The 57,671-nt window shown below is 66.8% G+C and carries 57 protein-coding genes and 1 pseudogene (1 of these 58 only partly in view); all 58 read left to right on the forward strand.

What is annotated here, in order from left to right; translation table 11 throughout:
- Positions 1-134: 134 nt before the first annotated feature.
- Positions 135-530, forward strand: coding sequence for a flagellar basal body rod protein FlgB (gene flgB / locus V3B25_RS14090; protein WP_005409576.1), 396 nt, complete (start codon positions 135-137; stop codon positions 528-530).
- Between the two features lie 3 nt (positions 531-533).
- A complete protein-coding gene (gene flgC / locus V3B25_RS14095; protein WP_010485892.1) occupies positions 534-941 on the forward strand; it encodes a flagellar basal body rod protein FlgC in 408 nt (135 codons plus the stop codon).
- 23 nt (positions 942-964) lie between these two features.
- Positions 965-1,648, forward strand: a complete 684-nt coding sequence (locus V3B25_RS14100; protein WP_071229188.1) for a flagellar hook capping FlgD N-terminal domain-containing protein — start codon at positions 965-967, stop codon at positions 1,646-1,648.
- A 32-nt stretch (positions 1,649-1,680) separates the two neighbouring features.
- Entirely contained in the window at positions 1,681-2,904 is a 1,224-nt protein-coding gene (gene flgE / locus V3B25_RS14105; protein ID WP_107431886.1) for a flagellar hook protein FlgE, read from the forward strand.
- A gap of 32 nt (positions 2,905-2,936) precedes the next feature.
- Entirely contained in the window at positions 2,937-3,686 is a 750-nt protein-coding gene (locus V3B25_RS14110; RefSeq protein ID WP_032127377.1) for a flagellar basal body rod protein FlgF, read from the forward strand.
- Positions 3,687-3,788: 102 nt separating this feature from the next.
- Entirely contained in the window at positions 3,789-4,574 is a 786-nt protein-coding gene (gene flgG, locus V3B25_RS14115; protein ID WP_005409571.1) for a flagellar basal-body rod protein FlgG, read from the forward strand.
- 22 nt (positions 4,575-4,596) lie between these two features.
- Entirely contained in the window at positions 4,597-5,289 is a 693-nt protein-coding gene (gene flgH, locus V3B25_RS14120; protein ID WP_329810866.1) for a flagellar basal body L-ring protein FlgH, read from the forward strand.
- 2 nt (positions 5,290-5,291) lie between these two features.
- Positions 5,292-6,428 carry a flagellar basal body P-ring protein FlgI gene (locus tag V3B25_RS14125; RefSeq protein ID WP_049421917.1) on the forward strand — a complete coding sequence of 379 codons (1,137 nt, stop codon included), beginning with the start codon at positions 5,292-5,294 and terminating at the stop codon, positions 6,426-6,428.
- Between the two features lies 1 nt (position 6,429).
- Positions 6,430-7,629 carry a flagellar assembly peptidoglycan hydrolase FlgJ gene (gene flgJ, locus V3B25_RS14130; protein ID WP_329810867.1) on the forward strand — a complete coding sequence of 400 codons (1,200 nt, stop codon included), beginning with the start codon at positions 6,430-6,432 and terminating at the stop codon, positions 7,627-7,629.
- A gap of 8 nt (positions 7,630-7,637) precedes the next feature.
- Complete coding sequence (flgK, locus tag V3B25_RS14135; RefSeq protein ID WP_329810868.1) at positions 7,638-9,518, forward strand: flagellar hook-associated protein FlgK; 1,881 nt, start codon at positions 7,638-7,640, stop codon at positions 9,516-9,518.
- Positions 9,515-10,723, forward strand: coding sequence for a flagellar hook-associated protein FlgL (gene flgL, locus V3B25_RS14140; protein WP_049421913.1), 1,209 nt, complete (start codon positions 9,515-9,517; stop codon positions 10,721-10,723). The genes flgK and flgL overlap by 4 nt, the downstream gene beginning before the upstream one ends.
- 86 nt (positions 10,724-10,809) lie before the next feature.
- Positions 10,810-11,544: pseudogene (locus V3B25_RS14145) on the forward strand (flagellin); the annotation flags it as partial.
- A 558-nt stretch (positions 11,545-12,102) separates the two neighbouring features.
- Positions 12,103-12,360, forward strand: coding sequence for a flagellin (locus V3B25_RS14150; protein WP_253900926.1), 258 nt, complete (start codon positions 12,103-12,105; stop codon positions 12,358-12,360).
- A 222-nt stretch (positions 12,361-12,582) separates the two neighbouring features.
- A complete protein-coding gene (locus V3B25_RS14155) occupies positions 12,583-14,133 on the forward strand; it encodes a flagellin (protein ID WP_049421910.1) in 1,551 nt (516 codons plus the stop codon).
- A 183-nt stretch (positions 14,134-14,316) separates the two neighbouring features.
- Complete coding sequence (gene fliD / locus V3B25_RS14160; protein WP_049421909.1) at positions 14,317-15,657, forward strand: flagellar filament capping protein FliD; 1,341 nt, start codon at positions 14,317-14,319, stop codon at positions 15,655-15,657.
- Positions 15,658-15,782: 125 nt separating this feature from the next.
- The gene (fliS, locus tag V3B25_RS14165) at positions 15,783-16,202 is read left to right on the forward strand and encodes a flagellar export chaperone FliS (RefSeq protein WP_049398118.1); all 420 of its coding nucleotides are present in this window, start codon (positions 15,783-15,785) and stop codon (positions 16,200-16,202) included.
- Positions 16,199-16,489 carry a hypothetical protein gene (locus V3B25_RS14170; protein ID WP_125429337.1) on the forward strand — a complete coding sequence of 97 codons (291 nt, stop codon included), beginning with the start codon at positions 16,199-16,201 and terminating at the stop codon, positions 16,487-16,489. Before fliS ends, V3B25_RS14170 begins: the two co-directional genes overlap by 4 nt.
- Positions 16,486-17,064 (forward strand): PilZ domain-containing protein, encoded by a 579-nt coding sequence (locus tag V3B25_RS14175; protein ID WP_201119064.1) that lies wholly within the window; start codon positions 16,486-16,488, stop codon positions 17,062-17,064. The genes V3B25_RS14170 and V3B25_RS14175 overlap by 4 nt, the downstream gene beginning before the upstream one ends.
- 91 nt (positions 17,065-17,155) lie before the next feature.
- Positions 17,156-17,788 carry a response regulator transcription factor gene (locus V3B25_RS14180; protein ID WP_032970105.1) on the forward strand — a complete coding sequence of 211 codons (633 nt, stop codon included), beginning with the start codon at positions 17,156-17,158 and terminating at the stop codon, positions 17,786-17,788.
- A gap of 285 nt (positions 17,789-18,073) precedes the next feature.
- Positions 18,074-19,483: an RNA polymerase factor sigma-54 gene (rpoN, locus tag V3B25_RS14185; RefSeq protein WP_329810869.1), complete on the forward strand. Its 1,410-nt coding sequence runs from the start codon at positions 18,074-18,076 to the stop codon at positions 19,481-19,483.
- A gap of 14 nt (positions 19,484-19,497) precedes the next feature.
- The gene (locus tag V3B25_RS14190; protein WP_010485922.1) at positions 19,498-19,875 is read left to right on the forward strand and encodes a response regulator transcription factor; all 378 of its coding nucleotides are present in this window, start codon (positions 19,498-19,500) and stop codon (positions 19,873-19,875) included.
- Complete coding sequence (locus V3B25_RS14195) at positions 19,872-21,377, forward strand: sigma-54 dependent transcriptional regulator (protein WP_329810870.1); 1,506 nt, start codon at positions 19,872-19,874, stop codon at positions 21,375-21,377. Before V3B25_RS14190 ends, V3B25_RS14195 begins: the two co-directional genes overlap by 4 nt.
- Positions 21,378-21,562: 185 nt before the next feature.
- On the forward strand, positions 21,563-21,979 hold the full coding sequence (locus V3B25_RS14200) for a hypothetical protein (RefSeq protein ID WP_329810871.1): 417 nt from the start codon (positions 21,563-21,565) through the stop codon (positions 21,977-21,979).
- A gap of 426 nt (positions 21,980-22,405) precedes the next feature.
- Positions 22,406-22,771 (forward strand): flagellar hook-basal body complex protein FliE, encoded by a 366-nt coding sequence (gene fliE / locus V3B25_RS14205; RefSeq protein WP_014037113.1) that lies wholly within the window; start codon positions 22,406-22,408, stop codon positions 22,769-22,771.
- Positions 22,772-22,783: 12 nt separating this feature from the next.
- Positions 22,784-24,430, forward strand: coding sequence for a flagellar basal-body MS-ring/collar protein FliF (fliF, locus tag V3B25_RS14210; protein WP_049421900.1), 1,647 nt, complete (start codon positions 22,784-22,786; stop codon positions 24,428-24,430).
- Positions 24,431-24,437: 7 nt separating this feature from the next.
- Entirely contained in the window at positions 24,438-25,424 is a 987-nt protein-coding gene (gene fliG / locus V3B25_RS14215; RefSeq protein ID WP_024958226.1) for a flagellar motor switch protein FliG, read from the forward strand.
- Complete coding sequence (locus V3B25_RS14220; RefSeq protein ID WP_071229203.1) at positions 25,421-26,062, forward strand: FliH/SctL family protein; 642 nt, start codon at positions 25,421-25,423, stop codon at positions 26,060-26,062. Before fliG ends, V3B25_RS14220 begins: the two co-directional genes overlap by 4 nt.
- Complete coding sequence (locus tag V3B25_RS14225) at positions 26,059-27,444, forward strand: FliI/YscN family ATPase (RefSeq protein WP_032129207.1); 1,386 nt, start codon at positions 26,059-26,061, stop codon at positions 27,442-27,444. Before V3B25_RS14220 ends, V3B25_RS14225 begins: the two co-directional genes overlap by 4 nt.
- Before the next feature lie 3 nt (positions 27,445-27,447).
- Positions 27,448-27,915, forward strand: a complete 468-nt coding sequence (gene fliJ, locus V3B25_RS14230) for a flagellar export protein FliJ (RefSeq protein WP_005416437.1) — start codon at positions 27,448-27,450, stop codon at positions 27,913-27,915.
- On the forward strand, positions 27,915-29,051 hold the full coding sequence (locus tag V3B25_RS14235) for a flagellar hook-length control protein FliK (RefSeq protein WP_329810872.1): 1,137 nt from the start codon (positions 27,915-27,917) through the stop codon (positions 29,049-29,051). Before fliJ ends, V3B25_RS14235 begins: the two co-directional genes overlap by 1 nt.
- 216 nt (positions 29,052-29,267) lie before the next feature.
- Positions 29,268-29,783: a flagellar basal body-associated FliL family protein gene (locus V3B25_RS14240; protein WP_049421892.1), complete on the forward strand. Its 516-nt coding sequence runs from the start codon at positions 29,268-29,270 to the stop codon at positions 29,781-29,783.
- A gap of 10 nt (positions 29,784-29,793) precedes the next feature.
- Positions 29,794-30,798 carry a flagellar motor switch protein FliM gene (gene fliM / locus V3B25_RS14245; RefSeq protein WP_032129211.1) on the forward strand — a complete coding sequence of 335 codons (1,005 nt, stop codon included), beginning with the start codon at positions 29,794-29,796 and terminating at the stop codon, positions 30,796-30,798.
- Positions 30,795-31,130, forward strand: a complete 336-nt coding sequence (fliN, locus tag V3B25_RS14250; RefSeq protein WP_012510967.1) for a flagellar motor switch protein FliN — start codon at positions 30,795-30,797, stop codon at positions 31,128-31,130. The genes fliM and fliN overlap by 4 nt, the downstream gene beginning before the upstream one ends.
- Positions 31,127-31,546 (forward strand): flagellar biosynthetic protein FliO, encoded by a 420-nt coding sequence (fliO, locus tag V3B25_RS14255; RefSeq protein WP_080355366.1) that lies wholly within the window; start codon positions 31,127-31,129, stop codon positions 31,544-31,546. Before fliN ends, fliO begins: the two co-directional genes overlap by 4 nt.
- Position 31,547: 1 nt before the next feature.
- Complete coding sequence (fliP, locus tag V3B25_RS14260) at positions 31,548-32,327, forward strand: flagellar type III secretion system pore protein FliP (RefSeq protein WP_049421888.1); 780 nt, start codon at positions 31,548-31,550, stop codon at positions 32,325-32,327.
- 52 nt (positions 32,328-32,379) lie between these two features.
- Complete coding sequence (locus V3B25_RS14265; protein ID WP_012510965.1) at positions 32,380-32,649, forward strand: flagellar biosynthetic protein FliQ; 270 nt, start codon at positions 32,380-32,382, stop codon at positions 32,647-32,649.
- Between the two features lie 13 nt (positions 32,650-32,662).
- Entirely contained in the window at positions 32,663-33,454 is a 792-nt protein-coding gene (fliR, locus tag V3B25_RS14270) for a flagellar biosynthetic protein FliR (protein WP_012510964.1), read from the forward strand.
- Positions 33,455-33,618: 164 nt separating this feature from the next.
- Complete coding sequence (locus V3B25_RS14275) at positions 33,619-35,751, forward strand: EAL domain-containing protein (RefSeq protein ID WP_329810873.1); 2,133 nt, start codon at positions 33,619-33,621, stop codon at positions 35,749-35,751.
- A 118-nt stretch (positions 35,752-35,869) separates the two neighbouring features.
- Positions 35,870-37,000, forward strand: a complete 1,131-nt coding sequence (flhB, locus tag V3B25_RS14280) for a flagellar biosynthesis protein FlhB (protein WP_107432403.1) — start codon at positions 35,870-35,872, stop codon at positions 36,998-37,000.
- Positions 37,001-37,044: 44 nt separating this feature from the next.
- Positions 37,045-39,105, forward strand: coding sequence for a flagellar biosynthesis protein FlhA (flhA, locus tag V3B25_RS14285; RefSeq protein WP_177179529.1), 2,061 nt, complete (start codon positions 37,045-37,047; stop codon positions 39,103-39,105).
- Positions 39,106-39,250: 145 nt separating this feature from the next.
- Positions 39,251-40,873 (forward strand): flagellar biosynthesis protein FlhF, encoded by a 1,623-nt coding sequence (gene flhF / locus V3B25_RS14290; RefSeq protein ID WP_049461532.1) that lies wholly within the window; start codon positions 39,251-39,253, stop codon positions 40,871-40,873.
- Positions 40,860-41,747: a P-loop NTPase gene (locus V3B25_RS14295; protein ID WP_049401182.1), complete on the forward strand. Its 888-nt coding sequence runs from the start codon at positions 40,860-40,862 to the stop codon at positions 41,745-41,747. Before flhF ends, V3B25_RS14295 begins: the two co-directional genes overlap by 14 nt.
- On the forward strand, positions 41,744-42,487 hold the full coding sequence (locus V3B25_RS14300) for an RNA polymerase sigma factor FliA (protein ID WP_049421876.1): 744 nt from the start codon (positions 41,744-41,746) through the stop codon (positions 42,485-42,487). The genes V3B25_RS14295 and V3B25_RS14300 overlap by 4 nt, the downstream gene beginning before the upstream one ends.
- Positions 42,488-42,544: 57 nt before the next feature.
- Positions 42,545-42,937 (forward strand): chemotaxis response regulator CheY, encoded by a 393-nt coding sequence (cheY, locus tag V3B25_RS14305; RefSeq protein WP_006365466.1) that lies wholly within the window; start codon positions 42,545-42,547, stop codon positions 42,935-42,937.
- Positions 42,937-43,542 carry a protein phosphatase CheZ gene (locus tag V3B25_RS14310; RefSeq protein WP_032129220.1) on the forward strand — a complete coding sequence of 202 codons (606 nt, stop codon included), beginning with the start codon at positions 42,937-42,939 and terminating at the stop codon, positions 43,540-43,542. The genes cheY and V3B25_RS14310 overlap by 1 nt, the downstream gene beginning before the upstream one ends.
- 2 nt (positions 43,543-43,544) lie before the next feature.
- Complete coding sequence (locus V3B25_RS14315) at positions 43,545-45,377, forward strand: chemotaxis protein CheA (protein ID WP_201119050.1); 1,833 nt, start codon at positions 43,545-43,547, stop codon at positions 45,375-45,377.
- Between the two features lie 101 nt (positions 45,378-45,478).
- Positions 45,479-46,219 carry a flagellar motor protein gene (locus V3B25_RS14320; RefSeq protein ID WP_010482457.1) on the forward strand — a complete coding sequence of 247 codons (741 nt, stop codon included), beginning with the start codon at positions 45,479-45,481 and terminating at the stop codon, positions 46,217-46,219.
- Between the two features lies 1 nt (position 46,220).
- Entirely contained in the window at positions 46,221-47,237 is a 1,017-nt protein-coding gene (motD, locus tag V3B25_RS14325) for a flagellar motor protein MotD (RefSeq protein ID WP_329810874.1), read from the forward strand.
- Positions 47,238-47,241: 4 nt separating this feature from the next.
- The gene (locus tag V3B25_RS14330; RefSeq protein WP_005413243.1) at positions 47,242-48,024 is read left to right on the forward strand and encodes a ParA family protein; all 783 of its coding nucleotides are present in this window, start codon (positions 47,242-47,244) and stop codon (positions 48,022-48,024) included.
- Positions 48,021-49,223, forward strand: coding sequence for a chemotaxis protein CheW (locus tag V3B25_RS14335; protein WP_329810875.1), 1,203 nt, complete (start codon positions 48,021-48,023; stop codon positions 49,221-49,223). Before V3B25_RS14330 ends, V3B25_RS14335 begins: the two co-directional genes overlap by 4 nt.
- A gap of 285 nt (positions 49,224-49,508) precedes the next feature.
- Positions 49,509-49,817, forward strand: coding sequence for an STAS domain-containing protein (locus V3B25_RS14340; protein WP_014037092.1), 309 nt, complete (start codon positions 49,509-49,511; stop codon positions 49,815-49,817).
- A complete protein-coding gene (locus tag V3B25_RS14345; RefSeq protein WP_005409521.1) occupies positions 49,814-50,179 on the forward strand; it encodes a response regulator in 366 nt (121 codons plus the stop codon). Before V3B25_RS14340 ends, V3B25_RS14345 begins: the two co-directional genes overlap by 4 nt.
- Positions 50,180-50,224: 45 nt before the next feature.
- Entirely contained in the window at positions 50,225-52,213 is a 1,989-nt protein-coding gene (locus tag V3B25_RS14350) for a chemotaxis protein CheA (protein WP_329810876.1), read from the forward strand.
- A gap of 352 nt (positions 52,214-52,565) precedes the next feature.
- Entirely contained in the window at positions 52,566-54,815 is a 2,250-nt protein-coding gene (locus V3B25_RS14355) for a methyl-accepting chemotaxis protein (RefSeq protein ID WP_329810877.1), read from the forward strand.
- 158 nt (positions 54,816-54,973) lie between these two features.
- Complete coding sequence (locus V3B25_RS14360) at positions 54,974-55,747, forward strand: flagellar brake protein (RefSeq protein WP_032129226.1); 774 nt, start codon at positions 54,974-54,976, stop codon at positions 55,745-55,747.
- Between the two features lie 243 nt (positions 55,748-55,990).
- Positions 55,991-56,482: a chemotaxis protein CheW gene (locus tag V3B25_RS14365; RefSeq protein WP_049401162.1), complete on the forward strand. Its 492-nt coding sequence runs from the start codon at positions 55,991-55,993 to the stop codon at positions 56,480-56,482.
- Between the two features lie 136 nt (positions 56,483-56,618).
- Complete coding sequence (locus tag V3B25_RS14370; protein WP_010482470.1) at positions 56,619-57,002, forward strand: hypothetical protein; 384 nt, start codon at positions 56,619-56,621, stop codon at positions 57,000-57,002.
- A gap of 101 nt (positions 57,003-57,103) precedes the next feature.
- Positions 57,104-57,671, forward strand: the 5' end (the start) of a protein-coding gene (locus V3B25_RS14375; RefSeq protein WP_049424617.1) for a methyl-accepting chemotaxis protein. The gene runs 1,811 nt beyond the window's last position; 568 of the gene's 2,379 nt are visible here — the first part of the coding sequence; its start codon is at positions 57,104-57,106; the stop codon falls past the right edge of the window.

Genomic DNA, 57,671 nt, shown 5'->3' on the forward strand with positions numbered 1-57,671 from the left:
CTCCGACCCGGGCGCGCGCCCCCGGGGCCCCCACCCGCCCCCCCCCCCGCCCCCCGCCCCCCCCCCGGCACTACCCTCTCGAATTTGGCACACCCCTTGCAGCTTCCCGGGCAACGTTCCTGTGGGAGTGCACCGTGCGCAACCTGATTACCGACTACCTGGGCGTCCACGCCCAGGCCATGCCGTTGCGCGAACAGCGGATGAAGCTGATCGCCAGCAACCTCGGCAATGCCGACACTCCCGGCTACAAGGCCCAGGATCTGGACTTCGATGCCGCCCTGCGCCACGCCCAGGGGCAGGATGCCAATGGCCTGATGGCCACCACCCACGAGCAGCACTACGAGATCAGTAGTGGCCTGAACCCGTTCCAGATCGCGCGCGAAGGCGTGCAACCCAGTCTGGACGGCAACACCGTCGATCCCGATGCCGAGCGTGCCGCCTATGGCCGCGCCGCACTCGAATACCGCGCCTCGCTCAGCTTCGTCGAGAGCAAGGTGCGTTCCATGCTGACCGCGATCACGGGGCAATAAGCCATGAGCAACCTGCCGATCTTCGATATCGCCGGCTCCGCGCTGCAGGCGCAGTCGGTGCGCATGAGCACCATCGCCTCCAACCTCTCCAACGCCGACACCGTCGCCGGTTCCGCCGATGCCGTGTACAAGCCGCTGGAACCGATCTTCCAGGCAGTGACCAGCAAGAACGATCCGAACATCACGTCGGTGAAGGTCAAGGAGATCACCCAGAGCGAAGCCGCGCCGATCAAGCGCTATGAACCGGGCCACCCGCTGGCCGACGGCGATGGCTACATCTACCAGCCCGATGTCGATCCGGTGGCGCAGATGGTCAACCTGATCTCGACTTCGCGCAATTACCAGGCTGGCGTGGAGATGCTGACCACCGCCAAGGAACTGGCCCTGGCCACCTTGACCATGGGCCGCTGAGGCCCGCAGCACCGGATACCACCATGACCACCGCCGTCAACAACCAGACCAACCAGGACGTCTACGCCGCGCTCGGCCTGAACGCCCCGAACAGCAACGCCACCAAGAAGAAGAACACGCTGGACCAGGCCGATTTCCTGCGCCTGATGACCGAGCAGCTGCAGCACCAGGATCCGCTGAAGCCGATGGACAACACGCAGATGGTTGCGCAGATGGCGCAGATGTCCACCGTGCAGGGCATCACCGATCTGAACAAGACGGTGAAGGGTTTCCAGGAATCGATGGCCAGCGACCAGGTGCTGCGCGGTGCCGCTCTGGTTGGCCACCAGGTACTGGTGCCGTCGGAAAAGCTGGTACTGGAAAAGGAAGGCAGCGTCGAAGGCACGGTGGCTGCGCCCTCGGCCGGCATCGTGACCGTCGACATCACCGATGCCAACGGCACCAAGATCACCTCGCTGAGCGTAGAAGCCAAGGCCGCTGGCGAAACCGCGTTTCAGTGGGACGGCAAGGACGCCAACGGCAAGCGCATGGAACCGGGCAAGTACTCCATCGTCGCCAACCACGTCGACACCGCCGGCAAGAGCACCAAGCTGTCCACCTTCGTGCAGGCCCCGGTGGAGAGCGTGACCGTCGGCTCCGACGGCCTGTACCTGAATCTCAAGGGCCTGGGCACGGCCCCGATCGACTACGTGCTCCGCGTCAGCTGAGCCGCACATTCCGCATCTACCAGGAGCATCCCATGGGCTTCAACGTCTCCCTGTCCGGCATCAATGCCGCCAATACCGACCTGAGCGTCACCGCCAACAACGTCGCCAACGTCAATACCGCCGGCTTCAAGCAATCACGCGCCGAGTTCGCTGACCTGTTCGCCTCCACCAGCTACGGCCTGTCGAAGAACCAGACCGGCTCGGGCGTGCGCGTTTCCAACGTGGCCCAACAGTTCATCCAGGGCCACAACGAGCAGACCGGCCGCAGCCTGGACATGGCGATCTCCGGTGAGGGCTTCTTCACCATGAACATGAACGGCTCGCGCGTGTACTCGCGTGCCGGCAACTTCCAGACCGATTCCGCCGGCTATGTGATCAACCCGCAGGGCGCGCGCCTGCAGGTGTTCGCGCCGAACGCCGATGGCACCAACTTCGATGCCGGCCGCCTGGTGGACCTGCAGCTGCTGACTACCGACAGCGCGCCGAAGCAGACCAGCGAAGTGAAGGTCGGTTTCACCCTGCCCGCCAACGCCAAGCAACCGACGGTCACCAATTTCGATCCGACCGACTCGAACAGCTACAACCACTCCAGCGGCGGCATCACCGTGTACGACTCGCTGGGCGTGAGCCACATCCAGGTCTCGTACTTCGTGAAGGGCGCCAACCCCAACGAGTGGACCGTGCGCAACTACGTGGATGGCCAGCCGGCCGGCGCACCGACCCCGGTGACGTTCGACAACAGCGGCAAGCTGACCAATCCTGCCAACGGCAAGGTCAGCCTCGGTACTTTCACCCCGACCACCGGCGCGGGCCAGCTGAACATGACGCTGGATATCAGCGGCTCGACCCAGTACGGCGAGAAGTTCGCGCTGCGCAACACCCAGCAGGACGGCTACGCCGCCGGCAAGCTCAACGAGATCACCGTATCGGAAACCGGCGTGGTCTATGCCCGCTACTCCAACGGCGACGACAAGCCCCTCGGCCAGGTCGCACTGACCACGTTCAACAACACGCAGGGTCTGGAGCAGAAGGGCAACAACCTGTGGGTGGAGACGTTCGAGTCGGGCACCCCGCGCACCGGCATGCCGGACACCTCCAACCTCGGCAAGATCCAGGCCGGCTCGCTGGAAGCGTCCACCGTCGACCTCACCGAGCAGCTGGTCAACATGATCACCGCGCAGCGCAACTTCCAGGCCAACGCGCAGATGATCACCACGCAGGACCAGATCACCCAGACCGTCATCAACATCCGTTGATGACCTGCTGACCCCGTCACGGAACTCCCCGCATGGATAAAGCCCTTTACGTGGCGATGACCGGTGCCCGCGCCTCCCTGCAGGCGCAGGGTACGCTCAGCCACAACCTCGCCAACTCCGACACCCCCGGCTTCAAGGAAGCGCTGGCCAACACCGAAGCCTTCCCGATCCGTGGCCCGGGCTTTGCCTCGCGGGTGGATGCGCTGCATGTCGACGCCGGATTCAACCGCACGCCCGGTTCGCAGCACATCACCGGCAAACCGCTGGACCTGTCCCTGCAGACCGGCACCTGGCTGGCCGTGCAGTCCAGTGACGGCAGCGAGGCGTACACGCGCGGCGCGGCGTTGTCGGTGACGCCGAACGGCCAGCTGGTGACCTCCAGCGGCCGCCCGGTACTGGATGACAACAACAACCCGATCGCCATTCCGCCCTACCAGGCGATGGAGATCGGCGCCGACGGCACGCTCTCGATCATCCCGCAGGGCGAAGGTCCGCAGACCATGGCGCAGATCGGTCGCATCAAAGTGGTGCAGGCACCGGATGAACGCCTGGAGCGTGGCCTGGATGGCCTGTTCCGCAACACCGACCCGCTACAGCCGTTCGCACCGGCACAGGGCACGGCCGTGCACAGCGGCCAGCTGGAAGGCAGCAACGTGGATGCCGCTGGCGCGCTGGTGCAGATGATCCAGCTGCAGCGCCAGTACGAAATGCAGGTGCAGGTGATCAAGCACGGCGACGAAAACGCGCGCAGCGCCAACAGCATGCTGCGCCTGGGCAGCTGACGGAATTCCGGCGCCGGTTGATGCCGGCGCTGGCACACCGCTTGCACACCCGATACCAAGGGCCGCACCACGCGGCCGGCTTCAGCAGACAGGACATCGAAGATGAACCAGGCATTGTGGATCGCGAAAACCGGACTGGATGCGCAGCAGATGCGCATGTCGGTGGTTTCCAACAACCTCGCCAACACCAACACCACCGGCTTCAAGCAGGACCGTGCCAGTTTTGAAGACCTGCTGTACCAGCAGGTGCGCCAGCCCGGCGGCTCCTCGTCGGCGCAGACGCAGCTGCCCACCGGCCTGCAGCTGGGTACCGGCGTGCGCGTGGTCGCCACCGCCAAGAACTTTGAACAGGGTGGCCAGCAGCAGACCGGCCGCGCCCTGGACGTGATGGTCAATGGCCGCGGCTTCTTCGAAGTTCAGATGCCTGATGGCAGCTCGGCCTACACCCGTGATGGCTCGTTCAAGATCAACCAGGACAGCGAGCTGGTCACCAACAGCGGCTACCCGGTGCAGCCGGGCATCCAGATTCCCGAAGGCGCGCAGTCGGTGACCATCGGCACCGATGGCACCATCAGCGTGAAGATGGCAGACGGCGCCGCCTCGGTGGAAGTCGGCGCACTGACCCTGACCGACTTCGTCAATCCCGCTGGCCTGCAGGCACGTGGCGAGAACCTGTTCCTGGAGACCACTGCGTCCGGCCCGGCACAGAACGGCAACCCCGGCCTCAACGGCCTCGGCACTGTGGTGCAGGGCGCGCTGGAAGGCAGCAACGTCAACGTGGTGGAAGAGCTGGTGTCGATGATCGAAACCCAGCGCGCCTACGAGATGAACGCCAAGGCGATCTCCACCACCGACTCGATGCTCGGTTATCTCAACAACAAGCTCTGACCGGCCAAACCGGGAAACCGCCATGTCGCCCATTTCCAACTTCGCCCGCACTGCCCTCACCTGCGCCGTGGCCGCCCTGCTCGGTGGCTGCGTGATCGCGGGCGACGTGCGCCCCTACCCGACGATGGCACCGATCCAGCCGATCATGCCGCCGCAGGCACAGCCGACCGCCGGTGCAATCTACGCTGCCGGCCCGACCCTGCAGCTGTATTCGGACCGACGCGCGCGCGATGTTGGCGACCTGTTGACCATCACCCTGCTGGAAAACACCACCGCGCAGACCAGTGCCAACACGGCCACCAACAAGGAATCGAACCTGAGCCTGGGTACACCGTCCATTCTCGGCGCTCCGGTCACCCTTGGCGGCAAGGACATCCTGAGTGCCACGGCAAAGGGCGCGCGTGACTTCACCGGCAAGGGCAACAGCGCGCAGAGCAACCGCCTGCAGGGCAGCGTCACCGTCACCGTAGTCCAACGCCTGCCCAACGGCAACCTGGTGGTGCAGGGGCAGAAGAACCTGCGGCTCAACCAGGGCGATGAACTGGTGCAGGTGCAGGGCATCGTGCGCCCGGGCGACATCAGCCAGGACAACACCATTCCGTCCAGCCGCGTGGCCGAGGCCCGCATCGTCTACGGCGGCCGCGGTCCCGTCGCGCAGTCCAACGCGATGGGCTGGCTGAGCCGCTTCTTCAACTCCGGCCTGACGCCGTTCTGAGTATGGCCATGAAACTCTTCTCCTCTTCTTCCTGGCAGCGACGCATGGCGTCGTTCGTCGCGTTGATGCTGCTGGTCGTGGCTGCCCCTGCCAGCGCCGAGCGCATCAAGGACCTGGCCCAGGTCGGCGGCGTGCGCGGCAATGCGCTGGTGGGTTATGGCCTGGTGGTCGGCCTGGATGGCAGCGGCGACCGCACCAGCCAGGCACCCTTCACCGTGCAGAGCCTGAAGAACCTGCTCGGCGAACTGGGCGTCAACGTGCCGCCGAACGTCAACCCGCAGCTGAAGAACGTGGCCGCCGTGGCGATCCACGCCGAACTGCCGCCGTTCGCCAAGCCGGGCCAGCCGATCGACATCACCGTGTCCTCGATCGGCAACGCGGTCTCGCTGCGCGGCGGTTCGCTGCTGATGGCGCCGCTGCGCGGTGCTGACGGCCAGATCTATGCCATCGCCCAGGGCAACCTGATCGTCGGCGGCTTTGGTGCGCAGGGCAAGGATGGTTCCCGTGTCTCGGTGAACGTGCCAAGCGTCGGCCGCATTCCCAACGGTGCCACCGTTGAACGTGCCCTGCCCGATCCGTTGGCCAACGGCGGCGACATCACCCTGAACCTGCACAACAACGACTTCACCACGGTCTCGCGCATGGTTGCCGCGCTCAACAACGCCTTCGGCGAAGGTGCCGCGCGTGCGGTCGACGGCGTGACCGTAGCGGTTACCGCGCCGACCGATCCGGGCGCACGCATCGGCCTGCTTGCGCGAATCGAGAACCTGGAACTGACCCCCGGTAGCGCCCCGGCCAAGGTGGTGGTCAATTCGCGTACCGGCACCGTGGTCATCGGCCAACAGGTGCGCGTGGGACCGGCGGCGATCTCGCATGGTTCGCTGACCGTGACCATCCAGGAAAACACCAACGTCAGCCAGCCCAATGCGCTGTCCGGCGGCCGCACCGTGGCCAGCCCGCAGTCGACCATCACCGCCACCAACGACGGCAGCCGCATGTTCAAGTTCAGCGGCGGCACCACCCTGGACGAGATCGTGCACGCGGTGAACGCCGTGGGCGCAGCACCAGGCGATCTCATCGCGATCCTGGAAGCCCTGAAGCAGGCCGGCGCACTGAGTGCCGAGCTCGAGGTGATCTGATATGCGTATCACTCCCGCATTCGATCTGCACCCGGCGCAACAGAACGATCCGGCCAAGATGGACAAGGTCGCGCGCCAGCTGGAAGGCCAGTTCGCGCAGATGCTGGTCAAGAGCATGCGTGACGCCAGCTTCGGCGACTCGCTGTTCCCCGGCGAAAACAAGATGTTCCGCGAGATGTACGACCAGAAGATTGCCGAGGCGATGACCCGCGGCAAGGGCCTGGGCCTGTCGGGCATGATCAGCCGGCAGCTGTCCGGCCAGGCCGCCGACGGCCCGGCGCTGGATACCCGCGTGGATCCGGCCAAGGCCAGTCGTGCCTACCAGCTCAATGCACCGGCCAAGCCGGCACCGTCGCTGCCGCTGGAAGACGGCAGCCAGGCCGTGCGCCTGCTGCAGCAGATGGCCGCCGGTGCACAGCACGGTGCGCAGGCGGCGGTCGCACCGATGGAACAGGCCCTGGACCTGATCGCCGGCCGCGAGAGCAGCAGCATGCACCGCTCGTTGGGCACCGACGATCCGTACATCGGCAGCCTGCAGGGCGAGGACTGGGCCGCCAACAGCGACCAGTGGTCGGCCACCGCCAGCAACCGCGGCACCGCGATCAGTCCGGCCGATGCGATGGCTACCCGCACCGCCGTCGCCCAGCTGGGCGAGCACACCCCGGAAGGCTTCGTTGCCAGCATCTGGCAGCACGCGCAGAGTGCAGCCAAGGAACTGGGCGTGGATGCCCGCGCCCTGGTCGCCCAGGCGGCGCTGGAAACCGGCTGGGGCAAGCGCCACATCAAGCATGCCGACGGCAGCACTTCGCACAACCTGTTCGGCATCAAGGCCAATGGCTGGAACGGCCAGCGCGCCGTGGCCGGCACCCACGAATATGTCGATGGCGTGCGCCGCAACGAGACCGCCAGCTTCCGCGCCTACAGTTCGCCGGCCGAGAGCTTCGCCGACTATGTGCGCCTGCTGAAGACCAGCCCGCGTTACCAGCAGGCCCTGCAGGCCGGCACCGACGTGCAGGGCTTCGCCCGCGGCCTGCAACGCGCCGGCTATGCCACCGATCCGCGTTACGCGGCCAAGATCGCCGCGATCGCCGGCGGCCCGACCATCGAGCGCGCCGTCAGTGCCGTGGCCGATGCCGGCTCACGCCTTGGCCAGACCTTCGCCAGCACCGCAACCGCGGCGCTGGGTATCACTCGTCGTTGAGGAACCCCATGTCCAGCGTACTTTCCACCGGTACCGGTGCCCTGCTCGCCTTCCAGCGCGCGTTGGCGACCACCAGCCACAACGTCGCCAACATCAACACCCCTGGCTACAGCCGGCAGAAGGTCGACTTCGCCACGTCTGATCCGCAGAACTACGGCTTTGGGGACGTTGGCAGCGGCACCCGCATCACCGATATCCGCCGTGCTGCCGACCAGCTGGCCATCTCGCGCCTGCTCGACAGCAGCGGCGAGCTGGCACGCCTGAAGCAGCTTTCGGGCATGGCCGACCGGGTGAATGCCCTGTTCTCGGACCCGGCCACGAATGTCGCCGGCTCCTGGTCCAACTTCTTCGACGCCGTCAGTGGCCTTTCGTCCAACGCGGCCGGCACGGCCGACCGGCAGAGCCTGCTCGATGGCGGCAAGGCCCTGGCGAGCCGCTTCGTGCAGCTCAACACGCAGATGAACAACCTGAGCAGCGAGGTCAACAACGGGCTCATTGCCGGCGCCACGGAAGTCAATCGCCTGGCGCAGGAGATTGCGCAGATCAACGGCGCCATTGGCAGCAACGTGGCCAACGCGGCGCCGGACCTGCTCGACCGTCGCGACCAGCTGATCTCGCAGCTGATCGGTTACACCGGTGGCACTGCCGTCGTCCAGGATGGCGGCGTGATGAACGTCTATACCGCAGGCGGCAATGCGCTGGTGGTGGGCACGACCGCGTCCAAGGTCACTACGGTGACCGATCCATACCAGCCCGAACGCCTGCAACTGGCGCTGGAAACCCAGGGCAACACGATCACGCTCGATCCCAAGGCAGTGGGCGGAAAGATCGGCGGCATGCTCGAGTTCCGCGATACCGTGCTGACACCGGCCCAGGCCGAACTGGGCAAGCTCGCCGTCGGCCTGGCCGAGAGCTTCAACCAGGCGCACCACCAGGGCGTGGACATGTACGGCAAGATGGGCGGCGACTTCTTCACCATCGGCAGCCCACGCGTCACGCCCAACGCGAGCAATACCGGTACCGGCAGCCTCACTGCGACCTATGGTGACCTGTCCAAGCTGGAGGCACAGAACATCGTCCTCAAGTTCGACGGCACCCAGTGGCAGGCCACCCGCGCCGACACTGGCGCCACCGTTGCGTTGACCGGTACCGGCACGACCGCCGATCCGCTGGTGATCAATGGCGTCAAGCTGGTGGTCGGCGGCACCCCGGCCACCAACGACCGTTTCCTCCTGCAGCCGACCGCGGGCGTCGCCGGAAGCCTGGAAACCGCCATCACCGATCCCTCCCGCATCGCCGCAGCGGCAGCGGTCAAGGGTACGGCTGCACTGGCCAACACCGGCACCGGGAAGCTGACCGGCGTCACCGTCAACGATGTATCCAATCCGAACCTGCGCGATCCTGCCGCAATCGTGTTCACGTCGGCGACCACCTACACCATCAACGGTGGGCCGCCGCAGACCTACACACCGGGCCAGACCATCAGCGCCAATGGCTGGAGCTTCGTGCTGGACGGTGCACCGAAGGTCGGCGACACCTTCAATATCAGCCCTACTCCGGCAGGCTCGTCGGACAACAGCAACGCGGCAAAGCTGGCCAAGGTCGAGGACGCCAAGGCCTTCAACGGCGGCACCGTCACCCTCAACGGTGCGCTGGGGGGGTTGACCACGCAGGTCGGCGCGGCGGCACGTTCGGCCGAGTACTCGCTGGACGCGCAGCAGGTCATCACGGACAAGGCGCAGGCAGCCCGCGACGAGATCTCCGGCGTCAACCTGGATGAGGAAGCAGCCGACATGCTGCGGTTGCAGCAGGCCTATCAGGCCGCCTCACAGCTGATCTCCACCGCCGACAACATGTTCCAGACCATCCTGGGAGCCGTCCGTCGATGAGCAGCCGAATTTCCACCGGGATGATGTTCAACCAGTCCGTGTCGCTGATGCTCGCCAAGCAGTCGAAAATCAGCCACCTCGAGCAGCAGATCGCGACTGGCAGCAAGATCACCTCCGCCAAGGACGACCCGGTCGCTGCAGGTACGGCCGTTGGCCTGGACCGTGTCGTGGCCGGGCTCGAGCAGCTCGGCAAGAACGCCAACAGCGTGCAGAACCGCCTGGGCCTGCAGGAAAACGCCTTGGCTCAGGTCAATGAGCTCATGTCGCGCGCCGTGGAGTTGAGTATCCAGGCCAACAGTCCGGTGCCCAAGGCCAGTGACCTCAAGGCCATCGTCAGCGAGCTGAAGACCATCCAGGAAAGCCTGCTGTCGCTGGCCAATTCCAGGGATGGCAGCGGACGCTACCTGTTCGGTGGCAGCAACGACGCTGACGCCCCGTTCCAGCGAAGCGGCGGCACCGTGACCTACAGCGGTGACCAGAACCAGCGGCAGGTGGAGGTGGCACCGGGCCAACTGGTCTCCGACGCCCTGCCCGGCAGCGAGATCTTCATGCGCATCCCCACCGGCGATGGCCGTGTGGATGCCAGCGCGGCCGCCGGCAACACCGGCAGTGGCCTGTTGACCTCAGTCAGCCGTGACGGCAGCGGCAGCTGGGCCGGCGGCACGCTCAGTGTCCGCTTCACCGGCACTGCCGAAGGTGCCTATGAGGTGGTTGATGGCACCGGCACGGTGGTCGGCAGCGGAACCCACAAACCCGGCGAGGACATTGTTGTTGGCGGTGTGCGCATGCGCATCGAGGGCAAGCCAGCCGCCGGTGATCAGTTCAACGTCAGCGACGCGGGTAGCCGCGACATCTTCTCCACCCTGGACAAACTGGTCGCCGCACTGGAAACCGACCCGTCCACCGAAAGCCAGCGCACGGCGCTGCAGAACACGCTGCAGTCCAGCATCCGCGACCTCAACAGGGCCTCGGAAACGATGATCGACGCCCGCGCCAAGGGCGGCGCCCAGCTGGCCGCCATCGATACCGCGGCCAGCGCCCGCGAAGCCACTGCCGTCACCGTCAAGAGCACGCTCTCGACGATGCGCGACCTCGATTACGCCGATGCCATCGGCCAATACAAGCTGGAGACCGCCGCCCTTCAAGCCGCCCAGACGATCTTCAGCCAGATGCAGGCGATGTCCCTGTTCAACAAGATCCGCTAGTCCCTTTCCCCGTTCCATCCGTCTTCCAGCACGGCGCGTCCCGCGCCTTCCACACCGAAACAACCGAGCAACCACGGAGAAGCACCATGGCACAGATCATCAACACCAACACCATGTCGCTGAACGCTCAGCGCAACCTGTCCACCAGCAGCAGCTCGCTGGCCACCTCGATCCAGCGCCTGTCATCGGGCATGCGCATCAACAGTGCCAAGGACGACGCCGCCGGTCTGGCGATCTCCGAGCGTTTCACCACCCAGATCCGTGGCATCAACCAGGCCGCGCGCAACGCCAACGACGGCATCTCGCTGGCACAGACCGCTGAAGGCGCACTGGGCGAAGTCGGCAACAACCTGCAGCGTATCCGCGAACTGGCCGTTCAGGCCCGCAGCGCAACCAACTCCGCCTCGGACCGCCAGGCGCTGAACGCCGAAGTGCAGCTGCTGAAGCAGGAAATCCAGCGCGTTGCGGAGCAGACCAACTTCAACGGCACCAGCCTGCTGGACGGCAGCTTCACCAACCAGGCCTTCCAGATCGGCGCCGACCAGGGCCAGACCATCAACATCTCGCAGATCACCAATGCGAATGTGCACAAGCTGGGCGACTGGACCAGTGCCTCGACCCCGGCAAGCGTGGCCGGCAAGACTGCGACCGGTGGCGCCGAGGCTGCGATTCCGACCACCTCGGGTCCGTCCGGCAACTTCAATGCCATTGCAACGGTTCCTGCTGGTGGCTTTGCCTTCTCTGTCGGCGGTATTTCGATCCACACCGCCGCTGCTGGCGGGGCGGTCAATGCCGCTGACATCACCGCGGCACTGGCAAGCAAGTCCGATGCGCTGGCCGCCGCCGGCATCACCATGAGTGGCAGCGTGGCTGCCGGCACCTTGGCATTCTCGCGCGCCGACGGCAATGACCTGCCGATCACCGTCACCGGCGCCGGTGCCGCTGAGGGCTTCGCCACTGGCGCCTTTGTCGCCAACCATCAGAACGGCACGCCGGCAATTGCTGCTGATTTCCCCGCCATCACTGCCGGTCAGCTGACGCTGACCAAGGCCGATGGCAGTGGCGTGGTCGACATCAACGTGGGTGCCGCAAAGAACGCCTCGGAACGCAATACGTTGCTGGTGAACGCCATCAACGCCAAGACCCACGAAACCGGCGTCACCGCATCGCTGATCGACGGGAGGGTGCAGCTGGAAAACAAGGAAGGCAACTTCACCATTGGTGGCTCGCTGAGCGCCACCGCGCTGGCCAATGCCACTGGCCTGACGGCAGGCAGCAGCGCCACCAATGGCACGGCATTCACCGCAGGTACGGCCCAGACGGGCTTTGCAGAACTGGATATCTCCAACCAGGCCAACGCCGACAACGCCATCCTCGCCATGGATGCGGCGCTGCAGTCGGTCAATTCGGCCCGCGCCGACCTCGGCGCGATCCAGAACCGCTTCACCTCGACCATCGCCAATCTGAACACCAATTCGGAGAACCTGTCCGCCGCACGCAGCCGCATCCGTGACGTTGACTACGCACAGGAAACCGCCGAACTGACCCGCGGGCAGATCCTGCAGCAGGCCGGCACGGCCATGCTGGCGCAGGCCAACCAGGTGCCGCAGAACGTACTGCGCCTGCTGCAGTCGTAATAGCTGCACCACACGAGCTGGAGCCGGGCCCCGCCATGCAGATGGCGGGGCCTTTTCGTTTGACCAGAGAAAAAAGGATCGAAACTCTGCTAAAGGCCGGAGGGGTAGTGCCGTTATTGATTTCAGCAGCGGTAGCACACCCCTTGGGGGGAAGCCAGCCACTGCCCCCCGAAACCGGTCAGGCTGCTCTGCCGGACACACTGCCTACAAGGAAACCGCACCATGGCACAAGTCATCAACACCAACACCATGTCGCTGAACGCCCAGCGCAACCTGGGCACCAGCGGCGCCAACCTGGCCACCACCATTCAGCGCCTGTCCTCGGGCATGCGCATCAACAGCGCCAAGGACGATGCCGCCGGCCTGGCGATCTCCGAGCGTTTCACCACCCAGATCCGCGGCGCCAACCAGGCCGCCCGCAACGCCAACGACGGCATCTCGCTGGCCCAGACCGCCGAAGGCGCACTGGGTGAGATCGGCAACAACCTGCAGCGCGTCCGCGAGCTGGCCGTGCAGTCGCGCAGCGCCACCAACTCTGATTCCGACCGTCAGGCCCTGAACGCCGAAGTGCAGCTGCTGAAGCAGGAAATCCAGCGCGTCGCCGAACAGACCAACTTCAACGGCACCAACCTGCTGGACGGCACCTTCACCAACCAGGCCTTCCAGATCGGCGCCAACCAGGGCCAGACGATCAACATCTCGCAGGTTGCCAACGCCAACATCAGCAAGCTGGGTAACTGGACCACCGCGTCGAAAGATGCAAGCGCGACCGGTGCTGTGCCGGTGGGCGGCGCCAAGGACGCTATCGCGAACGCGACGGCCGGCACGATCAATGGGGCCAGCCTCGTAGACGCAGCTGGCGTTGACGGAGCGAGGACGTACGATGCATTCTCGTTCAACGTGGCCGGCGTCAAGATCGACGTGGCAGGGGTGACTGGAGGTGCAGATGTCGCCGCTGCCAGAACGTCGATGGTCACCAACATTGGAAACGCGCTGGCTGCGAAGTCCAGCGAACTCGCGGCAGCTGGCGTCTCCACCTCTGTTGCTGCCGGTGCCATCAGCATCTCCAACTCGGGCGAAGCATTCAAAATCACCGGCGCTCCGTTTGTCGCAGCTGGCGTCGATGTTGCCGTGGCCACCCAGGTGGCAAAGGCAGCCGACTTCTCGACCGGCGTTGCTGCAGGTGAACTTCAGATCAGCAAGAGTGACGGTTCGGGCTTCGTTGACATCACTGTCGGGGCATCGAAGACCGCAGGCGATCGCAGCACTGCACTGGTCAACGCCATCAACGCGAAGACCCACGAGACGGGTGTCACCGCCTCGCTGGTGGAAGGCAAGCTGCAGCTGACGTCGGAAAAGGCCGACTTCGAAGTGAAGAGCAGCCTGACCGCCGACAAGCTGAAGGATGCTACCGGCCTGGCCACTGGTACCGCCAAGTTCACGGCAGGCAAGGCCGCTGAAGGCTTTGCCGACCTGGACATCTCCTCGAAGGACGGTGCCGACAACGCCATCCTGGCGATGGACGCAGCCCTGAACTCGATCAACTCCGCCCGCGCCGACCTGGGTGCGATCCAGAACCGCTTCACCTCGGTGGTTGCGAACCTGAACACCTCGTCGGAAAACATGTCGGCTGCCCGCAGCCGCATCCGCGACGTGGACTACGCTTCGGAAACCGCCGAGCTGACCCGCAACCAGATCCTGCAGCAGGCCGGTACCGCCATGCTGGCCCAGGCCAACCAGTCCAGCCAGAACGTGCTGAGCCTGCTGCGCTGATCCAGCGGTAGTACAAGGCAACAACGGGAAGGGGGCGCAAGCCCCCTTCTTCGTGCCCGGTGGCGGATTGGCATGGGCCTTGCAGAAGGCTGGAGAGCGTTTCCACGCTCAAGCTCGCCCCTCCCAGGCCGATAGCAGGTGCAGGACACCCGCCCGGCCCGTCCAAGAAAAAGGATTCCCCTCATGGCCATCGGCACGATTGGTTCCGGCCTCGACATTCCCAGCCTGGTTGCACAGCTGACCGCCAAGGAACGCGAGCCCCGGGAAAAGCAGATCAACTCGGCGGGTGTTGCCGCCAGCGCCAAGCTTTCGGCGCTTGGCACCATCAAAAGCGGAATGACAGGTCTGCAGAGCGCGCTGAAGACCCTGGTCAAGGGTGTGGCCACCCCCGGCCTGAAAGTCAGCACGCCAACCGAGTCGAACTTCACTGCGACCCTGGACACCAGCACGACCGCCGGCAAGGCCGCTGCGGGCAGCCACCAGGTGGAAGTCAAATCCCTGGCACAGAACCAGAAGCTCAGCTCCAAGGCGTATACAAAGGACGCCGTGGTTGGCGACGGAACGCTGACGATCGCATACGGCGACAAGTCCATCAGCGTGAACATCGAACCCGGCGCGACGATGGAGAAGATCGCGGCCGAGATCAATTCCGCCGCCGAGAGCAAGGGCGTCACCGCGGCCGTGGTGACCGCCGACGATGGCATGCACCTGGTGTTGACCGCCGTTGATTCCGGCAGCAAGGGCGCGTTGAAGGTCAGCGCCAGTGGCGGCAATGGCGGACTCTCCGAGCTGGCCTATGACGGCACATCCGCATCGAAGATGACCGAGATGGTGCCCGCCAAGGATGCAGTGGTGGTGGTGGATGGTTTCACTCGCACCAGCAGCTCGAACACGATCACCGATCTGGTACCCGGCATCAGCCTCACCCTGACCAAGGCGAAGGAAGGCGAGACGCAGACGCTGACCGTCACTCCGGACAACAGCACGCTGAAGACCAATCTCACGGCCTTCATCACCGCCTACAACGGAATCCAGACCACGTTGAAGAATTCCAGCGCTTACAACGCTGAGACGCGCACGGCCTCGACCATGACCGGCGACGCCATGGTCCGTGGCCTGCAGCAGCAGCTGCGCGCCCAGCTGAGTGCCAACGTCAACGACCTCAAGGATCTGGGCATCACCATTGCCGCCGACGGCAGCATGAGCCTTGATGGCGCCAAGCTCGACACCGCGCTGGCGAAGAACCCAGAGGCCGCCACCAAGCTGTTTGGTGCAGAGGGCGCGCTGGGCAAGCCGATGACCGAACTGCTGAAGAGCAGCCTGGACGCGACCACCGGCACGATCACCCAGCGTACGGCGACCTTGAACAAGCAGATCAAGGCACTGGAAAAGCAGCTGGACGAGCTGGACAAGAACATGGAAAAGGTGGCCGACCGCTACACCAAGCAGTTCACCGCGATGGAAAAGATGGTCACGCAGATGCAATCGGCCGGCGGCTCGCTCATCCAGCAGCTCGGCAACTGATTTCCAGGCATTTTTCCGGCGCAGTCGGTACTCAAGTAGAGCCCCGGCTGCGCCGATAACCCGTTAGACCCGTGCCGAACCCCTCAACCCACGCGGATGGGCAGGCATTCCAGGAGACTTCCCCTATGTACGGTTCCAATCGGCAGTTCGCCGAGCAGTACCGAAAAGTCGGCGTGACCACCTCGGTCGTCGATGCCGATCCACACAAGTTGGTAGCGCTGCTGCTGGCCGGTGCCTGCGAGCGCATCCGCACCGCTGAAGCCTCTTTGCAGCAGAATGACCAGGCGCGCAAGGGCAAGGCCATCGGCGAAGCCTGCGCCATCGTCGGCCACCTCAACGGCTCGCTCGATCACGAAGCCGGCGGCGAGATTGCCGGCAACCTGTCGGCACTGTACGACTTCGTCATCATGCGCCTGACCGAGGGCAACCTGCACAACGATCCAACCGCACTGAAGGAAGCCCTGGGCTTGATGGTGGAGATCGATTCGGCCTGGAACGCGATTCCGGCAGACCAGCGCCAGGTCACCAAAGCGGTGGCGCCATGAACCTTCAGACTATGCACGACGCCCTTGATACGCTGGAAACCAGCCTCCAGGGCGAGGACCACGACACCAGCGAACGCCTGATGGCCGAACACCTGGAAGCCGTGGCTGCCCTGTCGCTGGTTGTCGAACGCCCCAGTGATGCCGCCATCCTCGCGTTGCGCGACCACCAGCAACGCGTACTGGCGCGCATGATCTCCCTCCGCGATGAAGCCGCAGCACACCTGAAGCACACCGGCCGCTCCCTTCGCGCGGCGCATGCCTACCTGCAGGCAGAATCACTCGCATGACCCAACTGCCGACCACGTCGCTGCACCACCCCGCCGAAAGCGAGCTGTTCGACGAAACGCTCAGCTGCGAGCTGGCCTTGCCGGCCGAGTTCCAGGCAGGCAGCGCCGCCGGTCGCACCAGCAGTGCCGAAGGCCTGCTGCGCAGCCTGGCCTTGGTCGAGGACAGCCGCGTTGACGAGCACGACGACCGCAATGAGTCCAGCCTGCAGCTGCAGCGGCTGGAAGCCAAGCTGGATCTGGCAATGGTGCTGCTCGGCCGCCTGGTACGCCAGCAGGGCCAGGAACTGACGCTGCGCCCCGTGCGCTGGTCACGCCGCGGCATCCGCCTGCAGCTGGGGCCGCGCAGCGGCGCCAGCCCTGGTCAGGCCGGCCTGGTGCGTCTGCAGCCCAGCGACTGGCTGCCTGACCATATCGACCTGCCCGTGGAAGTGGTCGCCGAAGCGGCGGACGGTAGCGGTGGTCATTACCTGTGGCTGCGTTTCCAGCGCCTTGGCGATGGCCTGGAGATGGCAATGGAGCGGCATCTGTTCCGCCTGCATCGCCGCCAGGTGGCCGAAGCACGCCGCGCCCGCTGAAACCTGCCACCATGACGCCGGATGGGCAACCCTTGGCGCGCCCGTTCAGCTAAGTTAAGGTGGACTCCCCTCACGGACCTCCAACGTGCCTGTGCGAGTTCTCATCGTCGACGATCACACCCTGGTCCGCGCCGGCCTGGCGCGGCTGCTGCAGGGGTTTGCCGACGTGCAGCTCGTCGCCGAGGCCAGCAATGCCGAGCAGGCACTGCAGCTGGCCCTGCAGCACGCCCCGGACGTGATCCTGATGGACCTGTCACTGCCCGGCCGCACCGGCCTGGAAGCCCTCAGCGACATCCGCCTGCGCGCCCCTGGCACGCGGGTGGTGATGATGACCATGCACGACGACGCCGCACACGTGCGCGATGCACTCGATCGCGGTGCGGTCGGGTTCCTGGTCAAGGATGCCGCACCGCAGGAGCTTGAACTGGCGCTGCGTGCCGCGCACGCCGGCCAGGTGTTCCTGAGCCCGCAGATCTCCGCCAAGATGCTGGCACCGATGCTCGGTCGCGAGAAACCCACCGGCATCGCCGCACTGTCGCCGCGCCAGCGCGAGATCCTGCGCCGCATCGGCAAGGGTGAGAGCAACAAGGAAATAGCCGCCGACCTCGGCATCAGTGTCAAGACGGTGGAGACCCACCGCGCACGCATGATGGAATCGCTGGGCTGCCGCCGCGCCAACGATCTGCTGCTGCTGGCCGCGCGCCACCAGCACGAGCTGGAGTGATCCTCCGCGAAGGAGGCCAGATCCGCACTGACGACGAATTCCCGTCACCCCGACACGCCCCGACAGGAATCCGTACACGGCACAGCCCGATCAACCCGGGACCCACACCGGAAATCAGTAACTTAGCGGCGATCATCGTCAACATTCCGCGACAATGTAGGGAATACCCCTACACCCTGTCAGGACATTCACGAAGCCTCTCAGGAACCCCCTGATTCCGCCCCCGCCGGATCAAAAGCAAGATGCGTTCCACAAGGCGCCGGGGAGCGGTGCCGGGGAACCACGATGAAGGCTGCACTCTCGGCCCAGCTGGGCCAACAACTTCACCTCACCCCGCAGTTGCTGCAGTCGATCCGGCTGCTGCAGCTCGATGGCCTGCACCTGGAACAGGAAATCCAGCGCCTGCTGGACTCCAACCCGCTGCTGGAGATCGAAGAGGCTGAAGCACCCACCGCCGAAGCCACCGAAGCGAGTGCCACCACGATGGACACCGCCGCCTTCGACGAGCTGCCGGAGTCGTCGATGTGGGACGTGGCCGGCGCCAGCTGGCAGGACGGCGACGACGACCGCATGGCACGCATCGCTGCCGGCGAATCGAGCGACCCGCAGCTGCGCGTGCTGCAGCGCCTGTCGCTGGACATGGATGACCGCGAGCTGGCCGTGGCCACCTTCTGGCTGGACCATTGCGATGAGGCAGGCTACCTGCAGGCACCGCTGGACCAGCTGCAGCTGCTGGCCAGCGCCCAGTTCGACATCGCCGCCGACGGCGTCGAAGCCATCCGTCAGCAGCTGCTGCATGGCGAGCCGGCCGGCATGGCCGCACAGGACCTGCGCGAAGGCCTGCAGGCACAGCTGCGCAGCCTGCACGGCGTAGTCCCCGCCCGCCACCTGGCGGCACGCATTCTCGGTGGCGCGCTCGAGGCGCTGGCCGCGCACGACTACCCCGCCCTCGCCCGCCTGCACGACGCCGAGATCGACGACGTGCGCGAAGCCGTGCGCCTGATCCTCTCGCTGCAGCCGCGCCCGGGCGACAGCCTGCTGCCGGAACGCAACGCCGTGGTGGTGCCGGACGTGGTTGCCTGGCACGCCGACGACCAGTGGAAGGTGGCGCTGAACCCGGCCACCAGCCGCCGCGTCTCGATCAACAGCCAGTACGAACAGGCGCTGGCCGAGACCAGCGAGGCCGCACCAGCACTGCGCGAGATGCTGCAGGAAGCGCGCTGGTTCAGCCGCGGCCTGTCGATGCGCTACGACACCCTGCTGCGCACCGCGCGGGTGATCGTCGAGCGCCAGGCCGCGTTCCTGGTGCGTGGCGAAGAGGCCATGGCGCCGCTGACCCTGAAGGAAGTGGCCGAGGAAATCGGCATGCACGAGTCGACCGTCTCGCGCATCACCACCGGCAAGTTCCTGCAGACCCCGCGCGGCACCTTCGAACTGAAGCACTTCTTCGCCGTGCGCCTGGAAGGCGCCAGCGTTTCCGGCCAGGCCGTGAAGGCCATGGTCCGCCGCCTGATCGACGCCGAACCGGCCGGCCGCCCGCTGGCCGACGAGGCCATCGCCGGCCTGCTGTCGCGCCAGGGGGTGAACATTGCCCGCCGAACCGTCGCAAAATACCGAGAACAACTGGACATCGCCCCGGCCCGTGAACGGCGTCGGCTTGGCGCCAGGCAACCGCAGCTGGCCCGGGTGGGCTGAAAAGGATGTTGGACATGAACAAGCTCACGGTCCTGCTGGTCGATGACCACGAGGGCTTCATCAACGCGGCGATGCGCCATTTCCGCAAGATCGATTGGCTGCAGATCGTCGGCAGCGCCGGCAACGGCCTGGAAGCGATCGAGCGCTCGGAAACGCTGCGCCCGCAGGTGGTGCTGATGGACCTGGCGATGCCGGAAATGGGCGGCCTGCAGGCCACCCGCCTGATCAAGTCGCAGGACGATGCACCGTACATCGTGATCGCCAGCCACTTCGACGACGCCGAGCACCGCGAACACGCGCTGCGCGCTGGCGCCGACAATTTTGTCAGCAAGCTGTCCTACATCCAGGAAGTCATGCCGATCCTGGAAGGCCTCAGGGAGGATCGATCGTGAGCGAATCGCGCATCCTGGTGCTGGACAACGACGCCGTGCGCGCAGAGCGCACCGTTGCCCTGCTGGAATTCATGGATTTCAACCCGCGCTGGGTTTCCGACGCGGCCGACTTCGACCTGGGCCGTCAGCGCCAGAACGACTGGATGGCCGTGATCGTCGGCAGCCTGGACGACACCGCTGCCAGCACCGCGCTGTACAACTGGCTGGGCGGCAGCAGCCTGCCGCCGCCGGTACTGCTGGCCGACGGTGATGCCGCAGCCTTTGCCCATCAGCACGGCCTGCACGAAGCCAACATCTGGCCGCTGGAAACGCCGCTGCGCCATGCGCAGATGGAAGCCCTGCTGCGCCGCGCCAGCCTCAAGCGCCTGGACGCCGAGCACCAGGCCGGCGCCGCGCAGGACCAGGGCCCGACCGGCAACGGTCCGGCGGTGACTGCGTTGCGCACGATGATCGAACAGGTGGCCGCATTCGACACCACCGTGCTCGTGCTGGGCGAATCCGGTACCGGCAAGGAAGTCGTGTCGCGCGCAATCCATCAGCGCTCGCCGCGCCGCGACGGCCCGTTCGTGGCGATCAACTGCGGTGCCATTCCGGCCGACCTGCTGGAAAGCGAACTGTTCGGCCACGAAAAGGGTTCCTTCACCGGCGCACTGACCGCGCGCAAGGGCCGTTTCGAAATGGCCGAAGGCGGTACCCTGCTGCTCGACGAAATCGGCGACATGAGCCTGCCGATGCAGGTGAAGCTGCTGCGCGTGCTGCAGGAACGCAGTTTCGAGCGTGTCGGTGGCAACCAGACCATCCGCTGCAACGTACGCGTTGTGGCCGCGACCCACCGCGACCTGGAAACCCGTATTGCCGAAGGCAAGTTCCGCGAGGACCTGTTCTACCGCCTCAACGTGTTCCCGATCGACGTGCCCGCCCTGCGCGAGCGTCGCGAAGACCTGCCGGCGCTGGTGGAAACCATCGCCGCACAGCTGGCGCGCACCGGCCGTGGCGAAGTGCGCTTCACCCCGGAAGCGCTGCAGGCACTGGCCGGCTACGAGTGGCCCGGCAACGTGCGCGAACTGACCAACCTGGTCGAGCGCCTGGCGGTGCTGCACCCGGGCGGATCGGTGCGCGTGCAGGACCTGCCGGCCCGCTACCGTGGCGACGCTGCACTGGCAGCGGTGGCCGCACCGGCACCGGTACAGCCGACGGCCAGCGAAGAACGCCTGGACCTGCGCAGCTTCTCGTTCCACACCCCGGGCGGCGGCAACCAACCGGCGCTGGAGCACGGCATTGCCGTCAATCGCGCCGCAGCACCGGCGGCGCTGCCCGATGAAGGCATGGACCTGCGCAACCACATGGCCAACATCGAACTGGGCCTGATCAACGAAGCACTGGAACGCACCCAGGGCGTCGTCGCCCACGCCGCCCAGCTGCTCGGCCTGCGCCGCACCACCCTGGTGGAAAAGCTGCGCAAGTACGGCATCGAACGTGAGCAGGCTGAACTGGCCGGCTGAAGCTCGCAACCAGCATGAAGGGGGCACGAACGCCTGGGCTTGCCCGGGCGTTGGTGTTTCCAGAACCTGGGGTCAGATCCCTTTCCTGCGGAAAGGGATCTGACCCCATTGCATTTGCACGTTTTCCTAAAGACATCACCGCCGCAGTGCGGAGCATGGCAAGGACATCCCAACGAGGTCCCAGCATGCATCGCCTCACCCTGCTCGCCGCCCTGCTCTGCCCGGCCCTGGCCAGCGCCGCCGACTGCACCCTGCCCACCATGCTGGACCAGCGCCAGTTCACCAACCTCAGCGATCCGCTGTACGCACCGGACAACCCCAATGCCGGACGCATGGTGCAGGTCAGCTTTGCCGGCAGCCAGTACGTGCTGGACATCCTCGGCACCGACCTCCGCATCGGCGGCAGCTACCGCTATCAGCGCCTGGCCCCGCGTATCGCGGAAATCCAGATGACCGAAGCCCACCCGGCCGGCCCTACCCACTACACCCTGCTGCTGACCTGCCAGACCGACCACCAGGGCCGTTTCATCTACACCCAGCACGACGGCCCCATCGCACCCCGCCAGCGCCAGAATTCCGGCCGATGGACCCTGCAGCCATAGGCCAGAAATCCGACGCCGGTTAAATGGCGCCTCCAATGGGGTAAGAGCCCGTGCCGACCAACGGTCGGCACCCACCATCAGCAGCAGGTTCCAACAGATCGCGGAATTCTGTCGAAGGCGGGGTGGGTCCGGTTGCGGGGGCGTGAGCGCCATGGATGGCGCGACCGAGCTTACATGGACGTACTTGCAGCGCCCCCGTAACCGGACCCACCCCGCCATCCCACGGATCGCCAGCTTCTGCCGTTGCTTCGCCTTCGGCCGTTGCTGCTGAGGTTGCCGGCCAGCGGCCGGCACTACCGCGGGGAGCGGGGTGCACCCCCACGCACACCCAACCTCCTCACTTCACTGAATCGAAAACCGGTTTCGGCACGGCACTTGCACTGGTTCCAGCAGACAACCCCATCCCTGTTTCTGGAACCGTTGCAGATGTCCCACTCCGTCACCTCGATCCTTTCGCAGATCCGCTCCTATCAGACCCAGATGGGACAGCCGGCGCTCAACCCGCTGGGCGAAACGCCGCGCAGCAATGCCCTGCCGGGCACGGTGCTGGATGCGCCGCAGGTGCAGCCGGCCAGCTTCACCGAAACCCTGCGTGGTGCGATTGCCGGCGTCAACGACGCGCAACAGAAATCCGGCGCCCTCGCCAAGGCCTTCGAAATGGGCGACCCCAGCGCCGACCTGGCCAAGGTCATGGTCGCCTCGCAGCAGTCCCAGATCGCCTTCCGCGCCACCGTGGAAGTCCGCAACCGTCTCGTCCAGGCCTACCAGGACGTGATGAACATGCCGCTGTAAGGATAGAACCGCATGGCCCTGTCGCTCTCCAAGGAATCCCTGAACGCCGAAAAGGCGGGCCAGTGGTTCGATCGGCTGCAAAGCCTGCAGATCACCCGTCGGCTCGGACTGATGGCGATGATCGCCGTGGCCGTAGCGGCCGGGCTGTCCGTGTTCTTCTGGTCGCAGAAGCCCGGCATGGTCCCGCTGTATACCGGCCTGGACCAGAAGGCCACCGCTGAAGCGACCGACCTGCTGCGCGCCGCGCAGATCCCGTTCGCGCTCGACCCGGCCACCGGTGGCATCACCGTGCCGGAAAAGAACCTGCACGACGCCCGCCTGAAGCTGGCCGGCTCCGGCCTGACCGACAGCGGCAAGCTCGGCTTCGAGCTGATGGAACGCGACCCGGGCTTCGGCGTCAGCCAGTTCGTGGAAAGCGCGCGCTACCAGCATGCGTTGGAAACCGAGCTGTCGCGCACCATCAACACGCTGCGCCCGGTGCGCGATTCGCGCGTGCACCTGGCCATTCCCAAGCCCAGCGCCTTCACCCGGCAGCGTGACGTGGCCAGCGCCTCGGTCACCCTGGAACTGCGTGGCGGCCAGCAGCTGGAACGCAGCCAGGTCGACGCCATCGTGCACATGGTCGCGGCCAGCATTCCGGACCTCGCTCCGGAACGGGTGACGGTGGTCGACCAGAGCGGGCGCATGCTCAGCATCACCGACCCGAACAGCGAAGCGGCAGTCAATGCGGCCCAGTTCGAGCAGGTCCGCCGCCAGGAAACCTCGTTCAACCAGCGCATCCGCGAGCTGCTGGAGCCGATGACCGGCCCTGGCCGCGTCAATCCGGAAGTGAGCGTGGACATGGACTTCTCGGTAACCGAGGAAGCCCGTGAGCTCTACAACGGTGAACCGCAGAAGCTGCGTAGCGAGCAGATGAGCGAGAACACCACCAGCACCCCGGGCCCGCAGGGCGTGCCGGGCGCGACCAGCAACAGCCCGCCGGGCCAGCAGGCCGCACCGGCAACCGCACAGACTCCGACCGAAAGCAGCAAGAACGCGACCCGCAACTACGAGCTGGACCGCACCCTGCAGCACACCCGCCAGCCGGCTGGCCGCATCAAGCGCGTCTCGGTGGCGGTGCTGGTGGACAACGTCCCGCGCGCCGGTGCCAACGGCAAGATGAGCCCGCAGCCGCTGTCGGCCGCCGAGCTGACCCGCGTCGAGGCGCTGGTCAAGCAGGCCGTCGGCTTCAACGCCGAGCGTGGCGACACCGTGTCGGTGATGAATGCCCCGTTCGTGCGTGACACCACGCCGGTCGAAGGCCCGGCATGGTGGGAGCTGCCGTGGGTGCACGACGCCGGTCGCATGCTGCTGGGTGCCGTGGTGGTGCTGGCATTGCTGTTCGGTGTGCTGCGCCCTGCACTGCGCGCGATCACCGGCCAGAACAAGAAGAACGACGAACAGGCACTGGAGCCGCATACCGCGGACGTGCAGCTGGTCGATGACGATGGCATGCCGCTGCCGGCGCTTGGCGCCGACCGGGCCAGCCTGGGCGGGCCGGATGCATTGGCCCTGCCGGTGGATTCATATGAGGAACGACTGCGGATGGCGCGTGAAGCCGTGAAGACCGACTCCAAGCGCGTGGCCCAGGTGGTCAAGGGCTGGGTGGCCAATGACTGAGGCCGCACTGACTGGCGTGCAGCGCGCCGCCGTACTGCTGCTTTCGCTGGGTGAGCTGGATGCGGCCGAAGTGCTGCGTCACATGGAACCCAAGGAAGTGCAGAAAATCGGCATCGCCATGGCCACCATGACCGACATCACCCGCGAACAGGTGGAACGGGTGATGGACCAGTTCGGCCAGGAGCTGGGCTCGAAGACCTCGCTGGGCGTGGGCTCGGACGATTACATCCGCAACATGCTGGTGCAGGCCCTCGGCAGCGAGAAGGCCGGGAACCTGATCGACCGCATCCTGCTCGGCCGCAACACCACCGGCCTGGACGCGCTGAAGTGGATGGACCCGCGTGCTGTGGCCGACCTGGTGCGCAACGAGCACCCGCAGATCATCGCCATCGTGATGGCGCACCTGGAAACCGACCAGGCCGCCGACGCGCTGAAGCTGCTGCCCGACCGTACCCGCGTGGACGTGCTGCTGCGCATCGCCACCCTCGACGGCATTCCGCCGAACGCACTCAATGAACTCAACGAGATCATGGAGCGCCAGTTCGCCGGCAACCAGAACCTGAAGTCGTCCAACATTGGCGGCGTGCAGTGCGCGGCCAACATCCTGAACTTCATGGACAGCGGCCAGGACCAGGCGATTCTGGGCGAGATCGCCCGCATCGATGCGCCGTTGAGCAACCGCATCCAGGACCTGATGTTCGTGTTCGACGACCTGGTCGACCTCGACGACCGCGAAATGCAGCTGGTGCTGCGCGAAGTGAGCGGCGAGCGCCTGGGCCTGGCCCTGCGCGGTGCCGACATCAAGGTGCGCGACAAGATCACCCGCAACATGTCGCAGCGCGCGGCGGAAATCCTGCTGGAAGACATGGAAGCCCGTGGCCCGGTGCGCCTGTCCGACGTGGAAGGCGCGCAGCGCGAGATCCTGGCCATCGTCAAGCGCATGGCCGATGAAGGCACCGTCACCATCGGTGGCAGCGCGGAGGCCATGCTGTGAGCAACGTCGTGCGCTGGCTTGCCCCGGACCTGCTGGCCCAGCCCGAACCGGTGCTGGATCAGGAGGATGCGTTCGAACTCACCGAGCCGGACCCGGAACACGAGCCGGAGCCGCCGCTGCAGCTGCCGACCCTGGAGGAAATCCAGGCCATCCAGGACAGCGCAGAGAAGGAAGGCTTCCAGCACGGCCATACCGAAGGCTACGGCCAGGGCCAGGCGGAGGTGCGTCGTCTCGCCGCGCAGATCGAAGGCATCCTCGACAACTTCAGCCGACCGCTGGTGCGGCTGGAGAACGAAGTGGTCGGCGCACTGGGCGAGCTGGCGGTACGCATCGCCGGTGCGCTGGTCGGCCGCGCCTATGAAGCCGACCCGGCACTGCTGGCACAGCTGGTCGGTGAGGCCATCGACGCGGTCGGTGGCAGCACGCGGGAAGTGGAAGTGCGACTGCATCCGGACGACATTGCCGCCCTCGCCCCGCTGTTGAACCTGCCGCCACAACAGCGCCTGGTGCCAGACACCAGCCTCAGCCGCGGCGATCTTCGCGTGCACGCCGAAGCCGTGCGCATCGACGGCACCCTGGAAGCCCGCCTGCGCGGCGCGCTGGACGCGGTGATCCGCCAGACCGGAGCCAATGCATGAACCCCGATCAGCAGCCGACGCCGCCCCCGGCCGACTGGGCCATGGCCCGCAACCTGCGCCTCGCCCGTCGCCTCGATGGCCTGCGTGTGGATACCGCCCATGGCCGCGGCCTGATCCGCGAAGGCGTACTGCGTCGCGCGGTCGGCCTGACCCTGGAAGCGGTCGGCTGCGAGGCGCCGCTCGGCGCCAGCTGCAAGGTGGAAGTGGTTGATGGTGGCTGGGTCGATGCCGAAGTGGTCGGCTTCGCCGGCGAGCGCACTTACCTGATGCCCAGCGCCGAACTGCACGGCCTTCTGCCCAATGCCCGGGTGGTGCCGTCCGCGCGCCGTGGCGGCGTGGAAGTGGGCGAAGGCCTGCTCGGCCGCGTCATCGACAGCGATGGCGTGCCGCTGGATGGCAAGGGCCCGATCCGCGCCGAAGGGCATGTCGGCATGGCCGGCGTGTCGATCAATCCGTTGGCGCGTGAACCGATCACCCAGCCGCTGGACGTGGGCGTGCGCGCGATCAACGCGCTGCTGCCGATCGGCCGCGGCCAGCGTGTCGGCCTGTTCGCCGGTTCCGGCGTCGGCAAGTCGACGCTGCTGGGCATGATGACCCGCTATACCGCCGCCGACGTGATCGTGGTCGGCCTGATCGGTGAACGTGGCCGCGAAGTACGCGACTTCGTCGAAACCACGCTGGGCGAGGAAGGCCTGCGCCGCGCCGTGGTGGTGGCCAGTCCCGCCGACCGGCCGCCGCTGGCGCGCCTGCATGGTGCCTATCGCGCTACCGCCATCGCCGAATGGTTCCGCGACCAGGGCCTGAACGTGCTGTTGCTGATGGACTCGCTGACCCGCTTCGCCCAGGCCCAGCGCGAGATCGGCCTGTCGGTGGGCGAACCGCCGACCACCCGCGGCTATCCGCCGTCGGTGTTCGCCAAGCTGCCGGCGCTGGTCGAGCGTGCCGGCAATGGTGCCAAGGGCCGTGGCTCGATCACCGCGTTCTACACGGTGCTGACCGAAGGCGACGATCCGCAGGATCCAATCGCCGATGCAGCGCGCGCGATCCTCGACGGCCACATCCTGCTGTCGCGGCGCGTGGCCGACAGTGGCCTGTACCCGGCCATCGACGTTGAATCGTCGGTCAGCCGCGTGGTCACGGAAATCGCCGACGAACCGTGGCGCCTGCGCATCCGCAAGCTGAAGCGGCTGGTCTCGGCCTATTCGGCCAACCGCGACCTGATCGCCATCGGTGCCTACCAGCGCGGCAACGACGCGGCCACCGACGAAGCCCTGGAACGCTGGCCGGAAATCATGGAGTTCCTCGGCCAGGACGTCGCCAAGGCCGCAGATCTCCCGCACAGCCAGGCGGCACTGCAGCGCCTGGTGGAACAAGAGAGTTAAGCCATGAACCAGTCCAAGCGCATCGATCCCCTGCTCAAGCGGGCCCAGGAACACGAGGACGCAGTCGCCCGCGATCTGGCCGAACGCCAGCGCGTGCTCGATACCCATCTATCGCGACTGGACGAACTGCGCCGCTATGCCGAGGAATACGCGAACGCGCAGATGGCGGCGACCAGCCCGGCGCAGCTGCTGAACCGGCGCGCGTTCCTCGACCGTCTCGACAGTGCGGTGGAGCAGCAGCAGGCCACGGTCAACGGCAACCGCGAAAAGGTGGAAGCCGAGCGCGCCCGCCTGATCCTGGCCAGCCGTGACAAGGCCGTGCTGGAACAGCTGGCCGCCAGCTACCGCGCACAGGAAAAGGTGGTGACGGACCGCCGCGACCAGCGCGAGATGGACGACATTGGCGCGCGTCGCGCCCGCCTGGTGCAGGCCGAAGATCAGGACGGCGCCGAGCAGGGAGGCCGCTCGTGATGCCCGCGCCATTGGCCAGCAGCGCCAACGCGCAGCCGCAGCATTCCGGCAGCAGCGCACCCCGCGCGCCACGCGGTGATGGCAACAAGGAGTTCAGCCAACTGCTGCAGGGTGGCTCGCCGGCTGCCGATGCACCCTCGAAACCCTCGAACTCGCCTATGCCGTCCACGCAGGGACCGGCATCGGACAGCAATGGCAAGGCCGGCGCCGAGCGCAGGCCGGACAGCACTGCCGTCCCCGAAGAGACCGCCGCCACGGTGCCCACATCACCGGCCAAGCCGGTTGCCGAAAAGGACACCCCGGCCGCGACCGAGGAAGCCCCTTGGCCGCCACTCGGCCTGGCTGGGCTGGTGCTGGCGGCACCGGCGCCTGCCGATCCTGCCGCCGCTCTGCCAACAGTGGCTGCAACGGCTACCGACGCAGACGGCAACGCACTTCCCGCCCCCGCCGCACTGCCGGCCGCCGCAGCCCTGCCATCCACAGCGGCGGCTGCCACATCGTCCACCACCAGCAGCGGCACCGACCAGACAGCCACGTTGCCGTTGCCTGAACTGGTGCTGCCCGGCAAGCGCAACGAGCCTGGCGAAGGCAGCTACGCACCCCTCATCGGCGACCGTGCCGCAGCGCCGCTGCTGCATGCGCCGGGCAACGCGGCTGTGCAGGATCTGAAAGCCGTACTCGCTACCGGCAACGCCATCTTCAATGGCGAGCCGACTCCGAAGCCGGTGCTCGGTGACGATGGTTTCGACCAGGCCGTCGGCGCGCGCCTTGGCTGGCTGGCCGACCAGAAGATCGGCCACGCCCACATCCGGTTGAGTCCGGACGACATGGGCCCGGTCGACGTGCGCCTGCAGTTGAACGGCGACAAGGTGCATGCCAGCTTCAGCAGCCCACACGTGGATGTGCGCCAGGCACTGGAAAGCAGCCTGCCGCGCCTGCGCGAACTCCTCGGCGAGCAGGGCTTCCAGCTGGCTCATGCTGATGTTGGTCATCAGGCGCCCGGTGGTGACGGCAATGCGTCAGGCCAGGCCAGTGGCGGCGGCATTGCGGGTGACGGAGAACCGTCGCCGGGCGAGGCCAGCGTGTCGTCCGCGCAGTTGATCCGCCAGCGCGGGTTGCTGGACGCGTACGCCTGACAAGCGTGCCAACCAAGGTTGGCACCCACCAGAGCGGGACGGTTGGCACCCACCAGAGCGGGACGGTTGGCACCTACAAGTATCGCGTTGGTGGGTGCGGAGCGTGCTCCGCACGGCCCCACCGGCACCCCGACGGAATTCCGTCGCACCCCTCTGCCCCGGCTCCGGCACACCCCTTGCATATCCCGGTGAAGCAACCCTCAGGAGCTTCACCCCGTGGCCGCAGCCGCTGACAAAACCAAGAAGACCGCCGAGAAGGACAAGGCCGCCAAGCCGCGCAGTCCGATCCTGATCACCGCACTGGTGGCCGTGCTCGCCGCCGCTGCCGCCGGTGGCGGCGTCTGGTTCTTCACCCAGTCCAAGCACGAAGAGAAGACCGCGCAGGCCCCGAAGAAGGCCAGTACTCCGGCACCGGCGCAGTACTTCGCCCTGGACCCGGCCTTCGTGGTCAATCTCAACGGCCCGGTCGACGGCCCGCGCTACCTGCAGCTGGAAGTGCAGCTGATGACCCGCGATCCCGCTGCACTGGAAGCGATCAAGACCCATGCCCCCGCCATCCGCGCCCGCCTGCTGATGCTGTTCTCGCAGGTCAGCCCCGACCAGATCGCCGACATCGCCGGCAAGCAGAAGCTGCAGGCCGCTTCGCTGGCCGAGGTACAGAAGGTGCTCAAGGCCGAGACCGGCAGCAACGGCGCCGACGATCTGCTGTTCACCAGCTTCGTGACCCAGTAAGGGCCCACCGATGAATGATCTGCTGTCCCAGGACGAGATCGATGCCCTGCTCCACGGCGTGGACAGTGGCGCGGTCGAGACCGATGCGGAACCGCCGTCAGGCGAAGCACGTTCGTACGACTTCGCCAGCCAGGACCGCATCATCCGTGGTCGCATGCCGACCCTGGAAATGGTCCACGAGCGCTTCGCGCGCCTGTGGCGGATCGGCCTGTTCAACCTGATCCGCCGTTCGGCCGAACTGTCGGTGCGCGGCATCGAACTGATCAAGTTCAACGACTACATGCACTCGCTGTATGTGCCGACCAACCTGAACCTGATCCGCTTCAAGCCGCTGCGCGGTACCGGCCTGATCGTGTTCGAACCGACCCTGGTGTTCGCCATCGTCGACAACTTCTTTGGCGGCGACGGGCGCTACCCGACCCGCATTGAAGGCCGCGAGTTCACCGCCACCGAAATGCGGGTGATCCACCTGCTGCTGAAGCAGACCTTCGCCGACCTGCGCGAGGCCTGGGCACCGGTGATGGATGTCGACTTCGAGTACATCAACTCGGAGATCAACCCGCACTTCGCCAACATCGTGACGCCGCGCGAGTACGTGGTGGTGTGCCGCCTGCACGTCGAGCTCGACGGCGGTGGCGGCGACATCCACGTCACCCTGCCGTACTCGATGCTGGAACCGATCCGCGAACTGCTCGACGCTGGCATCCAGAGCGACCGCAATGATCGCGACGAAAGCTGGGGCCAGACCCTGCGCGAACAGCTCAACATCGCCGAGGTGACCCTGTCCAGCGTACTGGCCAGCAAGCGCATGACCCTGCGTGACCTGACCCAGCTGAAGGTCGGCGACATCCTGCCGATCGAGCTCAGCCCGCAGGTGCCGCTGTGCGTGGAGAACATCCCGGTGTTCACCGGCGAGTTCGGCATCGCCAACGGCATGAACGCCGTGAAGATCACCGCTACCCATCCGCCGGGCACCCGCCCGCGCGCACCCGTCATCCAGGAAGACCCGCAATGAACGATATCGACGCCCTCGAACCGACCCCGGCCCAGTTCGGCACCCTGCAGGCCGAAGAAGGGGCCGGCGCCGACCTCAACCTGGACGTGATCCTCGACGTGCCGGTGACCCTGTCGCTGGAAGTCGGTCGCGCCCGCCTGCCGATCCGCAACCTGCTGCAGCTCAACCAGGGCTCGGTGGTGGAACTGGAACGCGGCGCCGGCGAATCGCTGGATGTGTTCGTCAACGGCACCCTGATCGCCCACGGCGAGGTGGTGGTGATCAACGACCGCTTCGGCGTGCGCCTGACCGACGTGGTCAGCCCGAGCGAGCGGATCCGGAGACTGCGTTGAGCCTGCTGGCCTCCACCCTGTTGGCGGTCGGCAAGACCGCCGCACCGATCGGTCCGCAGGTCGGCCAGCACGCGGCCGCCGCACCGAGCCTGTTCGGTGCGGTGCTGGCGCTGCTGGCCGTGCTGGCCCTGGTCATCGGCCTCGGCTGGCTGCTCAAGCGCCTGCCCGGCAGCGGCTTCCGCCCGGCCGACGGCATGAAGGTGGTGGCCAGCCTGAGTGTCGGTGCCAAGGAGCGCGTGGTGGTGGTCGAGGTCAACGGCCAGCAGCTGCTGCTGGGCGTCACCGCCGGCGGCATCAACACCCTGCACACCCTGCCCGAACCGCTGCCGCCGCCCGCGCCGGTGCGCGTGCCGGACTTCAAGAACCTGCCGAATTTCGCCCAGCTGCTGCAGCAGCGGCTGCGCAAGGATCCCTGACATGCGTGTCACCCGTACCCGTCTTGCCACCCTGATGCCGTGGCTGCTGATGCTCGCCCTGTGCCTGTTGCCGGCGCTGGCATTCGCCGCACCCGGTGCCCCGACCACGCCGCTGCCGGACATCAATGTCGGCAAGATCGGCGGTGCTCCGGTCAGCCTGCCGCTGCAGACCCTGCTGCTGATGACCGCGATCACCCTGATCCCGTCCATGCTGCTGGTACTGACCTCGTTCACCCGCATCATCATCGTGCTGGGCCTGCTGCGCCAGGCACTGGGTACCGGGCAGACGCCGTCCAACCAGGTGCTGCTGGGCCTGGCACTGTTCCTCACCGCAATGATCATGTTGCCGACCTGGGACAAGGCCTGGAGCACCGGCATGGCGCCGTACCTCAACGGCGAGATCGACTTCCAGACCGCCTGGACGCTGACCACCACGCCGCTGCGCGCCTTCATGCTGGCGCAGATCCGCGAGACCGACCTGATGACCTTTGCCGGCATCGCCGGGCATGGCACCTACGCCAGCCCCGATGCGATCCCGTTCCCGGTGCTGGTCGCCTCGTTCGTTACCAGCGAGCTGAAGACCGCCTTCGAAATCGGCTTCCTGATCTTCATCCCGTTCGTGATCATCGACCTGGTGGTTGCCAGCGTGCTGATGTCGATGGGCATGATGATGCTGTCGCCGATGCTGGTGTCGGCACCGTTCAAGATCCTGCTGTTCGTGCTGGTGGATGGCTGGGTGCTGACCGTCGGTACCTTGGCGGCGAGCTTCAATCCGGCGTGATTTGAACTGCAGTCGAGCATGGCTCGACGCTACATGAGCAGATGGAACCCGAATGACTCCCGAACTTGCCCTGACCGAACTGCGTGGCGGTCTGATCACCGTGTTGTGGGTGGCCGGCCCGCTGCTGCTCACCGTGCTGGTGGTCGGTGTGGTGGTGGGCGTGGTGCAGGCCGCGACCCAGCTCAATGAGCCGACCATCGCCTTCGTCGCCAAGGCGGCGGCGCTGACCGCGGTGCTGTTCGCGCTGGGCAGCCTGCTGATCGGCCACCTGGTGGAGTTCACCACGCTGCTGTTCCAGCGCATTCCACACCTGATCGGCTAGGACACGCGCTTCGATGGACGCCGCCACCCAGATGGCTGCCGACGGCCTGCAGGCCTTCGGCATGATCGGCACCGTGCTGTGGACCATGCTGCGCATCGGCGCAGTGGCCATGGCCATGCCGATGGTCGGTACCCGTGCCGTACCCGCGCGGGTGCGCGTGGTGCTGGCTGGCACCCTGGCCATCGCGCTGGCGCCGCTGCTGCCGCCGGTACCGGACTGGACCGGTTTCGATGCCGCCACGGTCCTTACCATCGCCCGTGAACTGGCCATCGGCGTATCCATCGGCTTCCTGCTTCGGCTGGTGTTCGAGGCCGGCGCGATGGCCGGCGAACTGATCGCCCAGGGCACTGGCCTGGCCTTCGCGCAGATGAGTGACCCACTGCGTGGCGGCACCTCCGGCGTGATCGGCCAGTGGTTCTATCTGCTGTTCGGCCTGCTGTTCTTCACCGCCAACGGGCACCTGGCGCTGATCTCGCTGGTGGTGGACAGCTACCGGGCGCTGCCGATCGGCGCCCCGCTGCCGGACCCACACGCCTTCTTCAGCATCGCCCCAACCTTCCTGCTGACCGTACTGCGCGGCGCATTGACCCTGGCGATCCCGCTGACCGTGGCAATGCTGGCGGTGAACCTGGCGTTCGGCGTCCTGGCCCGTGCGGCCCCAGCGCTGAACCCGATCCAGCTCGGCCTGCCAGTGTCGCTGCTGCTGGGCCTGTTCCTGCTGGCGCTGCTGGCCGGGGAAATGGGCCCGCCGGTACAGCGCCTGTTCGATGCCGCCTTCCAGGCTGCGGACACGGTCACACACTGACCTGATCATCACGTTTTACTGCTTGCCCTTCCCCCGGGTCTGCGCGTTAGAGTGAATACGCGGCAACCGGGGGGATGCCGCACGTGGCCGGCGCCGTGCGTTGGCCTGCCTCATGCATGCCCCACCGTGGTTTCCGTCGACAGGCAGGTCCGGGAGACTGACGAATGCTGGTAGGCACGTACAACCCGTGGCTGGTGGCGATCTCGCTGCTGGTGGCCGTGATGGCTTCGTACACCGCCCTGGCGATGGCCGGGCGCACGGTCACCGCACCCGGCAAGGGCGCGGCGTGGTGGTGGCGCCTCGGTGGTGGCTTCGCCATGGGCCTGGGCATCTGGTCGATGCACTTCATCGGCATGCTCGCCTTCGATCTGCCCATTCCGCTCGGCTACGACCTGCCGATCACCCTGCTTTCCCTCGCATTGGCGATCGCCTCATCGGTGTTCGCGCTATGGCTGGTTTCGCTGCGTACCCTGCCCCACCCGCGGTTGGCCGGTGGCGCGCTGCTGATGGGCACCGGCATTGCCGGCATGCATTACGTTGGCATGGCTGCAATGCGCATGCAGCCGGGCATAGACTACGACCCGGGCTGGCTGCTTTTTTCGCTGATGGTGGCGGTGGCCGCCTCGTGGACGGCGCTGTACGTGGCGTTCCGCCTGCGCGCGCAGCGCACCCGTGTCGGCGACCGGCTCGCGGCTGCCGGCCTGCTCGGGCTGGCCATCGTCGGCATGCACTACACCGGCATGGCCGCCGCACGATTTCCGGAAGGCAGCATCTGCGGCGCAGCCGTCGGCGATGGGCTGCAGAGCGAATGGCTGGCCATGCTGGTGGTGGTGCTGACCGTCGCCATCCTGGCCGTGGTGCTGGTGGTCTCCTGGCTGGACCAGCGGGTGGAGGCGCAACTGCTGCGCCTGCGCAATTCCCTGTTGAGTACCTCGCTGACCGACGCACAGCAGGAACTGACCCAGGCCGCACTGCACGACCCGCTTACCCGCCTGCCCAACCGCCTGCTGCTGCAGCGTCGCATCGTGCAGGCGCTGGCCGAGGCCGAACAGGGCGGCAGCCGCTTCGCGGTGATGTTCATGGACCTGGATGGCTTCAAGCAGGTCAACGATGCCTACGGCCACCAGGCCGGCGATGCACTGTTGGTTGCGGTGGCCGAACGCACGCGCCAGCTGCTTCGGCCCAACGACATGCTGGCGCGGCTGGGCGGTGACGAATTCGTGCTGGTGGTGCGCATCGAGCACGACGAGGACCTGCCGACCCTGGCCCGGCGCATCCTGCAGGCGGTCGGCAGCGGGCCGTTGCTGGCCGACAACGAACTGCAGGTGACCGCCAGCATCGGCGTGGCGATCTGTCCGGATCACGCTGCCAGCGAGCGGCAGCTGATGGCCTTTGCCGATGCAGCGATGTACCAGGCCAAGGAATCCGGACGCAACGCCTTCGTACTGTTCGCCGACTGGATGAATGACAGCGCCGAACAACAGTTCCGGCTGCTGGCCGACATGCGCCGGGCCATCGGCAGCGAGCAGCTGTTCCTGCACTACCAGCCGAAGATCCAGGTAGCCACGCAGAAGGTGGCCGGTGCCGAAGCGCTGATCCGCTGGCGCCATCCGGAGCATGGCCTGATCCCGCCGGACCGCTTCATCCGGCTGGCCGAACGCAGCGGTGCGATCAATGAGATCGGGCGCTGGGCGCTGGACCAGGCCTGCCAGCAGCTGCGCCGCTGGCACGATGCCGGCCACGAGGGCTGGTCGATGTCGGTGAACCTGTCGCCGGTGCAGTTCAGCTCGCCGCACCTGCTGCAGGATGTGCGTGAAGTGATCGAACGCTACGACATTGCCCCACGCCACCTGGTGCTGGAGATCACCGAAAGCACGGTGATGCGCGATACCGATACCAGCCTGCGCCTGCTGCAGGCGTTGTCGGCACTGGGCGTGGGCATCTCCATCGATGACTTCGGCACCGGCTATTCCAGCCTGCTGTACCTGAAGCGGTTGCCGGCCACCGAAATCAAGATCGACCACGCCTTCGTACGCGACCTGGAGCACAGCGCCGAGGACGTGGTGATCGTCTCGGCGATCGTGGCGCTGGGCCACGCGCTGGACATGGACATCGTGGCCGAAGGCGTGGAAACCGCCGCGCAGCGCGCCTACCTGGCGCGGCTGGGCTGCGATTACCTGCAGGGCTACCTGCTCGGCCGCCCGGTGGATGCGGCGCGCTTCATGCAGCTGCATGACCTGCCCCGGCCTCGGGTGGAACTGGCGCAGAGCCCGCCGACGCAGCACCCGCCGGGGTAAATCCAGGCTGCGCTCCCACCTGCACCTGCTCTGGTAGATGCCAACCTTGGTTGGCACATGAACCCATCACGGAACACTTCTTGCACGCACCCCGGCATCCCCTGCCGCAGTGCCCGTGATGTCCGAGAACGAATCCGCCGGCGAAAAGACCGAACAACCTACCGAAAAGCGCCTGCGCGACGCCCGTGAACAGGGCAACCTGCCGCGCTCGCGCGAGCTCGGCACGGCCGCCGTGTTCGGCGCCGGCGTACTGGCGGTGATGGCCATGAGCGGCTCGATCGGCCGCGGTGCAAGCGCCTGGATGAAGCATGCACTCAGCCCAGAGCAGAGCCTGCGGCAGAACCCGAAGGAACTGTTCGGCCACTTCGGCGACCTGCTGCTGCAGTTCATGCTGGTGATCGCGCCGCTGGTGCTGGTCTGCCTGCTGGCCAGCTTCGTCGCCCCGCTGGTGATGGGCGGCCTGCGCTGGTCGCAGAAGGCGATGATGCCCGACTTCAACCGCATGAACCCGATGAGCGGGCTCAAGCGCCTGTATGGCCCGGAAGCCATCGCCGAGTTCACCAAGTCGTTGTTGCGCGTGGCTTTTGTCGGCGTTGCCGCCGGGCTGGTGGTGTGGACCGGCTTCGACACCCTGCGCGGGCTGATCCACCACCCGCTGGAGACCGCCATCACCGACGGGCTCGGCTTCACCCTGCGCCTGCTGCTGGCCACCGCCGGCGCGATGCTGGTGCTGGCTGCCATCGATGCGCCCTACCAGCGCTGGAACTGGATGCGCAAGCTGAAGATGACGCGTGAAGAGCTGCGCCGGGAAATGAAGGAAAGCGAGGGCAGCCCCGAGGTCAAGGGCCGCATCCGCCAGCTGCAGCAGCAGATGGCCAACCGCCGGATGATGGAGGCGGTGCCCACTGCCGACGTGGTGGTGGTCAACCCCACCCACTACGCGGTGGCCCTGAAGTACGAAGGCGGCGCCATGAACGCCCCCAAAGTGGTCGCCCTGGGTGTGGACGAGACCGCGCTGCGCATCCGTGAAGTGGCCGACGGCAACAAGGTCGCTATTGTCTCCGCCCCGCCTTTGGCACGCGCCTTGTATCGGGAAGGCCAACTCGGAAAGGAAATCCCCGTGAGACTGTATTCGGCCGTCGCCCAGGTCCTGTCCTACGTCTACCAGCTGCGCGCCTGGCGCACTGGCCCGATGCCGGACGCCCCGCACATCCAGGTGGATGAATTCGGCAAGGGAGGCCGCCCGTGAGCGCCCAGCCCTCCACCGGTTTCAACACCCGCCGCGCGCTGGAAATGATCCGCCAGGGCCTTGGCGCACCGCTGATCGTGCTGGCCCTGCTGGCCATGGTCGTGGTGCCGCTGGCCGCACCGGTGCTCGACGCCCTGTTCACCTTCAACATCGCCATCTCGCTGATGGTGCTGCTGGCGGTGGTCTACGTGAAGCGCCCACTGGACTTCACGATCTTCCCGATCGTGCTGCTGATCACCACCATGCTGCGGCTGGCGCTGAACGTGGCCTCCACCCGCGTCATCCTGCTGAACGGCCAGAACGGCCATGACGCCGCGGGCAAGGTCATTGCCGCCTTCGGCGAGTTCGTGATCGGCGGCAACTACGCGGTCGGCATCGTGGTGTTCGCGATCCTGACCATCATCAACTTCGTGGTCATCACCAAGGGCGCCGGCCGCGTCTCGGAAGTGACCGCGCGCTTCATCCTCGACGCGATGCCCGGCAAGCAGATGGCGATCGACGCCGACCTCAACGCCGGTTTGCTGACGCGTGAAGAAGCCAAGCTGCGCCGCGAGGAAGTCCGCGAGGAAGCCGATTTCTACGGCGCGATGGACGGTGCCAGCAAGTTCATCCGTGGTGATGCCATTGCCGGCATCCTGATCCTGTTCATCAACATGCTCGGCGGCCTGGCCGTAGGCGTGCTGCAGCATGGCATGCCGTTCGGCGATGCCGCTGCCACCTACACCCTGCTGTCGATTGGTGATGGCCTGGTGGCGCAGCTGCCGGCGCTGCTGGTCTCCAGCGCCGTGGCCATGCTGGTCACCCGCGCCTCGCGTTCGCAGGACATGGCCCAGGCCATGACCGGCCAGGTGTTCGGCCAGTACCGCGCGCTGGCGATCACCGCCGGCATCATCGGCGTGGTCGGCCTGGTGCCGGGCATGCCCAACGTCGCTTTCCTGACACTGTCCGCGATCCTCGGCTTCATCGCCTGGAAGGTCTACCGCAAGGGCAAGGCCGCGGCCACCGATCCGGCAGCCGCAGGCAATGACGCTGCCGCGCTCAACGCACTCGGCCGCCCGGCCGCGCCGGCTCCGACTGCCGAACTGAGCTGGGACGAACTGCGCCCGGTCGATCCGCTGGGCCTGGAGGTCGGCTACCGGCTGATTCCGCTGGTGGACAGCAGCCAGGGCGGCGAACTAATGGCACGCATCAAGGGCGTGCGGCGCAAGCTGACCCAGGACGTCGGCTTCCTGATCCCGTCGGTGCACATCCGCGACAACCTGGAACTGCCGGCCAACGGCTACCGCGTGCTGGTGCACGGCGTACCGGTGGCCACCGCCGAGATCCACCCCGACCGCGAACTGGCCCTGGACCCGGGCAGCGCGCTCGGCGCGCTGGAAGGCATCGCCGGCAAGGACCCCGCATTCGGCCTGGATGCCACCTGGATCCAACCGCACCAGCGTGCCCAGGCTGAAACGCTGGGCTATACCGTGGTCGATCCAGCCACCGTGGTGGCCACCCACCTCTCGCACCTCATCCGCGAACACGCGCCGGAACTGCTCGGCCACGAAGAAGTGCAGCACCTGCTGGCCAACCTGGCCAAGAGCGCACCCAAGCTCGTCGAAGATCTGACGCCGAAGGCACTGCCGTTGTCGGCGGTGGTACGCGTGCTGCAGAACCTGCTGATCGAGCGCATTCCGATCCGCCAGTTGCGCAAGATCGCTGAATCACTGGTCGAACACGCGCCCAACAGCCAGGACCCGGCCGTGCTGACTGCCGCCGTGCGCACCGCACTGGGTCGTTTCATCGTGCAGGAGATCGCCGGAATGTCGGCGGAGCTGCCGGTGTTCACGCTCAACCCACAATTGGAACGTGTCTTGCAGGAGTCCACGCAGGGCAACGGCGCCGCGCTGGAACCCGGACTCGCTGAGCGACTGCACCAGAGCCTGGCCGAATGTGTCAGCAAGCAGGAAGCCCGCAACGAGCCCGCGGTCGTGCTGGTACCTGGCCCGGTGCGTGCCGCGCTGGCCCGCCTGGTCCGCCACAGCGTTCCGTCGCTGTCGGTCCTGGCCTACAGCGAGGTGCCGGAGGACAAGCGCCTGAAGCTGGTCGGAACGATCAGCTGACGCCGCCCTCCGATGCGCCAGAAAACAGACACCACTTTCGAACCAACGCAACAGACAGATACCAAGGGGAACCCGCACCGTGCAGACCACCGACCACCCGAGTTCTCCGACCGCCACCCCGCCGTCTTCGTCCCGTGACCACAGCATGAAAATCAAACGATTCGTCGCCGCCGACATGCGCTCGGCCATGAACCTGGTGCGCAAGGAACATGGTCCTGACGCCGTGATCCTGTCCAACCGCCGGATCGAGGAAGGCATCGAGATCGTCGCCGCCGCCAACTACGACGAGAGCGCCGTGCAGCGTGCACTAGAAGCCTCGCGTCGTGACATCGCTCCGCCGCCGGCGCCGAAGCCGCGCACCGCCGCCGACGCGGTGATCGCCGCGGTCACCCGCCGCCGCAGCAATACCCCGGCACCGGAACCGGTCGCCGCAACCACCTCGGCCGTGGCTGCCCTCGCCCGCGCTGCGGTCGGCGCCACCGGCCGCACCCTGGACAGCGCCGACGAGATCGTGCCGACCCGCGGCAGCACCGGCTTCGCCGCCACCCTGGCACGCGCCGCCGTCAACGAACCGGCGCTGCCGGATCAGATCTTCGCTCCGTTCGCCGAAGCCATCGTCGCACCGGCGCCCAGCACCGCCGCACCAGCCAACCGCGCCCGCTTCCAGATCGACCCGCCGCACGAGACGCATCACGAAAGCGCGGCGTCGGCCGTGCAGCCGCCGCCGCTGCCGACTGCTGCCGTGACCGAAGCGCAACCCGGGATCGTCGCCAGCGAACCGGCACCGGTCGAAGCCAGCGACGAAACCGGCGCTGCCCCCGTGCTGGCCCCAGCCCCGGCACTGACCCTGGTGGCCCAGGACGACGCCGAGATCCGCCAGCTGCGCCAGGAAGTGGCCGGCATGCGCCATGTGATCGAGCGCGAGATGAACCGCTTCACCGACGAGCGCCTGCGCGGCTGCCCGGTGCGCGCCACCGCGCTGGACCTGATGGACGAGTATGGCTTCGATGCCGGCCTGGCCCGCGACGTGGCCATGCAGATCCCGCTGGAGACCGAAGCCCACCGTGGCCGTGGCCTGATGCTGGGGCTGATCTCGCGCAAGCTGCCGATCGCCCCGGTCGACCCGCTGGAAGAAGGCGGCGTGATCGCCCTGGTCGGCCCGACCGGCGCTGGCAAGACCACCACCATCGCCAAGCTGGCCTCGCGCTTCGCCGAGAAGCACGCGCCGCGTGACGTGGCCCTGGTCACCACCGACACCACCCGCATCGGTGCCCGCGAGCAGCTGTACGGCTACGGCCGCCAGCTCGGCATCGCGGTGCATGAGGCCAACAGCGGCACCGACCTGGACCAGCTGCTGGAACGCTTGAAGGACTACAAGCTGGTGCTGATCGACACCGCCGGCCTGGGCCCGCGCGACCGCGCACTGGCCGCCCAGCTGCAGTGGCTGCGTGCCGCGCGCCAGGTCCGCACCCTGCTGGTGCTGCCGGCCAACACCAGCTTCGGCGACATGGACGAGGTGGTCCGCCGCTTCGGCGCCGCCAACCTGCAGGGTCTGGTACTGAGCAAGCTGGACGAGACCGGCCGCTTCGGCAACGCCCTGTCGGTGGCCGTGGATCATGCCCTGCCGATCACCTGGGTGACCGATGGCCAGGACGTCCCGGAGGACCTGCACCGGGCCAGTGCAGCCAATCTTGTACTTCGCCTTGAAGATTTGCGCCGCGCGGCCGATATGCCCTGCAACCCGGAGTTGAACCATGCCGTCGCGTGAGTACGCCAAGCTGACCAAGACCTTCCCGCTGTCGGCCACCCGCAGCGAGCCGCTCGGCCCTGTGCGCACCATTGCGGTCACTGGCGGCAAGGGCGGCGTGGGCAAGACGAATGTGTCGGCCAACCTGGCCGTGGCGCTGGCTGGCATGGGCAAGCGCACGCTGCTGCTGGACGCCGACCTCGGCCTGGCCAACATCGACGTGATCCTGGGCCTGAACCCCACCTTTACGCTGGCCGACCTGGTCGCCGGCCGCTGCACGCTGGATGACGTCATCGTCGAAGGCCCGAACGGCGTGCTGGTGGTCCCGGCCGCATCCGGCCGCCGCCACATGGCCGAGCTGGCCCCGGCCGAGCACGTTGGCCTGGTCAACGTGTTCTCCGAACTGGAGCGCGAGCTGGACATCATGGTGGTGGACACTGCCGCGGGCATCACCGATGGCGTGCTGACCTTCTGCCAGGCCGCACAGGACACCGTGGTGGTGGTCTGTGACGAGCCGGCCTCGATCACCGACGCCTACGCACTGATCAAGGTGCTGTCGCGCGAGCGTGGCGTGGACCGCATCCAGGTGGTGGCCAACATGGTGCGCGACCCCAACGAGGGCCGCGTGCTGTACGAGAAGCTGACCCGCGTCTGCGAGAAGTTCCTTGCCGATGTCTCGCTGAACTACCTGGGCTGCGTGCCGCAGGACGATTGGCTGCGCCTGTCGGTGCAGCGCCAGCAGCCGGTGGTGAAGGCCTATCCGTCCAGCCCGGCGGCGCTGGCGATCACCGAGATCGCGCGCCGTACCGCGCGCTGGCAGGCGCCGACCGAACCGCGTGGCGGCGTCGAGTTCTTCCTCGAACGCATCCTCAAGCAGCGTGGGGTGACGGCATGAAAGGCGCAGCCCAGTACAAGGAAGTGCAGCGCTCGGCGGCGAACGAAGTCATCGCCCAGCATTCGGACCTGGTGCGGCGCATCGCCCACCACCTGGCCGCGCGCCTGCCGGCCAGCGTCGAGGTCGATGACCTGATCCAGGCCGGCATGATGGGACTGATCGAAGCCTCGCGCAGCTATGACGCCGACCAGGGTGCTTCTTTCGAGACCTACGCCTCGATCCGCATCCGTGGTTCGATGATCGACGAGATCCGCCGTGGTGACTGGGTCCCGCGCTCGGTGCACCGCCGTGCACGTGATGCCGCCGCCACCATCCGCCGCCTGGAACAGAGCAGTGGCCGTGCCGCCAGCGCCACTGAAGTGGCCGCCGCGATGGAGATGCCGCTGCCTGAGTACCTGCGGCTGATGGAAGACGCTGCACGTGGCCAGGTGCTGAGCCTGGAATCGCGCATCGAGGACCAGGGCGAGCTGGACACCGTCGCCCAGGGCGGGCCGACCCCGCAACAGGTACTGGAGCGCGGTGAGTTCGGTCGCGAGCTGGGCAAGGCCATCGGCCACCTGCCCGAGCGCGAACAACTGGTGCTCTCGCTGTACTACGAGCAGGAACTGAACCTGAAGGAGATCGGCGCGGTGCTCGGCGTGAGCGAGTCGCGGGTCTGCCAGATCCACGGCCAGGCGGTACTGCGCCTGCGTGGCCGGCTGAAGCTGTTCGAGGCTGCCGACGCAGGCCTCGAAGAATGAACATCCCCGAGGCGGCTGCCCCCGGCCATCCGGAATGAACAACAAAGGAATTCTGCTTTGAACAAGAACATGCGCATCCTGATCGTCGACGACTTCTCGACCATGCGTCGAATCGTCAAGAACCTGCTGGGCGATCTGGGCTTCACCAATACCGCCGAAGCCGAGGACGGGCATGCCGCGCTGTCGCTGCTGCAGAGCCAGCCGTTCGATTTCGTGGTCACCGACTGGAACATGCCGGTGATGACCGGCATCGAGCTGCTCAAGGCCATCCGTGCCGATGCCAAGCTGAAGACCCTGCCGGTGCTGATGGTCACGGCAGAAGCCAAGCGCGAGCAGATCATCGAAGCCGCCCAGAGCGGCGTGAACGGCTACATCATCAAGCCGTTCACCGCGCAGACGCTGGAAGAGAAGCTCGGCAAGATCTTCGAACGCCTGGCGGCCAGCGCCTGATGGATACCACGGTCGACAAGAACGCCCTCGCCCTGCGCCTGCAGGAAGCCCTGGACGCACTCGAGTCCGGTGACGAGACCGCCTGGCGGCAGCGCATCGATGGACTGGTCGCGCTGCGCACGCAGCCGATGATGAGCGGCCTTTCGCGGCTGGCCCGCGAGCTGGGACAGGCGCTGGGTGAACTGCCGACCGTGCCGAGCGAAGCCGGCGAACTGGACGACGCCTGCGCGCGACTGGACCACGTGGTGGCGATGACCGAACAGGCCACGCACCGCACCCTGGACCTGGCCGAGGAATGCCGCAGCCTGACCGAACAGCTGCGCGCCGAAGGCCTGCAGCCGGGCCAGGACGCGCAGCTCGAGCGCATCCGCCACAACCTGACCGAGATCGCCCTGACCCAGAGCTACCAGGACCTGACCGGGCAGATCATCCGTCGCGTGGTCGGCATCGTCCGCCGCGTGCACGAAGGCTTCGGCGCGCTCGGCCTGCCGCCGGAACAGCATCGCACCGACCCGGAACTGGCCGGGCCGGCACTGAAGGGACTGGACCGCCACGCGGTCTCGCAGAACGACGCCGACGACCTGTTGTCGGATCTGGGGCTGTAAGCATGAGCGCGGTATCCGACGACATCACTGCCGATTTCATCATCGAGGCGCAGGAGATCCTGGATCGCCTCGGCGAACAGCTGGTGTCGCTGGAGCAGGCACCGCAGGACAGCGACCAGCTCAACGCGGTGTTCCGCGGCTACCACACGCTCAAGGGCGGCGCCGGCTTCCTCGGCGTCACCGCCATGGTCGAGCTGTGCCATGCCGCTGAAGAGGCGCTGGGCGCCGCACGTGCCGGCCAGGCCGTGCTGCAGGCCCACCACTTCGACGCGGCCCAGCAATCGCTGGACTACCTGCAGTCGATGCTGGACGCGGTTTCCTCCGGCACCGAGCCGGGCTATGCGCCGCCGGACCTGATCGCACAGTTCGACGTGCACGGCGGTGCCGTGGTTGCACCCGCCGCCGCCGCAGCACCCACCGCGGGTGGCAGCGACCTGATCACCGACGACGAATTCGAGGCTCTGCTCGACCAGCTGCATGGTGGCAACGCGCCGACCGCGGTCGCGCCAGCGAAGAAGGCCGACGACGGACTGATCAGCGAAGACGAGTTCGAAGCCCTGCTCGACCAGCTGCACGGTGGCGCGGCACCGGGCACCAAGCCTGCGGCCGTGGTGGCACCGGCACCGATCGCAGCGCCGCGCCCGGTCGCCGCACCGGCACCGGCGGCGAAGCCGGCCGCCAAGCCGCTGGCCGAGGCCGAACATACCGTGCGCGTGGACACCAAGCGCCTGGACGCGATCGTCAACCTGATCGGCGAACTGGTGCTGTCACGCAATCGGCTCAAGACCCTGCGTGCACGCCTGCGCGATGAAGAGCTGGACCGCGCCGTGTCCACTCTGGATATCGCCACCGCCCGCCTGCAGTCGGCAGTGATGCGCACCCGCATGCAGCCGGTGGGCAAGGTGTTCTCGCGCTTCCCCAAGGTTGCCCGCGACGTCGCCCGCTCGCTGAAGAAGGAAGTGGACCTGGAACTGATCGGCGCCGAGACCGAGCTCGACCGCAACCTGGTGGAAGCGCTGGCCGACCCGCTGGTGCACCTGGTCCGCAACGCCATCGACCATGGCGTGGAAATGCCCGACCTGCGCGAGGCACAGGGCAAGCCACGGATGGGCCATGTGCGCCTGTCCGCACAGCAGGAAGGCGACTACGTCAGCATCGAGGTGCAGGACGATGGCGCCGGCATCGACCCGGAAAAGCTGCGTGCCAAGGCGCGCGAGAAGGGCCTGATCGATCCGGAAGCCGCCGCCCGCCTGAGCAGCGAGGAGTGCCTGCACCTGGTGTTCCTGCCCGGCTTCTCGACCAAGCAGCAGGTCACCGACATCTCCGGTCGTGGCGTCGGCATGGACGTGGTGCAGTCACGCATCCGCGAACTGAGCGGCCAGATCCAGATCCAGTCGGAACTGGGCCGTGGCAGCCGCTTCCTGATCCGCGTGCCGCTGACCCTGGCGATCCTGCCGACCCTGCTGGTGCAGGCCGGCGAGGACGTCTATGCGCTGCCGCTGGCCCGCGTGATGGAAGTGCTGCACGCGCCGCGCACCTCGCTGGGCTGGTTCGATGGCCGTGCCGTGCTCGACCGCCGCTCGCACACGCTGCCGCTGGTCGATCTGCGCCAGTGGCTGGATGTGACGCCGGCCGCCTCGCCGCTGCTGACCATCGTGGTGCTGCAGGCTGGCGAAGCGCGCTTCGGGCTGGTCGTGGACCAGGTACGCGGGCGTGAGGAAGTGGTCATCAAGCCGCTGCCGAAAGCGCTGCGCGGCCTGCGCGGTTATGCCGGTGCAACCTTGATCGGCGATGGTCGCATGGCGCTGATCCTGGACGTGGACGGGCTGCGATGAACCCCGCCGGGCCATGCCCGGCGCCCCGGAAACTGTGACTACCGTCTGTACGCGATCTACCGGTGTCTCAAGTCCCATTCATACACGCCGATACCGGAACCATGGATAGACTCAGCCTCATTGGACTCTTTCTCGCCCTGGCCTCGCTGGTCGGCGGCAGCATCCTCAAGGGCGCCGGCCTGGCGTCGTTGTGGTCGCCTGCGGCGTTCGTGATCGTCATCGTCGGCACCGTCGCCGCGATCCTGCTGCACACCTCGCCGGCTGTGTTCAAGCATGCCTTCAAGATCGTGCGCTGGGTCGTGCGCCCGCCGCACAGCGATCGCCGCGAACTGATCCAGCAGATCGTCGAGTGGAGCAACATCGCCCGCCGCCAGGGCCTGCTGGGCCTGGAATCGCAGGTGGAGGCGCAGCAGGACCCGTTCCTGCGCAAGGGCCTGCAGCTGCTGGTGGACGGCGTCGAGCCCGAATCGATGCGGCACATGCTGGAAATCGAACTGGGCAGCCAGGAACACCAGGACCAGGCCGGTGCCAAGGTCTTCGAAGCGATGGGCATCTATGCACCGACGCTGGGCATCATCGGTGCCGTGCTTGGCCTGATCGCGGTGATGAAGAACCTGGCCGACCCGAGCAAGCTCGGCCACGGCATCGCCGCAGCGTTCACCGCCACCATCTACGGCATCGCCTCGGCCAACCTGCTGTTCCTGCCGGTGGCCGCCAAGCTCAAGAGTGTGATCTCGCACAACACCCGCGACCGCGAAATGGTCATCGAAGGCCTGATCTCGATCGCCCAGGGCGAGAACCCGCGCAACATCGAAACCAACCTCTCCGGCTTCCTGCACTGACATGGCCCGCCGCAAGCACCACGAAGAGCACGCCAACCACGAAGCATGGGCGATCCCCTATGCCGACCTGATGACGCTGCTGCTCGCCTTCTTCGTGGTCATGTACGCAATTTCCTCGGTCAACGAGGGCAAGTACCGGATCATGGCCGACGCACTCACCGATGCCTTCGGTGGCGCGCCGCGCACGATCAATCCGGTGCAGGTCGGCAACAAGCAGGTGCAGGGCGGCGGCTGGGACAGTCCCTCGGTGATCAAGTCCGGCACCAAGATCGGTCCGTCCGCACCGGCACCCTCGCACGACCCGACCCTGCTGCCGTCGATGGCCTCGCAGATGCGCATGCCGGTTTCGGTACACAACCAGGAACAGATCGCGCGCGCCGAGCGCCAGCTCAACAGCATCGCCGACCGCCTCACCGCCGCGCTGGCGCCGCTGATCGACCGCGGCATGATCAGCGTGCGCCGCACCGAGCTGTGGATCGAAGTCGAGATCAACAGCGACATCCTGTTCCCCACCGGCTCGGCCGCGCTGGACGTGCACGCGCGGCGAACCCTGGCCAGCCTGGCCGAGGTACTGCGCGACGTACCCAACAGCGTGCGCGTGGAAGGCCACACCGACAACGTGCCGATCGCCACTGCCACCTTCCCGTCCAACTGGGAGCTGTCGGCCGGACGCGCCGCCAGCGTGGTGCACCTGTTCGCCGACCAGGGCGTGCAGCCATCGCGCCTGGCGATGGTCGGCTATGGCCAGTTCCGCCCGCGCGAAGAAAACGACAGCGCGCAGGGCCGAAACCGCAACCGCCGGGTGATGGTCATCATCCTGGCCGACACCTCGCACTCGGTGGACCCGCTCGGCCAGCGCCTGAACGCAGCCACCGGTGCCACCCGGAACACCGATACCGAACAAGCCGCGGCAACTCCGGCTACCGCCCCCACCTCCCCCATCGCACCGGTGAAGTTGCCGCCGGTGCCGGCTGGCAGCCGCGTCGGCGCCGCCGTTCCCCCGGCAATGAAGGAGTAATCCGATGCGCATCTGGGCAGTCGCCAACCAGAAGGGCGGAGTCGGCAAGACCACCACCACCCTCGCCCTCGGCCGCGGACTGGCCGCACTTGGCCATCGCGTGCTGCTGATTGACCTCGATCCGCATGCCTCGCTCAGCCGCGCGTTCGGCGTACCGGTGGACCCGCCGCCGGCTGGCGTGCTGGAGCTGTTCGGCGCCCCGCCCGCCGATCTTTCCAGCCTGTGCCATGCCAGCAGCATCCATGGCCTGGACTATGTCTGCGCACAGTCCGCGCTGGCCACGCTGGAACGCCGCAGCGCAAACCAGCCTGGCCTTGGCCTGGCGCTGCAGAATGCGCTTGCGCGCCACCAGGGCCAGCACGACTACATCCTGCTGGACTGCGCCCCCACCCTCGGCCTGTTGATGATCAATGCGCTGGCCGCAGCCGATCGCCTGATCATCCCCACCCAGGCCGAGCCGCTGGCGCTGCATGGCCTGGATGGCATGGTCCGCACCGGCGAGATGGTCGAACGCTCGCGCCGCCGCCCGCTGCCGATCTCGATCCTGCCGACCCTGTTCGACCGCCGCACCCGCGCCGGCAACGAGTCGCTGCGCACGATGCAGGATCGTCACGGCACCCGTGTGTGGGAAGACGCGATTCCGATCGACACCCGCATCAGCAACGCCGCCGGCCTGACCCTGCCGAGCGTTGGTGAGGATTACCCGGGCCGCGGCCTGGCCGCCTATCGCCGCGCGCTGAACTGGATCCTCGGCGAGGATGCCCGCGCCCTGGAGCAGGCCGCATGAACAGCACCGGTGTACTGGACGACTACCTGGACGAACTGCTGGGCGAAGCGATCGCCGTGGCACCACCGGCTGCACCGCCGCCGGCGAGCGACGGAGCGTGCCCAGCAATTGCAGCCGACGCCGAACGCGAGCCGACCTGGGATGACCTGCCGGCCGAGGTGATCTACGAAACCGAGACCGTCGCCGCTGCGCCTGCCGTCGACAGCGCCGCACTCGAAGCCGCCTTCGACGCGGCCGCAACGGCTGAGCGCGAACCCACCTGGGACGATCTGCCCGCCGAAGTGATCTACGAAACGGAGACTGTTGCTGCTGCCGCGGCAGAGGACGACGCGGCACTGGAGGCCGCCTTCGAGGCCGCCGCAATGCCTGTCGCCGCCCCCGAGCGCGAACCGACCTGGGATGACCTGCCTGACGAGGTGATCCACGAGACGGCCCCTGCTCCCGCCACCGCCAAGTCCGGCCCGGAACCTACATGGGACGACCTGCCGGACGAAGTGATCTACGAGACCGATCCGGCCGACAGCCATCGACTCGCCCACACCGACAGTCCCGGCCTGGAGGCCGCGTTCGAGGCCGCTGCCGGCGGCGAGGACGTTCCTGCGCCACCAGCGGCCGTGGTCACAGCACCCGCTCCAGTTGCACGCACCGATGCCGCGCCGCCCCCGCGCGTGGCCGTGGACGCGCCAGCAGGCAACCGCCCGAGCAGCTGGCAGGAGCTGCAGGCACAAGCACATCGGCCCGCCAGCAGCCCGCATCCACAGAACCGACGCGCCGGCGAGCGCACCTCGCGCTGGCTGCGCCTGCGCTGCGGCACCCAGGCCTATGCACTGGAACTGCTGAAGGTGCAGGAAGTGGTGCTGCCGGTGCCGCTGCTGCCGTTGCGCGGCACTGCGCCGGCCATGCTGGGCATCATGAACCTGCGTGGCCAGGTGGTACCGGTGATGGACCTCGGCCTGCACCTGGGCGCCGCGGCCGCCGAAGACGACTCACAGACCCGCATCGTGGTGCTGGAGGAAGACGGCGAGACCATCGGCCTGCGCGTGTCGGCAGTGGAAGATGTCGCCAACCTCACCGACTCGCAGATCGAGCCGCCCGATACCGCGCGCATCTGCCAGATCTCCAACGACCTGTTCCGTGGCGTCGCCCGGGTCAGCCAGCGCCCGATGATCCTGCTGGATGCCACCCGGCTGTTGAGTTGAACGAAAAAAGGGGACGGAGGGGATTAAGTCGCAATCGACCAGGCTCTCCCGCAGCCACCCTCGGCAACGGCGACCACGCAGTGGGGACGTAAGGTATTGATCCAACGGATCAACGCCTTGCGTCCCCGACAGGCACCGCATCGGCGCAAAGCGCCGAGCCAGTTGCGACTTAATCCCCTCCGTCCCCTTTTCAACAGCGACCGCATCGACGCACCGCGTCGATTCCCCTAAAGAACCCCGCCGGGGTGCCGTTATGGATCACGGAACCGTTTGTCCGGAGCAACGATGAGCACTGTCGAACTGGGTGGGGATCTCGGCATCGAGAGCACCACCGAGCTCAAGAACCGCCTCGCCCCGCTGGTGGCGCAGGCAGGCGAGCTGACCCTGGATGCCAGCCAGGTCGCCCGCATCCACACGGCCGCCGTGCAAGTGCTGTGTGCGTTCGTGCAGGCCCGCCGCGAGGCAGGCCTCGGCACCGGCTTCCACGGTTGCACCGCAACCTTCCGTGACGCCGCGCGCCTGCTGGGCGTCACCCAGGCCCTGGGCCTGGACGTAACCCATGACAACCTGAAATCTGTGGAGAACGCTGCATGAGCGCACGTATCTTGGTGGTGGACGATTCGGCGTCAATGCGCCAGATGGTGTCCTTCGCCCTCACCTCGGCCGGTTTTGCCGTCGAAGAAGCTGAAGACGGCGCGGTCGCGCTCGGTCGCGCCAAGGGCCAGCGCTTCAATGCGGTGGTCACCGACGTCAACATGCCGAACATGGACGGCATCGCGCTGATCCGCGAACTGCGCCAGCTGCCGGACTACAAGTTCACGCCGCTGCTGATGCTGACCACCGAATCGGCCGCCGACAAGAAGTCCGAAGGCAAGGCCGCCGGCGCCACCGGCTGGCTGGTCAAGCCGTTCAATCCGGAACAGCTGGTCGCCACCGTGCAGAAAGTGCTGGGCTGATCGCCCGTCACCGCTCCCCTTCTTCGCTTCCGGACCACCACTGCCATGAGCATGGACCTGCAACGCTTCCACGCCACCTTCTTCGAGGAGAGCCGCGAAGGCCTCGACGCGATGGAGGCTGGCCTGCTGGCCCTGGAATCGGGGCAGCAGGACGCGGAGATCATCAATTCGGTGTTCCGCGCCGCCCACTCGATCAAGGGCGGCGCCGGCACCTTCGGCTTCGACGCGATCGCCGGCCTGACCCATGTGCTGGAAACGCTGCTCGATGAGCTGCGTGCCGGCAAGCGGGCGCTGGAAGGCCACGCCGTCGACGCCATGCTGTCCTCGGTGGACGTGCTGCGCGCCCTGCTGCGCGAAGCCGAACACGGCCAGGCCGCCGATCCCGCCGCAGTTGCTGCGGTGAAGGCGCGCCTGGAGGCGGTTCTTTCCGGGGAGGCCGCAGCGAGCGCCCCCGCGGCCGCCGCAGCCAAGGTGGACGATACGCCGGAAGCCTGGCAGATCGGCTTCACCCCGGCGCCATCGCTGTTCATGAGCGGCAACGACCCGCTGCGCATCATCCGCGAACTTGAGCACCTGGGTTCGCTGCAGGTCGCCGCGCGCATGGAACGCCTGCCCGGCTTCGCCCAGCTCGACCCGCTGGAGGCCCACCTGGCGTGGGACCTGGGCCTGGTCGGCAAGGTGCCGCGCAGCAAGATCGAAGACACCTTCGCCTGGGTGCTGGACGACTGCGAACTGGACATCCGTCCGGCTGCGCCGCCGAGCCTTGCCACCGAGGCACCTGCCACACCCGCCCCTTCCACACCGGCTGCCGTTGTACCGGCGGCACCCGCCGCCGCTGCCAGCAGCGCTGGCGGCCAGGAAGCCGAAACCTCGATCCGGGTCAGCGTCGACAAGGTCGATGCGCTGATCAACCTGGTCGGCGAACTGGTCATCACCCAGGCCATGCTCAAGCAGGTCTCGCACGCGCTGGACCCGGTTCACGCCGAGAGCCTGTTCGCCGGCCTGGACCAGCTTGAACGCAACACCCGCGACCTGCAGGAAGCGGTGATCGGCGTGCGCATGCTGCCGGTCGATGCGGTGTTCCGCCGCTTCCCGCGCCTGGTCCGCGACCTGTCCAGCCGCCTCGGCAAGCAGGTACGCCTGCGCACCGTCGGCGAAGGCACCGAACTGGACAAGGGCCTGATCGAAAAGATCGCCGATCCGCTGGTGCACCTGGTGCGCAACTCGATCGACCACGGTCTGGAAATGCCCGACGTACGTCGCGGTGCGGGCAAGGACGAGACCGGCACGATCACCCTGGCAGCCTCGCATCAGGGCGGCCATATCGTCATCGAAGTCAGCGATGACGGCCGCGGCCTGGACCGTACCAAGATCCTGGCCAAGGCCACCGAACGCGGTCTGGCGGTGCCGGACAACCCGACCGATTCGCAGGTCTGGGACCTGATTTTCCAGCCGGGTTTCTCCACCGCCGATGCAGTCACCGACCTGTCCGGCCGTGGCGTCGGCATGGACGTGGTCCGCCGCAACATCCAGGCGCTGGGGGGCGAGGTCCAGATCGAAAGCAGCCTCGGCGCTGGCACCCGCACGCTGATCCGCCTGCCGCTGACCCTGGCCATTCTCGACGGCATGACCGTGGCGGTGGCCGGTGAAACCCTGATCCTGCCGCTGGCTTATGTGCTTGAGGCCCTGCAGCCGCAGGCCGAGGACATCCGCAGCATGGCCGGCGAAGGCCGCGTGCTGCGCGTGCGTGGCGAGTATCTGCCGATCCTGTCGCTGAGCGAGTACTACGGCTACGGCAACCGCGCACCGGGCAGCGAATCGCTGGTGGTGGTGGTTGAAGGTGATGGCCAGAAAATTGCGCTGGAAGTGGACGAGCTGGTCGGCCAGCAGCAGGTGGTGGTGAAGAACATCGAGAACAACTACCGCCGCATCGGCGGGGTATCCGGTGCCACCATCCTTGGCGATGGCCGCGTGGCCCTGATCGTCGACATCGGCGGTCTGGTGCGCTCGCTGCGGATGCCGCAGGCCGCCTGATCTACGTTGCATGCGTGCACTGAGCCGCCGCCCTTCGGGGCGGCGGTTTTCGTTTGCGCGCACGGCCACGATCTGACCGCGCTCGCTTCGCCAGGCATACCGTGAACTCCGTCTGCATGAAGGTTTCGGGCGCAACCTTGCCGTTCAAGCGAAATCCCTGTCATGGCGCCACTTTCGCGCCGCCGTCCCTACGCAACCGAATGTGATCTGCGTCCATAAAGTCCATCCGAACTGCGCCGCTATTTCGCTTTGACGGCCGTCACCGAACCCCCACCGGGCACCACCGTTCGCTCTGCAACCACCCCCAGCCGACGCAACGACGCCGGCGCCCTGCCCACCTGGAGCACCCTGCATGAAGTGGTTCCACGATCTGCCCATCGCCCGCAAGCTGGCCGTGGGGTTCACCCTCACCACCCTGATGACCGTCGTACTGGGCGCTTTCGCTCTGGTCCGCCTGTCCGAGGCCAACGCGCAGTTGAGCGCGATGGCCTCCAACGATATTCCGTCCGTGCAGTACCTCGGCGAAGTGCGCTCGCAGCTAGGTGAGTTCCGAACCTATGAGCTGGCCCAGCTGAGCATGCTGGACCAGCCCGAGAAGGTGGCCGACTACAACAAGCGCATGGACGACACCGCCGCCGTCGTGCGCGAACAGCTGGCCGCGTACGCCAAGCTGCCGGCCGGCGCCAAGGAGCGCGAGCTCTACCGCGCCGTGCAGGCCGACGTCGATGGCTACTTCGCAGCCAATGCCAAGCTGCGCGAAGCGGCCACCGCCGGCGATGGCGTCGTCGCACGGCAGATCTCCGACGACCAGTCGCGCCCGCTGCGCCGCAAAGCCTTTGAAGACCTCAAGGCACTGGGCGCGTACAGCAGCTCGCTGATGCAGGACAAGATCAACAACGCCAACGCCACCCACCGCAACAGCATGCTGGCGATCATTGCCGCCGTAGTATTGCTGGTTGTGGTCGCCGCAACCCTGGCAACGGTCATCTCGCGCGCCGTCACCGGCCCGCTCGGCAAGGCCGTGCATGCCATCCAGGCCGTTGCCCGTGGCGATCTCAGCGTCAGCACCCAGGCCACCAGCAAGGACGAAGCCGGCAAGATGCTGGCCGCCACCACCGAAATGACCGCGATGCTGCGCCGCTTCTCCGAGCAGACCCAGTTGATGGCGCAGATGCACGCCGGTCCGGACATCAGCCATCGCATTCCGGAAGACTTCCCGGGCGTCTACGGGCAGCTGGCCAGCGGCATCAACACGGTCATCTTCGAACATCTCGACGCGATCCGCGATGCCATCGACGTGCTCAACCAGTACGCCACCGGCAACCTCACCCCGGACGCACGCCGCCTGCCCGGCAGCCGCGCGATCCTGCACGAGTCGATGGATGCGGCCAAGGCCAGCCTGCTGGCCATCAACACGCAGATCCAGCAGCTGGCCTCGGCGGCTGCCGCCGGCGACTTCAGCCAGCGCGGTGATGCGCAGCGTTTCGATCACGATTTCCGCGTGATGATCGAGCAGCTCAACAGCATGATGCAGGTCGCCGACGGCAACCTCGGCCAGCTCTCGCAGCTGCTGCAGTCGATCGCCGCCGGCGACCTGACCGCGCGCATGGACGGCCAGTTCAACGGCGTGTTCGCACGCATGCGTGACGACGCCAACACCACCGTCGCGCAGCTGACGCAGATCGTCGGCCAGATCCAGGCCAGCGCGTCCAGCATCACCCTCGCCGCTGGCGAGATCGCGTCGGGCAACAGCGATCTGTCGCGCCGCACCGAGCAGCAGGCCGCCAATCTGGAAGAAACCGCCGCGTCGATGGAGGAACTGACCTCCACCGTGCGCCAGAACGCCGAGCACGCCCGCCAGGCCAATCAGCTCGCCATCGGCGCACATGGCGTCGCCTCGCAGGGCGGTGAAGTGGTCGGCCAGGTGGTCACGACCATGTCGGCCATCGAAGCCTCGTCGAAGAAGATCGCCGAGATCATCTCGGTCATCGACGGAATCGCCTTCCAGACCAACATCCTGGCGTTGAATGCTGCAGTGGAAGCTGCCCGCGCAGGTGAACAGGGCCGTGGCTTCGCCGTGGTCGCCAGCGAAGTGCGCACCCTCGCCCAGCGCTCGGCCGCTGCCGCCAAGGAGATCAAGGGCCTGATTGATGATTCGGTCGGCAAGGTCGCCGAAGGCTCCAGCCTGGTGCACCAGGCCGGCAGCACCATGGGCGAGATCGTTGCCTCGGTGCAGCGCGTAACCGACATCATGGCCGAGATCTCCGCAGCGTCGCAGGAACAGAGTGCCGGCATCGAGCAGGTCAACCAGACCGTGGTGCAGATGGACGAGACCACCCAGCAGAATGCTGCGCTGGTGGAAGAAGCCACCGCTGCCGCACGTGCAATGGAAGACCAGGCCGTGCAGCTGGGTGAAGCCGTGGCCCGCTTCCGGCTGGCATCACAGGGCACGACGGCCATCCCGGCACGCCCGCTGGCGGCACCGGTACCGCGCCAGGTCGCAGCCGCCGCACCGGCCGCAAAGCCGGTCCCGGCGCGTACGCTGCGCACCGCGACGGCCCAGCCGGCGCTGGCCGCAGACGGCGACTGGCAGGAGTTCTGATGTACCCGGGGTCGGATCCCTTTCCTTCGGGAAAGGGATCTGACCCCTCACGCATGGAAAGTGATGCAATTCTCACTTCATAATCGGGCACAGTGGCCGATATCCCCATCGAGCCTCGCGCCAACGCGTGCTGGCGCCCGCCCCTGACCGTAGATTCCATGTCCGACGGCAACGACACTGCAGTGCATGATGTCCACGCGGCTGATGCCGCTGACGAACGTTTCCTGGTCCGTAATCCGCGCCAGCTGCGGCAGCTGTTGCGATCGCTGATCGACCAGCGATCACTGATCAATGCGCATATCGACGGCCGCGACCGCTCGTTCCCAACCGCGCTGCTTGAGCTCGACGAGGACGACGACACCCTGCTGCTCGATGGCAGCCCGCAGGAGGCGTCCAACCGCGCCGCCGAACAGGCCGACCATCTGCTGTGCTTTGCCCAGCTCGAACGTGTGCTGGTGCGGTTCCGCCTGCAGGCACTGCAGCGTGTGGACAACGACGGCCACGTCGCCTTCCGTGCCCCTCTGCCGGACGAACTGGTCCATCTGCAGCGACGTGAGATGTACCGGCTGGAGACGCCAGTCACCGATTCACCCCAGCTGCTGATCCCCGCCGGCGAGAGCCGTGCCGAAGCGCTGTCGATGCGGGTGGTGGACATCAGCGGCGGCGGCCTGGCGGTGGCCGTACCTACCGACTGCGCGGTGTTCAGCCTGCAGAAGCGCTACCCGGCGATGCTGTCGCTGCCCGACGGCCCCGACCTGGAGATCGAGCTGGTCGTCTGCAACCTGCTGCCGCAGCGCCAACCCAATGGCATCGAGATCAAGCGCGTGGGCATGCGCTTCGACATCCTGCCGCGTGGCGCCGACAGTGCCATCCAGCGCTACATCTTCCGCATCGACCGCCAGCGCAAGGCGCGCCGCAACGGCGAGCTGTAAGGCCTCCCGACCGGTAGTGCCGGCCGCTGGCCGGCAATGACCGTATCCACATTGTTGCCAGGTTGCCGGCCAGCGCCCGGCACTAGCGCTTCCCGTGTAGATCCACGCCATGCGTGGATGCCCCCATCTTCCCCGGTAGATCCACGCCATGCGTGGATGCCTTCCCCCGGCACCTAAAGTCCCCCGACGAGGGGCCGATATCGAGCCTGACACCGGGACTTCCGGCAGAACCAGGACCCCTCGATGAACGACAAGACCAGCTCCGCCGCCAGCGCCGGTGGCGAATTCCTCAGCTTCACCCTCGGTGCCGAGCACTACGGCGTGGACATCCTCAAGGTCCAGGAAATCCGCGGCTATGACGCGGTCACCCGGGTCCCGGATGCACCGGACTACATCAAGGGCGTGATCAACCTGCGCGGCACCATCGTCCCGGTGATCGACCTGCGCCTGAAGCTGCGCCTGGACGATGCCCGCTACGACGCCTTCACCGTGATGATCGTGCTGAACGTCGACGACCGCGTGGTCGGCATCGTCGTCGACAGCGTCTCGGATGTGATCCCGCTGTCGGCCGAGCAGATCCGCCCGACCCCGGAATTCGGCGCCGCCGTCGATACCCGCTTCATCTCCGGCATCGGCACGCAGGACGACCGCATGCTGATCCTGCTCGACATCGAGACCCTGCTGGACAGCGCCGACATGGGCCAGGCCAGCGTCGTTGAAGACGCCGCTGCCTGATCGAACGGACCTGCTTCACGTTCTGGTCACAAAACCCTTCAGTTCCCTCCGGCAGTGCCGATAGGGGGACAGAAGCCGGTCGCGCAGGAGCGCGCAGGACCGGAACGACCATCACCATCCCCGGAGATACACCTCGATGAAGTCCCTGCTTGCGTTCGTTTCGGCCGCTGTCCTGGCCACCACTGCTTCCGCCGCGTTCGCCCAGTCGGCCGACATGATCCCGCCGGAACTGGCACCGCGCTCGGTCGGCAAGGACGGCATGGTCTGCGGCAAGGTCGAGAAGGCCCGCTACGCAGAAGGTTCCGAAGGCCAGCCGACCTTCCTGTACATGGGCGGCGCCTTCCCGCGCCACACCTTCTCGGCCCGCATCGCTGGCGAGAACCGCGGCAAGTTCTCCTTCCCGCTGGAAACCCTGGAAGGCAAGACCGTCTGCGTGATCGGCAAGATCCAGCGCGACGCCTCGCGCGCGGAAATCGAAGTCAGCTCGCCGGCCGGCCTGAAGCTGGCCAACATCAAGTAATCCGCTGTCCGTCGAACCACGCCGGACCTGGTGCCGGCGTGGTTTCTGCTGCAACCGGGCCCGATGCCCGGGCGCGTCTGCCTTAGGAGCTCGCAACGCCCATGCCGTGGATCAACAACCTGAAACTGATGCCGAAGCTGCTGCTGACCTTCGGTGTCCTCCTGCTGGTGATGCTGCTGCAGGGTATCGTCGCCTATCGCGGCCTGCACTCGCTGAACAACGTCACCACCGAGCTGGCGGGTTCTCGCATGGAGAGCATCCGCATGGCCGGCGAGATGCGCGGCATGCTGGGTGAATACCGCAACGCCGCCTACCAGCAGCTGATCCGCGCCAGTGACGACGTCAAGGCTGATGCACGCAAGCAGACCGTCGAGCTGCGTACCAGCATGGACAAGTCGATCAAGGACTATCCGAAGCTGGTCGACAACGCACAGCAGAAGAAGCTGTTCGACACCTTCGCCAAGGAGTGGAAGGACGCCCTGGCCTCCTATGACAGCGTCACCGAGATGCTGGAACTGGACCTGCCGGACGACGCCATCGATACCTTCGTCGGCGAGACCCGCACCAAGCACCGCAAGGCCGCTTCGGCGCTGGAAGCGCTGATCGCCGAAGACAACCGCCTCGCCCGCGCCTCGCGCGAAGAGGCCGAATCCACCTACTCCGCCTCGG

Source organism: Stenotrophomonas sp. SMYL8, from assembly GCF_036320065.1.
Classification (GTDB): Bacteria; Pseudomonadota; Gammaproteobacteria; order Xanthomonadales; family Xanthomonadaceae; genus Stenotrophomonas; species Stenotrophomonas maltophilia_A.

Coding starts and splice junctions, on each gene's coding strand:
- flgC (WP_010485892.1), top strand. CDS start 534: ATGAGCAACCTGCCGATCTTCGATATCGCCGGCTCCGCGCTGCAGGCG.
- V3B25_RS14100 (WP_071229188.1), top strand. CDS start 965: ATGACCACCGCCGTCAACAACCAGACCAACCAGGACGTCTACGCCGCG.
- flgE (WP_107431886.1), top strand. CDS start 1,681: ATGGGCTTCAACGTCTCCCTGTCCGGCATCAATGCCGCCAATACCGAC.
- V3B25_RS14110 (WP_032127377.1), top strand. CDS start 2,937: ATGGATAAAGCCCTTTACGTGGCGATGACCGGTGCCCGCGCCTCCCTG.
- flgG (WP_005409571.1), top strand. CDS start 3,789: ATGAACCAGGCATTGTGGATCGCGAAAACCGGACTGGATGCGCAGCAG.
- flgH (WP_329810866.1), top strand. CDS start 4,597: ATGTCGCCCATTTCCAACTTCGCCCGCACTGCCCTCACCTGCGCCGTG.
- V3B25_RS14125 (WP_049421917.1), top strand. CDS start 5,292: ATGGCCATGAAACTCTTCTCCTCTTCTTCCTGGCAGCGACGCATGGCG.
- flgJ (WP_329810867.1), top strand. CDS start 6,430: ATGCGTATCACTCCCGCATTCGATCTGCACCCGGCGCAACAGAACGAT.
- flgK (WP_329810868.1), top strand. CDS start 7,638: ATGTCCAGCGTACTTTCCACCGGTACCGGTGCCCTGCTCGCCTTCCAG.
- flgL (WP_049421913.1), top strand. CDS start 9,515: ATGAGCAGCCGAATTTCCACCGGGATGATGTTCAACCAGTCCGTGTCG.
- V3B25_RS14150 (WP_253900926.1), top strand. CDS start 12,103: ATGGATGCGGCGCTGCAGTCGGTCAATTCGGCCCGCGCCGACCTCGGC.
- V3B25_RS14155 (WP_049421910.1), top strand. CDS start 12,583: ATGGCACAAGTCATCAACACCAACACCATGTCGCTGAACGCCCAGCGC.
- fliD (WP_049421909.1), top strand. CDS start 14,317: ATGGCCATCGGCACGATTGGTTCCGGCCTCGACATTCCCAGCCTGGTT.
- fliS (WP_049398118.1), top strand. CDS start 15,783: ATGTACGGTTCCAATCGGCAGTTCGCCGAGCAGTACCGAAAAGTCGGC.
- V3B25_RS14170 (WP_125429337.1), top strand. CDS start 16,199: ATGAACCTTCAGACTATGCACGACGCCCTTGATACGCTGGAAACCAGC.
- V3B25_RS14175 (WP_201119064.1), top strand. CDS start 16,486: ATGACCCAACTGCCGACCACGTCGCTGCACCACCCCGCCGAAAGCGAG.
- rpoN (WP_329810869.1), top strand. CDS start 18,074: ATGAAGGCTGCACTCTCGGCCCAGCTGGGCCAACAACTTCACCTCACC.
- V3B25_RS14190 (WP_010485922.1), top strand. CDS start 19,498: ATGAACAAGCTCACGGTCCTGCTGGTCGATGACCACGAGGGCTTCATC.
- V3B25_RS14200 (WP_329810871.1), top strand. CDS start 21,563: ATGCATCGCCTCACCCTGCTCGCCGCCCTGCTCTGCCCGGCCCTGGCC.
- fliE (WP_014037113.1), top strand. CDS start 22,406: ATGTCCCACTCCGTCACCTCGATCCTTTCGCAGATCCGCTCCTATCAG.
- fliF (WP_049421900.1), top strand. CDS start 22,784: ATGGCCCTGTCGCTCTCCAAGGAATCCCTGAACGCCGAAAAGGCGGGC.
- V3B25_RS14225 (WP_032129207.1), top strand. CDS start 26,059: ATGAACCCCGATCAGCAGCCGACGCCGCCCCCGGCCGACTGGGCCATG.
- fliJ (WP_005416437.1), top strand. CDS start 27,448: ATGAACCAGTCCAAGCGCATCGATCCCCTGCTCAAGCGGGCCCAGGAA.
- V3B25_RS14235 (WP_329810872.1), top strand. CDS start 27,915: ATGCCCGCGCCATTGGCCAGCAGCGCCAACGCGCAGCCGCAGCATTCC.
- fliM (WP_032129211.1), top strand. CDS start 29,794: ATGAATGATCTGCTGTCCCAGGACGAGATCGATGCCCTGCTCCACGGC.
- fliN (WP_012510967.1), top strand. CDS start 30,795: ATGAACGATATCGACGCCCTCGAACCGACCCCGGCCCAGTTCGGCACC.
- fliP (WP_049421888.1), top strand. CDS start 31,548: ATGCGTGTCACCCGTACCCGTCTTGCCACCCTGATGCCGTGGCTGCTG.
- V3B25_RS14265 (WP_012510965.1), top strand. CDS start 32,380: ATGACTCCCGAACTTGCCCTGACCGAACTGCGTGGCGGTCTGATCACC.
- fliR (WP_012510964.1), top strand. CDS start 32,663: ATGGACGCCGCCACCCAGATGGCTGCCGACGGCCTGCAGGCCTTCGGC.
- V3B25_RS14275 (WP_329810873.1), top strand. CDS start 33,619: ATGCTGGTAGGCACGTACAACCCGTGGCTGGTGGCGATCTCGCTGCTG.
- flhB (WP_107432403.1), top strand. CDS start 35,870: ATGTCCGAGAACGAATCCGCCGGCGAAAAGACCGAACAACCTACCGAA.
- flhA (WP_177179529.1), top strand. CDS start 37,045: ATGATCCGCCAGGGCCTTGGCGCACCGCTGATCGTGCTGGCCCTGCTG.
- flhF (WP_049461532.1), top strand. CDS start 39,251: ATGAAAATCAAACGATTCGTCGCCGCCGACATGCGCTCGGCCATGAAC.
- V3B25_RS14295 (WP_049401182.1), top strand. CDS start 40,860: ATGCCGTCGCGTGAGTACGCCAAGCTGACCAAGACCTTCCCGCTGTCG.
- V3B25_RS14300 (WP_049421876.1), top strand. CDS start 41,744: ATGAAAGGCGCAGCCCAGTACAAGGAAGTGCAGCGCTCGGCGGCGAAC.
- V3B25_RS14310 (WP_032129220.1), top strand. CDS start 42,937: ATGGATACCACGGTCGACAAGAACGCCCTCGCCCTGCGCCTGCAGGAA.
- V3B25_RS14315 (WP_201119050.1), top strand. CDS start 43,545: ATGAGCGCGGTATCCGACGACATCACTGCCGATTTCATCATCGAGGCG.
- V3B25_RS14320 (WP_010482457.1), top strand. CDS start 45,479: ATGGATAGACTCAGCCTCATTGGACTCTTTCTCGCCCTGGCCTCGCTG.
- motD (WP_329810874.1), top strand. CDS start 46,221: ATGGCCCGCCGCAAGCACCACGAAGAGCACGCCAACCACGAAGCATGG.
- V3B25_RS14330 (WP_005413243.1), top strand. CDS start 47,242: ATGCGCATCTGGGCAGTCGCCAACCAGAAGGGCGGAGTCGGCAAGACC.
- V3B25_RS14335 (WP_329810875.1), top strand. CDS start 48,021: ATGAACAGCACCGGTGTACTGGACGACTACCTGGACGAACTGCTGGGC.
- V3B25_RS14340 (WP_014037092.1), top strand. CDS start 49,509: ATGAGCACTGTCGAACTGGGTGGGGATCTCGGCATCGAGAGCACCACC.
- V3B25_RS14345 (WP_005409521.1), top strand. CDS start 49,814: ATGAGCGCACGTATCTTGGTGGTGGACGATTCGGCGTCAATGCGCCAG.
- V3B25_RS14350 (WP_329810876.1), top strand. CDS start 50,225: ATGAGCATGGACCTGCAACGCTTCCACGCCACCTTCTTCGAGGAGAGC.
- V3B25_RS14355 (WP_329810877.1), top strand. CDS start 52,566: ATGAAGTGGTTCCACGATCTGCCCATCGCCCGCAAGCTGGCCGTGGGG.
- V3B25_RS14360 (WP_032129226.1), top strand. CDS start 54,974: ATGTCCGACGGCAACGACACTGCAGTGCATGATGTCCACGCGGCTGAT.
- V3B25_RS14365 (WP_049401162.1), top strand. CDS start 55,991: ATGAACGACAAGACCAGCTCCGCCGCCAGCGCCGGTGGCGAATTCCTC.
- V3B25_RS14370 (WP_010482470.1), top strand. CDS start 56,619: ATGAAGTCCCTGCTTGCGTTCGTTTCGGCCGCTGTCCTGGCCACCACT.